This window comes from Amycolatopsis vastitatis (genome assembly GCF_002234595.1).
In the GTDB taxonomy this organism is placed as follows: domain Bacteria; phylum Actinomycetota; class Actinomycetes; order Mycobacteriales; family Pseudonocardiaceae; genus Amycolatopsis; species Amycolatopsis vastitatis.
Window position 1 is genome coordinate 1 of the sequence record NZ_NMUL01000051.1, and the last position, 56759, is coordinate 56759.

Consider the following 56759-nt stretch of genomic DNA (forward strand, 5'->3'; position numbering starts at 1 on the left):
GCGGACATGTCGGCGTGCCGGTGAGCGACCTGCCCGCCCATCCGCAGCAACAAGAGGGCGTCCGCGCCCCATGACGACGGCGCAGCCGGACGGAAGCATGGCGGTCCCGGCGCGCACCTTGCCCCGACCGGGCAGGGCGCCGTCCTTGCCATAGTGGATCACACAGCCGGCGCTGTTCCAGCTACCGGCTGACCTCCCCGCGCTCGCCGCGACAGCACGCTTGCGGTCCGGGCTTGCCGGGTAGCGTCCCCACGGAACCGTCGTCAGCAGCAAGGACGGGATCCCGCGAAAGCGGCGATGTCTCCTGCCCGACTCCCGCGGCGACCCGGCTGAACCAACCCTGCGGACCCTCGACCTGCGGGGCACCGAGCCAGCCGTGCTGATCCAGATTCGCCGCTGGAGCGCGCAGACGCTCGTCGCCGTTGCCTCCGCCACAGGCGCCAGCCGATGAGGTTCTGCGTGTCGCCGACGGCCGGTGTGCGCCCCACCTGCAAAGGGACCCGCTGGAAGGACAGCGCCAGCGCGTCGAAGCCGGCCCTCCGCACGCGGACGACGTGCCCCCCATCAGTGACCGCGGTATCGATCTTGCACCGCGCAGCGCGGCGAGCGACTCACCTGTGGTTGCCATATTCTCAGCGTGACGACGGGACTCGGGAAGATCGATCTGTGCGAGGTGCGCGGTGTCTGTGGCGGGTGAGCGGATTCCCGAGGGCGTAGACGTCAGGTTGCCCAGCGCCGCCCGGGTCTACGACTGGCTGCTCGGCGGCAGCCACAACTTCGACGCCGACCGTGCCGTCGGCGAAAAGGTCATGGCGGTCCTGCCATCGGGCCGGCAGGTCGCCGCGTCCAACCGGGCGTTCCTGCGCCGCGCGGTGCGGTACATGATCACCCAGGGCATCACCCAGTTCCTCGACCTGGGTTCCGGCATCCCCACCGTCGGCAACGTGCACGAGGTGGCCCAGAACGCGGATCCCGGATGTCGGGTCGTGTACGTGGACTACGACGAGGTCGCCGTCGCCCACAGCCGCCTCATCCTCGAGGGCAACCCGAACGCCACCGTGGTCGCGGCCGACCTGTGCCGCCCCCGCGCCGTGCTGACCTCACCAGACGTGCAGACGATGCTGGATTTCAGCCGTCCGATCGGGCTGCTGATGGTCGCGGTGTTCCATTTCGTCCCGGACGACCTGCGGCCACGCGAGATCGTCGCCGACTACCGCGCAGCCTTGCCGCCGGGGAGCCTTGTTGCGCTGTCGCACCTGACCGCCGATCACGCACCACGGGCCATGGCGGCAGTCACCGAAGCGATGAAGAACAGCCGGGACCCGATGTACTTCCGCCCCTACGCCGAGGTCGTCGCACTCTTCGACGGCCTGCAACTGGTCGGGCCCGGCGTCGTGAGCGCGCCGCTGTGGCACCCGGAGCCGGGCATCCGTGACATCGAGCCGGACGACGTCTACGCCGGCGTCGCCCGGAAGACGTAGTACCACCCTCCCGGAACCAACCCCTGTCACCGGCCGCCAGCCTGCCGCTTTCATGGGTTTTGGGGCGACACGTGCTGTAGATGAACGGAAGTGCCTGTCCTGCAAGGGAAATTGGTGTCACCACAACATCAAGTTTGCCGAGTAGGAAGGCACTCCGTAGGTGAAGACGCGCGCTGGGCCAGTTGCGAATGTCGTCCGGCTCGCCGGACGGACACCTCGCAGCGAAGCGGCTGGCTGTCATCGCGCATCAGTTTGCCGGCGCGGCGATGACGAGGTGCTGGCGGCTGATCCAGACGGGCAGGGCCAGGGACAGTACGCACAGCGTTGCGGCGAGGAAGCCGGTGTGGTGGTCGAATCGCTCGGCCAGGAGTCCGCCCGCAGCCTGGCCGGTGGCGTTGGCCACCGCGATGGTGGTGGTGATCCAGCCATAGGCCTCGGTCAGGCGCCGGCCTGGCACCAGGCCGTCCAACGAACGGCTCTGTCCATGATTGCGTGATCAACTGACTGTGCCCCGGATCCGGGTGCGCAGCAACGGTTTGTGATCATATGCCATCGGCGGCGAGAACCCTACAAGATCATTCTGGCGCAAGCATCGTTTACTGTGGACGTTCTGGTGCGGCTGCGCCGTGGGCGGTCAGTCCGAAGTCAAGGATGCGGTCGGGATGGATGCGAATCAGTTCGGTTGAGAACCCCGGTCGGAGGGGTTCAGCAACGCTGAGTGTTTCGGCGCGCCCACGGATTTCCAAACAACGCACGCGCCACGGTTGATACGAGGCTATGTCGTCGACGACGAATGCCACCCAGTTGTTGCCGGCCAGGTTGCGGAACTTACGGCTGGCACCGAGGTTGTGTCCACCGATATCGATGGCGCCCAGTTCGGGGTTGTAGCGGAACGTGACCGGGTTGTTCTGCGGAGCACCGTGTCGGTCCACAGTGGCCAGCCGCCCGAGCGTCTGGCTGTTGAGGTACTCGACCTGTTCCGGTGTGAGCGTCATCATTGATTGTCCTGTTCTTCAGGGCCCCGCAAGGCACGCAGAATCCACTGCAGGCCGTCGCGGTAGCGGTTCTCGAATTCGGACTCGCCGGGATGGATGCCGAATAGCCGATGGGCGATGTCGCCGAACACGACCGGGGCAGCGACCGCGCCGAGCAGGACGAGCTGCAGGGTTGCCGGGTCAAGGCCGCGATCGAGCTCACCGCGTTCTAATCGGCGACGCAGGCTGGCCGTGTCGGGGTAGTCGGCGTCGGCACTCGACTCGGGCGGGCCCTGCCCGACAGCGGCCAGTCCTCGCCAGGCCAGCAGCCGCATCGGCCGTGGGTCGCTCAACGCGTCATGCAGGTAGCGCGCCAGGCTCTCGGCCAGCGACAGGCCGGGTTCGGCGAACCCGTCACGGCGGTGCAGCCAGGCCCGCTGCACCGCCCGGTACAAGCCCTCCTTGCCGTCGAAGTGGTAGGCGATGAGGTCCTTGCTGACCCCGGCACGCTCGGCGATGTCCCGCACCCGCGCCCCCGCGAATCCCTTCTCAGAGAACTCCTGCAACGCCGCATCGAGCAACGCCGCCCGGGTGCGCTCGGCATCGACCACCCGCTCTTGCGGCCCGGGGGCACGCCGTCGAGCCGAGCCGGACCCATCGCGCACGGTCATAGACAACAGTCTAACGGCATCAGACAACTGTCTGACGGAGTATGGCGGACGTCACACACGTCTGCGGCTTGCTGGCGTGCGCGCTCCGGCGATGGCCCTGTCACCTGCTCCTTCTTCACCGGCGGTGTTTGCGGCTGACCATGATCCCCATCCCCAAGCGCAGTTCGGCATGCACGCGCGCCGTAGGTGCCGCGAGACCGGCCGTGGATCTCGGTGATCACTCCGCTCAGCCACTCGCGGCGCAGTGCCGCCGGCGAGGTCGGCCTCGAGCGCCACTCGTAGAACCCGGAATGGCTGACCTCCAGCAGCCGGCAAGCCAGCTTCACCGGTAATCCCCGCTCGGCGAGGCGAGCGACTACCGGGAACGCCCTTTTGGGCCGCCCTTCAGCTCCTCGTAGATCTTCGACGCCTCACGCAGGATCTCCAGCTCGGTTTCCAGCTGCCGGATCCGCGCTTCGCCGCCACGAGATCTGCGTGCTCCGTGCTGCTCAGTCCAGGGCGTTCACCATGATCGACGCGGTCCTGCTTCAGCCAGCTGTGCAGGCAGGATTCACTGATATCCAGCTCATGAGCGGTCTCCCGGACGGACTTGCCAGCCCGGACCAGCGCAACCGCCCGATCCCGGAACTCGGCGGGATAGCCTTCGGCATGATCGACAGCCTTCCAGACGAAGCACCATCGACTCCACCAACCCGGGTCCGTCGTCTGGGGGCAACGCCATGACACTCCACAGACCGAGGTCCGGGGAACCGGGGCAATGCCAAGGTGTCTGGACAACCGGGGGAAGCTCAAGGCGGAGTGCCGTAGCCGCCAAGGACTCGTGCTGGTTCGATGCTGGGCTTCGTCAGGTCTGCCGAAGGTCTGCAACGAGACCCGGCCGTCAGAATGGGCTGTTGGAGGTCTTGCTCTGGGCGCGATTGCGTCGTCGTGAGGACTGCAACTGGGTCAGGATCAGCCGTAGGACTAGCCGAGGTTTCCTGCTGGTGCGTTCCAGGTCCCCTCGCCGGACATCGAGCGACAGAAACTCGGCTCACGTGGCAAATGGGCTGCAGACCAGGGGTGGCGCGGCTCACCCATCGCCGAGGCCGACCGCGCTCAACTCCGGCACGGCGACACCGGCCGGACCGGGTAGCGCTGGTTCGGGGCCCCTGGTCAGGCTACGTGTGCGCGGGCGGCAAGCTGGTCGATGCCCGGCAGGCGGGCTCGACGGTCATCGCGCAAGTCCCGGATGAGCTTTCGGGCGGTTGCGCGGGTGTGGACTTCGCCCGGCGCGCGGAGTTCGGCTTCCCGCAGTGCGTTGTATGCCGGGCCTGGCCGGTCGAGGGCATGGTGAACGAGCGCCAGATCGACCAGGTAACGGCCCTGCCGCTCAGTGTTGGTGCCGGTGAACGCGCCGGCGGTGCGGGCGTAGTGCAGCGCGGCGGCGGGGTCGCCGAGCACGTGCAGCGCGGACACCTGGTGGCTGGTGATGTTGGCAGTGAGCGGGCCGTGCAGTGCCCGGTGGTCGGTGAGCCGGTCCGCGGTCCGGCTGGCGTCGCCGAGCAGGTCGAGGGCCAGGTCGCGGTTGCCCGCGCGGGCGGCGCCGTAGCCGGCGGTGCACATGAGCGCGCTATAGAGGGCAAGGTGCTGCGGTGCGGGGCGGTTGCCGGTGTCCAGGTGGTCGACGGCGGCAAGGACGAGGTCCTGGGCGCGTTCGTGCTGGCCACCTCGGCGGCAGACCGAGGCCTTGACGCGTTCGGCCTCCGCCAGCAGCAGTGGGTCGCTGGTCCGGGCTGCGGCCAGGGAGGCGCGGTCCGCGCTGATCCATTCGAGCCCGCTCGCGGGCAGCTTGATCAAGGCGCGGGTGATCAGCGTGTAGACCTGGGCCGCGACGTCGTGGCCGGCACTTGTGGCCGCCCGTGTCGCTTCGGTGGCCCGGGCGAGCTGGGGTAGCCGGCGCGCCAGCGTGAGGTAGTCGGCGCGATCGAAGGCCGCGCGAGCGAGGGCGAGTGCCTGGCGCAGCGTCGCCGAGGTGGTCGGGACGGCCGGGGTCGCGGGGCCGAGGAGGACGGGCTCGAGGTGGCGGGCCAGCAGGGCTGCGGGATCCGGTTCGGTGGCAGCTGCGCTGCTCGTTGCCAGACCGGACCCGAGCAGACCGGTGGCCACCAGGAATGTGCGGCGCCGCATGTCGTCCTCCTCGGGTTGGCTGGTGCTCACCCTAGGAGAGCGCGGCGGGAATCGCTGGGAGGCGACGCGGTCGTGCAGGCCGAACGCGGTGGCGGGCAGGTCGAGCAGCTCGGCGAGATGTCGCAGCGTCGCCGGATCCTGCAGGCGTCGTTGCCCGCTCTCGAACCGGCTGATCAGACTGGGATGGCAGCCGAAACGGCGAGCCAGCTCGGTCTAACTGAGGTCGGCGCGCTCCCGCGCCAGTCGAACGATTGCGGCGTGGTCGCCTGCCGCGATCGCGGCGGCAAGGCCTACGTCCTCGGTGCGGGTCCATCGGTTCGGCATCAGACGCCTCGATTCCCACGGAAACACACCCACGGTAGTCGCTCGGTGACGAGGCCGGGCAGGTTGTGCCGGGTTGGCACAACCATGCCGAGCTGGCACGAACCCCTGCCGCTGCCCTCTGCGTCACGCTTTCCTCGAACCCGCGACTCGGGGCACGGGTCCCCGTGCGACGGACGGGAGTGAGCAGGTGAACAAGACGCGGTCAGCGGACGTGGCGGTGGTCGGTTCGGGCATCGTGGGCTTGGCTTGTGCGCTGGAACTGGCGCAGGCGGGGTACTCGGTCGTCCTGGTCGGGCCGCGAACCGGCGAACACGCGGGGCAGGCCAGCCGCGCGGCTGGTGCGATGCTCACGGTCTTCTCCGAGGTCGAGGCCGCACACCCGCCGCAGCGCGTCGCGGTCGAAGTGGCCGAGCGCGTGGCCGCGCGTGCCGGCTACGACGCGTGGCTGGACCAGCTCTCCGCCACCGCAGGTTGCCCGGCGCCGGGCCTCACGCCCGGAGTCTGGGTCACCGCCAGCGTCCCGGCCGACCGCGCCGAACTCGCCGCGATCGCCGCGGCCGCCGCCGCCGGCCGCCTGCCCGGCCACCTGCACGCACCAGAAGACGTCCCCGGCCTGCATTCGGAATCGGTGTTCGAGGCCTTATGGCTGCCCGGCGAGGCCGGCATCGACGCCGCCGAGCTCACCACAGTGGCTACGGCCGCCGCGCTCGCGCACCCGCGGATCACCTGGCACGACACTGATACAGCCCGCATCGTGGACACCGAAACCATGCTGCGGCTCGACCTCGTCGATGGCGAACCGGTCACAGCCGAGCACCTGGTGCTGGCCGCCGGTGTGCAGACGACCGCGCTGGCGCGCCGCTCCCCCAGCCTGCGCCTGGATGCTCCGCCGGTTCTGGCTGGGCGCGGGGTCAGTGTTGTGCTGGACGCCGTCCCGGACCCCGTCACCGCACCGATCCGGACCCCGAACCGGGGCTTCGCGTGCGGGGCGCACCTGGTCCCCCGGGTCGACGGGCGGACGTACCTCGGGGCGACGAACCGCCTCAGCACCCGGCCCGAGCCCGGCCGGCGGGCCACCGTGGACGAGATCGCGACCCTGCTGCACGACGGCGTCGGCGAGCTCAACACCGGACTTCGCCACGCCCAGGTAACCGATGTCCGCGTCGGGTACCGGCCCTACACCATCGACCACTTGCCCCTCGTCGGCCGAACCGCGAACCCGAAGATCCTGCTGGCGACCGCGACGTACCGGTGCGGGATCCTGCTCGCACCCCGGGTGGCCACGCTGATCCGCAACGAACTCGACCACCCCGGCACCCTGGACGCTCACCCGTACTCACCCCGCCGAACGATCGTCGCGCCCGACCTGGCCCAACTCATCGACGCCCGCGGCGGCGACCTGGCCGAGCTGATGTGCCAACCCGGAGGTCATCTCCCCGGCGGCGCGGCCGGCCGGATCGCCGCAGCGATACGTGCCGCGCTCGCCCACGGCCTCAACGACCCGGCCGTGCGGCGGCTGGTCACCAGTACACCCGTCGAAGAAGTCCTGCCCCTGGTCCTGGACATCGCCGCCCGGAGCACACGATGACCCTGCCCGAACAGCTGATCGAAACGGTCACGGCCCCGAGCTCGCCTACCAGGCCGACCGGCGCGCTGACCCGGCACACCGAGCTGGACGAGATCGGCTTCGACTCACTCGACCGGGTCCGGCTCGCAGCCGCCCTCGAAGCCGCGTACGGCATCGCGATCTCCGACGCCGCGATCGCCGACGTCCACCAGCTCGGGGACCTCGCCGCCCTGATCGAGCACCGCGGGGCCGCCGCCCCGACCGCGCTCGTCGCTCTTGATCAGGTCCCGCCCCGCGTCCGGGACTCGAACAACTGCCTGATGCGGTCATCCACCCGACCGCCGAACTCGGCGCCGGCGCCGCCGTGGGACGCGGCAGCCGCCTCTGGCGCCGTGTCCTGCTCGCCGACGGCGTCCAGGTCGGAGACCAGTGCACGCTCGGCACGGACGTCCACCTCGGCCCCGGCACCCGGGTCGGCGACCGCGTCAAAATCCAGACGCCGTACAGGTCTTCGGGGCTGTCATCCAGGACGAGGTCCTGCTGTGTCCCGGCGTCCTGATCATCGAGGACAGCGCACCCCGAGCCGTCACTTCGGCAGGGCTCCCCCAGACCACAGAGGACTGGACCCCACGACCGGTCACCGTCCGCCGAGGCGCGACCGTCGGCGCCGGAGCCATCCTGCTCCCGGGCATCCAGATCGGCACCTACGCCATGATCGCCGCCGGGGCGCTCGTCGACCGCGACCTCCCGCCTCACGCGCTCGTCGCGGGCAACCCGCACCGGCACGTCGGCTGGGCCTGCCGGTGCGGCACCCGCCTGACCGGCACCACCTGCAAACGCTGCGGGAGTCGCTACGAGCACCAACGAGTCCGCTCGACTACAAAGCGTCACAACGTCCTGCACGGATAGCGACGCAGGGGGCGGGATAGCCTGCCCTGCGTGACGACGCCCACCGCGACGCAGCAGCACTTCTTCGAGAACTACCCGATGGCCATCCCGTCCGCCGGCGTGCTGTTCTTCGACAACCCCGACCACGAACGCGTCCTGATCGTGAAGCCGAGCGGCCGCGCGCTGTGGGAAATCCCCGGCGGCGTCACCGAAGCACGCCGCGGCCTGGGCGACGGCGCCCCTGCCGGATGTCCCCGACGTCGTACTGAGGGAATTACACCTGCTGGAAATCGGGCGGATACGGTTGTGCAGGCCTCTGACCAGGGATTTGGGTACTGGCGGGAGGTTGCGTTTGCCGACTCGGGTGTTCGCCGGCATTGAGCTGGAGCCGCCTGCGGGGCTTCCCCGTGATCTGTCGGGACGAGTTGCTACAGCCCAGGCGCCACAAGTCAATCCTCGCAACGGTGACACGGCTCGTGTCCAGCACACGACTGAACAGGCATGAGCCTCTCGGGCAAGACGTGGTCGTGGTGGCGGACTGTCGGCATGTTGACCGTGGGCGGGTTGGGTCTGCTCGCGGCGGCGATCAAGATCGTGGACTGGACGGCTGCCTGGCGGTCGGTGGGACCGAAGACGATGCCGCTGGGGCTGACGGTCGGAGGTGCCTTGTTCCTGGCCGCCGGTACCGGCTCGCCGGCCTCTACGCACTGGAACGGCTCGCTCAGGGCAACGAACGCCAGCGGCAAAGCGTCGTCAACGTCATCTGCGCCTACCAGCGCATGCCCTTCGACGTCCCTGGCGACAAGCACCAGCACGAGCACGACCCCAGCCTTGCCGAAGCCGCGCGTGCCGAGTACAAGGAGCGCGTCCAGGAACAAGAGGTCCGCATCGCCGCCCAACGAATCCTGGCCGATCACCTGCGGATCGGGCGGCCCCGAACGTTCTGGGACAACATCGACATCGACCTCGACCTCACCAAAGCTCGATTGATCAACCTCGACATGACCGAGTGCGTGATCAACAGTGCACGGTTCGGTGAGGCGAGCTTCGTCGGAACCACCAAATTCTCCTACGCGCGCTTCTCCTACAGCGACTTCCGTCAGGCAACCTTCACCGGCCGTGTCGACTTCAGGGGGTCCTCTTCATCGGCGACGCACACTTCATCCTCGCAACCTTCGGTAGGGGCGCCTCCGACCCTGCAACCTTCACCGATGCCGGGTTCACCGGCGATGCCGACTTCAGCCGCGCAACCTTCCAGGGTCCTGCCCGCTTCTCGAGTACCCGGTTCTCTGGCGACGCCGAGTTCCTCAGCACAGCCTTCAAGTATGAGGCGGCGTTCAGAAGCGCAACCTTCACCAACGAGGCCCACTTCCAGGGCGCGATGCAGAGAGATAACCCATTTCGGCTGTGAACGACGGTCGCCCGCCGCGGCCAAGATACCTGCTCGCCGTCCGCAACCGGGCCCAGCTCGTCACCGCCGCTTACGAAGCCGGCCTGGTCCGCGTATCCGTCAGCCGATCGCCACGGCGAACACCTGCGCGCCGTAGCCATATCCGTACCGGCCGCTGTAACGTGGAGCGGCCGATTATGAGGGGACGATCATGAGCAACCACACCGGCGTCGACGAGCGCGATCCGATGGAGGCCATCCAAGAGGACGTCGACTCCTCCGTCCCACACTCGGCATGGACGGATCAGGACGGCAAGGTCCACGTCGATCATCCTGTGCACACCGAATGCACTGAGGGTTGCTACCAGGTGGTGGAAGGCGGATGGGGTGACTCGCCGCGTGAGATCGACTCCGAGGACGGACCCCCGCCGCGGCACGGTGGACCGACGACCTGACCACGGTGATTCCCCAGACTCTGGGCGCGCTGACCGCGTTCCTGACCTTGGTCGCGCCGGGGATCGCGTTCGAACTGCGCCGGGAACGCCGCAGGGCGCGACGCCAAGAGACCGCCTTCCGCGAAGCCTCGCGCGTGGCACTCGGCAGCCTGGTTTTCACGCTGGCGTCGCTGCTGGTGCTCACCGGGATTCAAGGTCTGTTCTCCGTGCTGGGGCTGCATTTGCTCGCAAGCCCACAAGCCTGGTCGAGCTCCGGTGACGGATACGTTCGCGAGCATTTCGCGCTCGTCGTCGTCAGCGTCGCCGTGGAACTGGCATTGGCTTGTGCCCTCGCCATCGGTTTCGATTTCCTGCTTGCGCGAAGAGGTCGCGAGCAGGCTTCCGTGCGGCAGTGGACGGCCTGGACGGAAGCACTGAGACTCGACCGTCCCGTCGGCACCAGGCCTTGGGTGCACGTCCTCTTGGAGAGTGGGTCCTCGTTCTTCGGGTACGTCCGGTCATTCACCCCCTCCGGGCCGATGGGGGAACGCGAGATCGTCATCGAAGGCGAGTCACTGACCTACCAGGGAAAGCCGCTAACCGGGATCGAGGAGTTCGAGAAGAAGGTCATCGGCGACACCTGGCACCGGGTGGTCATTCCGGGTTCGAAGATCGCCTACCTCCGCGTCGCCTACATCCATCAGGAAACCGGCGAACTGATCCGCGATCCCGAGCACCGCCTTCGCCCGCCGAAGAACGCACCGAAACGGTCCCTCGCCGTCGCACGGACACGCACCCCGCTCGCCAATGCGGGGTCAGCCGAAGGCTCAAGTGAAGGGGGCGAAACGACCGGAGACATCGACGGGTAGTGCCCGACCGTCCAGGACTATCCGCGGCGCCATCGCTGTCGGCACCGCGAGCGCGCAACAGTTGGACAGCCCCGCGAAACCGCACCCCGGATCGATCCGCAGTTCGCCGGCCCGCTGGAGATGGTCCACAGCATCTCTGCGAGGGCGACGCCGGCGTCTTGTTCATGGCGGCGAGGTAGCGCGCCAGGTTCGGTGCCACATGCCGGGCAAGGTCGCGACGGACTGCGAGGCTGGACTGGCGGGCGCACGCAACGCCTGCACGCGTCGAAGTGGCGTCGCGGGTGCCGCATTGCGGCTCAGTCCCAGTGGATGCGGTGGCGTACGTGCGCCGGCACAGCGGAAGCGATCAGAGAGCCGAGTCGATGTGTGTCGACGGCCGTTGATTCGGGCACGGTGATGAGGATGTCCAGCTCGGCGTCCCCGGTTCCAGGCAGGACTGCGTCGGGTGTGCGGGACCAAGCCCATGCCGCTTTCTCCGATCTCGAACGAACCATGTTCGCCGAGATACGCGGCCAGTAGTGTCGCGAGGCCGCGGGTGATGCCCAACCGTCGTGGAACGCGGCGAGGATGTTGAGTACGGCCCCTCGTCGGCTGCCCGCGGCGACCCCGAAGCACGAAGCTAGCCAGTCGACGACCGCTTCACCGGCGATGGCCGGATCGAGGTGGTCGAGCAGTTAATACACCGGCCCGCGCAGCTGGTAGACCACCTGCGCGAACTGCCCCGCCTCAGAGTCGTCGCGCCACCATCGCGGGAGTTCCTCTTCGACCTCACGGGTGAACGACCCGGACCGGGTGACCGTAAGAGAAGACGAGCTGGCCCGGTCCGAGATCGATCTGCTGGGCGGCGTCGCCGCGCTGGCCTGTTAGCGGGTCAGCGGCGAACAAGACGACCGCGTCGACGTGGGCCGGGCACCTGCTGCAAAACGGCGTAGACCTCCCACATCATGACCCAGCGCCCGAACTCCCGGCCGGTCCCGCGCTGACCGCCGGTGAGCAGGTGGCAATAAGATCGACTCCGTCTTGACCAGCAGAGGTCGCACGCGGGCCGCGAGCGACTCGAAGACTTCCTCGTTCTCGGGCAGCGCCATCCTGAGCGTGATGTCCGAGCCATCCTCGGGGATTTCGGCGCGGATATTGTCCTCCAGCAGCTGCTGGAGGACCTGCTTGTCCTGCACGAGCGAGAGCGCCTCGATGCGCCGGGCCCGGCGAACGAACCGGCCGAGCCTCTTCTGCTCCGAAAGTCCCATACCGGCAATTCTGCCGCGTCCAGCGCAGCCCCCGTCAGGTCACCGTCATGACCGGCCTGCGAAAAGGCCGCGCGCGAATGGCTGTTACCACGTCGGCGGAACCGTCCGAGCGGACGGGAGCAGGAGCATTTCCCCCGCGACAGCGCGATCCAATCCACGCCTGCCTGGGAGGCCGTCGCCGACGTGCTCCGCCGCGAGAGCCGCTCCGTGGACACCGAGCTCCTCTCCACCGAGGAGTTCGGCGTCCTGCAGACCCGTTCCCGCGCGATCCTTGTGGCGAAGCGCTCCGGCACGGCGGCGCTCTCCACGCCGACCCACTGCCCCCTCGGGAAGGGCGTTATACAGGCCGACGGCGGCCCGGCCCTCCTGCCCTGGGTCTCGATGGCCGAGGCGCTCGGCTGGCCGCCCGGTCGCCGTCACCGCCGGCCGCGATCACGCCGCGCGGGTCTGGGATCTCGCCACCGGCGAAGAGTTCACCACCTTCACCGGCCACACCAGCTCGGTGGCGGCGGTGGCCTGCACCAGCCTCGACGATCGACCCGTCGCCGTCGCCGCCGGCGGCTCAATGCGATGCTGCGCAACCCTCCGGACTTTCAGGTCATGGCCCTGGCCGGCCAGCTGCGGCTCGGTCTGTTCGTCGTCGCGCAGCTTGCCGCGCGGCATGCCATCACCGTGTCCCTGACCGAATCCAGCTACGGCGGCGTGCGGGCCATCGTGCTGATCCCGACGTCGGCGATCGCGGCGGAGACGGCACCACCGCAGGCCGCGAAGCCGGTCGCGCCCACGGACGGCCTTGATGAGTCGCGTCACCGCTCCGGTGCCGGGCGCTCCAAGGAGGCCGACATGTCGTGGTTCGAGGCGCGCTGGCCCGAAGAAGATGAATCACCGGCCGTCGTGGCTCCGACCGCTCCCACGCCGGCGCGTGTCCCCGTCGCTGAGACTCCGGATACCCACACAGCCGGCGGCGGAGGCGGACAACCGCCGCTCCCCCGCCGTCGGCGTCAGGTAAATCTGTCACCGCAGCTGGCCGCCGCGATCGCCTCGCCGAATGCGTCCTCCGCGGCCCGCACACCAGCGTCGGCGCGTGCAACCCGGGCGCCTGAGCTAGCACGGGACACCGTTGCAGCGATGCTCCGTGGCACCCGGCAGGGGCGCGAATCCGCGCCACGTCACCGCTCGTGAACAGCGGTTTCGAATACACCACGAACGAACGAGGATCTGATGGTCACCTCCAATGTGCGCGAGCTGGACTGGTTGCTCGACGAGCTGGTCGAGCGGCTGCCCGGGGCCGAGAAGGCGGTCGTGCTCTCCGCCGACGGGTTGCTGATCGGCGGCTCGCGGGGGATGGCTCGAGAGGATGCCGAGCACCTCTCGGCAATGGCCTCGGCGTTCCAAAGCCTCGCGCGTGGGGTGGGCAGCCGTTTCGACAAGGGACACGTTCGCCAAACCGTCGTCGAACTGGACCGCGCCTTCCTGATCGTGACGGCCGCCGGACGCGGCGCCTGCCTCGCGTTGCTCGCGGCGGAGGAAGCCGACATGGCGATGGTCGCCTATGAGATGAACGTGATGGTCCAGCAGGTCGGCGAGAACCTCGTCGCCGAGCCGCGGCCGGAAATCGGGAGCCTGAGACTCGACGAGCAGAGGTGACCGATGCGCGAGGAAGGGGAGGAATCCTGGTTCGACCATGACGCCGGCCCGCTCGTCCGGCCCTTCGCGCTGACCAAGGGCCGCGCCCGGGCGGATCGGCACGCCCTCACCATGATCACCCTCGTGCTCGCAGCGCGGCCACCGTCCGAAGCCGAGCGGATCAACCGCGAAGGCGCCACGATCGTCCGGATGTGCCAAGGCCGGCCGCTGTCGGTGGCCGAGATCTCCGCGCAACTGCGATTGCTCGTGGTGGTGGTCAAAGTACTCGTCAGCGACCTGATCGACGAGGGATTCCTGGTTCGCCAGACCTCGGCGCTGCCGACCGTGAACGCACCCGACATGAACCTACTCCAGGCGGTACTCGATGGCGTCCGTAGACTCTGACCCACCTGCCCTGACCACCGTGTCCGCCAAACTGCTGATAGCAGGCGGCTTCGGGGTCGGTAAGACGACGATGGTCGGCTCGGTAAGTGAGATCGCCCCCCTGCGCACCGAGGAAAGCCTGAGCGCGCTCAGTGTGGGCACGGACGACCTCGCTGGAGTGGAGGGCAAGACCACGACTACGGTGGCTCTCGACTTCGGCCGGATCACTGTCAACTCCGGCCGAGAGCGAACTCGCCCGCGACCGAGAAGCTCCGTATCCGGGCCCGGCTGGAAGGCAGGCTGGCCGAATCGGATGCCGGCGCTCGCCGCTGGATCCAGCAGCAAGTGGTGACGGGCACCAGCCCGTCGGTCGCGGGCACGGTGGTGAAGACACTCGCCGACACGTATCCGGCCGGGCCGCCGGAGCCACTGGCGGCATGGATGGTGACGCTGCTCAGCACGCCGCACACCGATGCTGCCGAACGGCTGGCCCAGCTGCTGGTAGCTGCCCCGCCACCAGCTTCCGGTTCCTCCGATGCCGTGATCCGTTCGGCAATCGACCGCATGCGCACCGCAGCGGACGGGCACGAGGACAGCAGACTGCACCGGCTTGCTGGATCTGGTGATCAAGCTCGACAAGGTCCAGCCGGTAAGCGGATCGGAAGTCCGAGCGATGCACGAGATCGTGCGGTCACGCTTTTCGAGCTCCGGCGCTCACCCCGGCGACCAGTCCGCCGCGCTCCGCGACCTGTCGACTCTCTCCGGGACGCTCATGGCCACTCACCTGGACAGCGGCACCGTCCGTGACCTCATCGGCGAAGTGCTGACCGGCCCCAGTGCGGTCAGCCTCGGCAAGAAGCTCACCGGCAAGGTCGCTTCCATGCTGTTCAGCATTCTCGGTCGCGACCCGGACGCTCCCGAATGGCTCGTCTCGATCTTCGGTGCACCCCAGACCAGCCTGGAAATCAAGATCGCGATAGCGAAAGCATTCCTGCAGTACGAGGGAAACCGGCCCGGCGGCTACGCCAGCGCCCTCAAGGACCGCCCGGCCTGCCCAGCTGACGTCGCAACATTGATCGTCCCAAGACTCCAGACCTGACAGGCCAGGCTGAGGATGACTTGGGGGACGCCGACTCGCCGTTCAGTTCGGATGTGCAGTCGGCGGTGCCCTCGTGCCCACCAGCGGATGCACGCCGTCCGGCCGGGGTAGGCCACAGCGAGCCCGGACAGCCTGCCGGCCAGGGTCCGGGCGACCTCGCCACCCTCGGCGATGAACCCGCTCAGCAGGTCCCGCAGGCCGCGCCGCTCGGGCTGAAGCCGTGCATCAGCACGTCCTGGGCCTGCGTGTCGGCGACCGGCCGCTCGGCGTCGTAGGCCGTGGCCCCGGCGATGAGGTGGCCCGGTTCCCAGCCGACGCTAAGGCCACGGGCACCGGCTCCACCGGCGGCGAACCCGTCGCCACCCCACAACCATCGCTCTGACCCGCCCGCCTCGAGCGCCGGATCCCGGCTACTTCGACGCCCGGAAGCTGTACCGACCGGAACCGACGGTCACGACAGTCGCCTTCCTCCCTGGGTCGTAGGTGACGCCGAGAACTCCACCGGCCGAGCGGAGCGGCTTGCCGCACTCGGTGACGGACCGGGCATCGCGCGAGGAGATCACCACTTCGGCGGTCGTGTTGACGGGCACGGTGACGTTCATCGTCAAGCCGTCACCGGTGAGGGCCCACGCGTCCGACAGCCGCCCGTAGACGGTGTCGACGACTCCTTCGGCGTGGGTGAGCCCGCCGCCGATGCGCGGCTCGATCACGCTCTTGCGGTAGCCGGCCTCCTTGATCCGGATTCCGCCGATGTACTGGTGCATCCAGTCCGCGACCGCGCCGTAGGCGTAGTGGTTGAACGAGTTCATGTCCACCGGCCCGAAAGTGCCGTCGGGCTGGATCGAGTTCCAGCGTTCCCAGACCGTGGTGGCGCCTTTGCCGATCTCGTAGCCCCACGACGGATAATCCTTTTTGGACAGCAACGTGTAGGCGAGGTCGTCGCGGCCGATGTTCGTCAGCGCCGGCATCAGCCACGGCGTCCCGATGAACCCGGTCTTGAGGTGGTTGTCGCCCTGCGCGAGCTTCGCCACATACTTCTCCCCCGCCTTCGCCTTCAACGCCGGATCGGCGACGAGGTCCATGCCGAGGGCGAGTGCGTACCCGGTCTGGGAGTTGCCCCGCACCGTCCCGTCCGCCGCCAGATAGGCGCTGGTGAACGCGGCGCGGACGTCCTCGTAGAGCTTCGTGTACTCGGCCGCCTCGGCGGTCCGGCCGACGGCCTGCGCCATTTCCGCCATCATCCGGACGTCCTGCGCCCAGATCGCGGTCCCGAGGACACCCTGGTCCGACGGGTCGTCGAGGTTGAGCCAATCGTTGGTGAAGAAGGTCAGCCGCCCGGTCTCCAGGTTGTCCGGGCCGGCACTGGCCCGGGCGTAGGCGAAGAACCGGCTCATCGCCTCGTAGTTGTCGCGCAGCACCTGGGCGTCCCCGTAGGCGTGCCACAAGGCATACGGCACAGTGATGAGCGCGTCTTCCCAGCCGACACCGCTTTCGTCGAACGCGCCGTTGGTGGACGGGACGACGGCCGGGATGGACCCGCTGCTCTTCTGCTCGTCCCGCACGTCGGTCAGCCACTTGCCCAGGAACGCCCGCATGTCGCTGAGGTAGGTGGCGGTCGGCGCGAAGATGTTGATGTCGCCGGTCCAGCCCAGCCGCTCGTCGCGCGCCGGGGTGTCGGTCGGGATCGAGAGGAAGTTGCCCCGCGCACCCCACGCGACGTTGCTCAGCAGCTGGTTCAGCATGCCGTCGGACGTGCCCAGCGTGCCGGTGCGGCGCAGATCCGAGCCCCACACGACGCCCTTGACGTCGGCGGCGGGCGGCGGCGTGGCGAGCCCGGTGATCTCGATGTACCGGAAGCCGTGCTGGGTGAACGTCGGCCGGTAGGTGAGCGTGCCGTCCTTCGCGAACCGGTAGTAGTCGGTGGCGGTCGCGGCCCGCAAATTCGCCACGTACATCGTGCCGTCCGGGTTGAGCACCTCCGCGTGCCGGAGCCGGACCGTCTCGCCGGCCTTGCCGGTGATCTTCACCCGTGCCACGCCGACCATGTTCTGGCCGAGATCGTAGACGGTCACGCCCGGCGCCGGGCTGGTGACCTTCTTCGTCGCGAGCACCTGGGTCTCCCGCACCGGCTCATCCGGCTGCGGCGACAGCTTGGCCGTGTCCGACGGACGCACCGCGGCCGGCGCCCACGCGGAATCGTCGAACCCGCCGTCGGTCCAGCCCGGCTGCTCGGACCGGGCGTCGTAGGTCTCGCCGAGCTGGTTGTCGGTCGCCGCGAACGGCCCGGCATGCCACTTCCAGTCCGGCGCGGTGTCGACCCACTGCACGCCGCCGTCGGCGTAGGTGATCTTCAGCCGCGCGACGAGCGCCAGATCGGTGCCGTACTGGCCCTTGCCGGCGAGCCCGATCTTCCCGGCCCACCAGCCGTCGCCCAGTGCCGCGCCGAACCCGTTCGCACCTGCCCGGACGAGGCCGGTGACGTCGTAGGTCTGGGACTGGATGCGCTTGGCGTACTCGGTGTAGCCCGGCGCGAGGAACTGGTCGCCGACCTTGCGGCCGTTGAGCGTGAGCTGGTAGATGCCGTGCGCCGACGCGTAGACCCGGGCCTGCGCCACCCGCTTCCCGGGCGTGGTCGAAAACGACGTTCGCAGCAGCGGTTCGTAGGAATCACGGCCGACGTACAGGGCGTCGGTGCTGCCGCTCACGGTCAGTTCCCGGTTGTCGATGCTGCCGCCGGTGAGCGGGTTGGGTACGGCGAATTCGGGGTCCGCCAACACCGTGCCGTCCGGCCTCGTCACAGTGAACTTTCCGACCGTGACCGATTCCGTCCCGTAGGTGCGCAGACCGGCCCGGCCGCTGGAGAAGTCCGAGACGGTCCGCGTGTCGACGACGACACCGTCCAATGTGGTCCGGATGTCGGTACCGTCGACGGTGTAGGCCACGGTGTGCGTTCCGGCCAGCAAACCGGCGCGCGTGAACCCGAACGGCCGCAGATCCACTTCGGCCAGCACTGCGTAGTCGCCGTTGACACGGCGATGCGGACGCAGATACGGGACCGAAGAAGCGGAGTCGCCGACGTTGAGCTGCCACATATAGGCGTTGTTGGCGTCCCGGGCGCGCAGGAACGTCCCGAACGCCAGGTTGTTCAGCCGGAAGTTCAAGGTCTTCGTCACCCCGGTGCTCGACAACTACAAGAGCCTCTTCGGCGGCGCCAACAACCTCGGGTCGTACCTGGCGCATTCCGTGGTCGCCGCCGGATTGTCGGCCGCGGTGGCCACCGCGCTCGGCACGCTGGTCGGCTACGGTCTCGCGACCACCAAACTGGCCGGCAAGAAGGCACTGGCGTTCTGGTTCATCTCCACCCGGATGGCACCGATCGCCGCGGTCGTCCTGCCCCTGTTCCTGATGTTCCGCCTGGCCGGGTTGATCGACTCCATCACCGGTCTGGTGCTCGCCTATCTCAGTTTCAACCTGCCCTTCGCCATCTGGATCATGAACGCCTTTTTCGAGGCCCTTCCCCCGTCGCTCGGTGAGTCCGCGGAAGTCGCCGGGTGCACGCGCTGGCAGGCGTTCTGGCACGTGGCGTTGCCGCTGACGAAAGCCGGCGTCGTCACCACGGCGGTCCTGTGCCTGGTGTTCTCCTGGAACGACTATGCCTTCGCCATGGTGATCTCCGGGCCAGACTCGCAGACGTTGCCGATCGCGGCGTCCCAGCTGGTCACCCAGGCCGGTGTCGATTGGGGGCAGCTGACGGCCATCGGGACCATCGTCGTCGTGCCGATGATCGCCGCCGGGATCGCCGTCCGCCGCTGGCTCGTCTCCGGGCTCACGCTCGGCGCCGTGACCGGCGAATGACTGTCAACTCTCTGGAGTGAGCATGAACAACCTCAGCGCCGTCCTTCGCGCGCCCGGTGACGTCAGGATCGAGAGCTGTCCCGTTCCGGCGCCGGCGCCCGGCGAAGTCCTGGTGCACGTGCGGGCGGTCGGTATCTGCGGGTCCGATGTGCACTACTACGAGCACGGACGGATCGGCGAGTACGTTCTCGACGGCCCGATGGTCATCGGACACGAAGCGGCCGGCACGATCGTCGAAGCAGGGTCCGAAGTGGACTCTGAACGGGTCGGAGAGACCGTCGCCCTGGAACCGGGTATCCCCTGCCGGAATTGCCGGCAGTGCTTGACCGGCCGGTACAACCTCTGCCCCGACGTCGTGTTCTTCGCGACACCACCGGTCGACGGGGCGACCAGCACCTACGTCACGATCGATGCCTGCTTCGCGCATCGAGCCCCCGCCGGTCTGAGCTTCGAGCAGGCCGCGATGGCCGAGCCCGTGTCGGTGGGCGTCTGGGCGGTACGCACCGCACGGATCTCATCAGGGGACAGGGTGCTCGTCACCGGCGCCGGACCCATCGGCCTGTACGCCGCGCAAGTGGCTCGCGCGTCCGGCGCCGATCGCGTGCTGGTCACCGACTACAACGAATTCCGGCTGCGGATCGCCCGGTCACTCGGACTCGACGTCACCACCGCCGACCAGGTCGACGAGCCGGACTTCGATGCCCTGCTGGAGTGCTCCGGTGCGCCGGCGGCGCTGACCGAGGGACTCAAGCACCTCGCGCCGGCCGCCCGGGCAGTCCTCGTCGGGATGGGGTCGGACGAGGTCCCGGTCGACGTCGGCCTCCTGCAGCGCAAGGAGCTTTCCATCACCGGCACCTTCCGGTACGCGAACACCTACCCCGCCGCCCTGCGGCTCATCGCCAACGGCGCCGTCAACGTCTCGGCAGCCATCACCCACCGGTTCGACATCCAGCAGACCGAGGACGCGCTGACCCTGAGCCGCCGGGACCGCGAATCGCTCAAGGCCGTGGTGGTCCCCCCGGGATGATCAGCCCAAGAGGCCTGCTACCGAGCGACGTAACCGCCGTCGACGGGCAGGGCCACCCCGATGACGAACCCGGCTCCGGGGCTGCACAGCCACAGCACGGCTTGGGCGATCTCCTCGGCGGTGCCGAGCCGGTTGATGGGCTGGTTGGCCTCGGCTTCGGCGCGGTCGAGCTCACCCTTGGCGATCATGTCACCGACCATCGGGGTGTCGATGGTGCCGGGGCAGATCGCGTTGATGCGGATACCGCGTGGGGCGTACTCGAGGGCGGCGCTGGTGGTCAGGCCGATCACCCCGTGCTTGGAGGCGTGGTAGGACGCCCGCCCCGGGACGCCGACGAGACCGCCGAGCGAGGAGCAGTTGACGACCGCTCCGTTGCCTTGTGCTCGCATGTGCCGCAGTTCGTGCTTCATGCAGGCCCACACCCCCGCGCAGGTTGATCGCGGTGACGCGGTCGAACCGCTCGGCGGGTTCGTCGGCGGCGTCGCTGGGCGGGATCTGGATTCCCGCGTTGTTGTACGCCAGGTCGAGGCGGCCGAAGGTGTCGACGGTGCGGTCCACGGCGGCGGCGACCTGCGCTTCGTCGGCGACGTCACAGGTCAAGGCGAGAACCCGGTGTCCCGCGTCGGTAAGGTCCTTCGCCGCCGCGGCGAGCGCGGCTTCGTCGACGTCGGTGAGGGCGACGGCCGCGCCGGACTCGGCGAACGCGCGGGCCGTGACCAGCCCCATCCCGGCCCCTGCGCCGGTGACGAAGGCGACCTGGCCGCTGAAGTCGTACGTGGGGTTCATCTCGTCTTCTCCGTTCAGCGTTCGATGGTGACCCGGCCGGCCGTGGCGAGCACCTCGGCGCCGCCGTCGGCCAGGCGGCCGAGGATGACCACGCCGTCCGCGCGGGGAGCGTTGCGGTAGTAATGGCCAGATTGCCCCAGGGGGCGTAGAAAGCGAGGTCGCCGGCTTTCGGCTCGGCGCTCCGCGGAGCGCCGGCGGTGGAAAGGGGCCGGGGTAAGTCGGAGATCCGCTCAGTCTGGTGGAAGTCGCTCAGGTTCAGCGTGAGCGGGAGCAGGGCGGCGAAGTCGCGGGCGGCCGCGCTGTCGTTCAGCGTCGCGTTGACGGCGCGACCGTCGGCGGTGAGGCGGATGTTCACGGTGGTGCTCCTCCCGGTCGTGGGTGCGAGGGTCGTCGAGGGTGCCTGAGGTGCCGGCGACGGCGCTGTTCCGGCGCTGCAGGCAACCGCGGCCAGCAGGACGGTCGCCGGGACCGCGCGGCTGAGGATCACAAGACCTCCCGGTCGGTTCACGTCGAGGGCCGGCCTCACGAATCAGCCGGGCTTGTCGCTTCCCAGGGAACCAGGGGCTCGCGTGTATCGGGAGGTTCTCCCGAAAGGTGTACTGGAAGAGCACCCTTCCCCCAGCTGGGCGGACCTATGGTGATGAGGTGGACAATCGTCAGGAAGTCCGCGAGTTCCTCGTCTCGCGGCGCGCCAAGATCACCCCGGAGCAGGCCGGGCTCCCCGCCGGGAGCAAACGCCGGGTGCCGGGACTGCGCCGCAGCGAGGTCGCCATGCTGGCCGATGTCAGCGTCGAGTACTACGCGAAGCTCGAACGCGGGAATCTCGCGGGTGTCTCGCCGTCCGTGCTGGACGCGGTGGCCAAGGCTTTGCAGCTCGACGACGCCGAGCGGGCCCACTTGCTCGCCCTCACCCGCGCCGCCGACGGCACCAGCGCGATCCTGCGGCGCCGGCCGAAGGGCAAGCAGTGGACCCCGCGCCGCAGCTTGCAATGGGTCCTCGACGCGGTCACCGAAGGACCGGCGTTCGTCCGGAACGGACGGATGGACCTGCTGGCGGCGAACCGTCTGGCGCGGGCGTTCTACTCCGAGGTGTATGCGAGCCCGCAGCAGCCGCCGAACATCGCCCGGTTCCAGTTCCTCGACCCGGCGTCGCACCGGTTCTACCCGGACTGGGGCTTCTTCGCCGACGTCTGCGTCGAAATCCTGCACGTCGAAGCCGGCCGCAATCCGCACGACAAGGGTCTGCACGACCTGGTCGGGGAACTGTCGACCCGAAGCGAGGAGTTCCGCACGCGGTGGGGCGCGCACAACGTCCGCCACCACGGCAGCGGGTCGAAGACCTTCCACCACCCCGTCGTCGGGACGCTCACCCTCGCCTACGAAGGCCTTGAACTGGCCGCCGAACCCGGGCTCACCCTCACGATCTACGCCGCGGAGCCCGGCTCGCCGTCGGACGAGGCATTGCGGTTGCTCTCGTCCTGGGCAGCGACACAAGAATCCGAGCACTCTGCTGTGGACAGTGGTCGGTCCGCGCACCCCGGTTCGTCGGCGTAACCCACACGGTGGGGTGCACTACCGGTACACCCTTCGTCAGTGACTCGCTCGCGGCGCGAAAGAGCGGTTGCCTGGACTCAGGGGCCGCCCGGTCCCGCACCGTCCACTGTGCGAGGAGTCCACCATGCGCGGAGCCGTCATCCACGCTCCCGGCGACGTCCGGTTCGAACAGCTCGACGACCCGAAGATCCAGCAGCCGACCGACGCGATCATCCGCACCGTCCTCACCTGCGTGTGCGGCTCGGACCTGTGGCCCTACCGCGGCCTGGAACCGATCGGCGGCCCGCACCCCATGGGACACGAATACGTCGGCATCGTCGAAGACGTCGGCAGCGAGGTGACCGCGGTCAAGCCCGGCCAGTTCGTGGTCGGTTCCTTCGCCACCTCCGACAACACGTGCGCGAACTGCCGCCACGGCTGGCAGTCCTCGTGCCTGCACCGCGAGTTCATGAGCACCTGCCAGGCCGACTACGTCCGCATCCCCCACGCCCAGGGCACCCTCGTCGCCACCGCCGAGCACCCGGACGAGGAGTTCCTGCCCAGCCTGCTCGCCGTATCCGACGTCATGGGCACCGGCTGGTACGCCGCCCTCGCCGCCGAGGTCAAACCCGGTGCCACCGCCGTCGTGGTCGGCGACGGCGCGGTCGGGCTGTGCGGCGTCATCGCGGCCAGGGAACTCGGCGCCGAGCGCATCATCGCCATGAGCCGCCACGAATCCCGCCAGAAGCTGGCCACGGAATTCGGCGCCACCGACATCGTCACCGAACGCGGCGACGACGGCGTCGCCCGCATCAAGGACCTCACCGACGGCATCGGCGCCGACTCGGTCCTGGAATGCGTCGGCACCGCCGAGTCCATGCAGCAAGCCCTGCACGCCACCCGGCCCGGCGGCAACGTCGGGTTCGTCGGTGTTCCGCACGACGTGCAGATCGCCGGCGAGGAGCTGTTCTTCTCCCACGCCGGGCTGCGCGGCGGCCCGGCGCCCGTGCGCCGCTTCCTGCCCGATCTGATCGACCGGGTCCTCGCCGGCCGCATCGACCCCGGCAAGGTCTTCGACCTCACCCTGTCCTTGGAGCAGGTCGCCGAGGGCTACCGGGCCATGGACGAGCGCCGCGCCATCAAGACCCTGCTCACCCCCTGACCGCAGACGGGGGACCTCCGGTCAGGGCCGCAGCGACAGCGGTGCGGCCCGGACCGGCGACCTCCAGCACCTGAAGGAGAGATCCACCATGCACACCGGGACCATTCCCGGCAGACTGCCCGCCGTCGTCTGGGTACTCGCCGCCGGCACGTTCCTGATGGGAACCACCGAGTTCGTCATCGCCGGCCTGCTGCCGGAACTGGCCGACGATCTCGGCGTCAGCGTTTCCCAGGCCGGCCTGCTGATCACAGCCTTCGCCCTCGGCATGATCATCGGCTCACCCACCATGGCCCTGGCCACCCTGCGGCTGCCCCAGCGCCGGACCCTGGTCCTGGCACTCGCCGTGTTCAGCCTCGGGCACGTCGTCGCGGCACTCAGCGGCTCTTTCGGCATCGTTCTCGCCGCCCGCGTCGTCACCGCCCTGGCGACCGGGGCGTTCTGGTCCGTCGGCTTCGTCGTCGCCACTGCCGCGGCCGGCCCGCGGAACTCGACGCGCGCCATCGGCGTCATGATGGGCGGTCTGACCCTGGCCAACGTGATCGGCGTGCCGATCGGGTCTCTAGCCGGTCAGTTCACCGGGTGGCGCGGCCCGTTCTGGGCGCTGGCGGCGCTCTCCGCGCTCGCCGCCGCGGTCATCGGCCGGTTCATCCCCACCCGCGAACAACGGGTCGAAGTGTCCGTGCGAGCCGAGATCAGGGCCCTGCGCCAGGGCAGGCTGTGGCTGGCCCTCGCCGCCGCGATGCTGATCATGGGCGGAGTGCTGGCTGCCTACAGCTACCTCACCCCGCTGCTGACCGACCGCGCCGGCATCCCCGCCGGCGCCGTCCCGCTCGCCCTCATCGCCTTCGGCGCCGGAGCCCTCGGCGGCACGAACGCCGGCGGCCGCCTCGGCGACCGCCGCCCCATGGCGACCACCATCACCGCGGCCGCGGCCACCGCCGTGGTCCTGTTCCTGATGATCCCGCTGTCCACCAGTCCCGTCGCGGCCATCGTCCTCGTGTTCCTGATGGCCCTGAACGGATTCACGGTCAACCCCGTCGTCACGGCGCTCGCTGTCCGCTACGCCGGTGACGCGCCCACCCTGACCTCGGCGCTGAGCACGTCGGCCTTCAACGCCGGCATCGCCGCCGGAACCGCCGTCGCGGGCACGGCTTTGGAGTCGCTCGGGGTGACCGGACCATCCCTGGTCGGGGCGGTCACCGCCGCCCTCACCTTGCTGCCCCTCACCGCACTGGCCGTCCGCTCCCGCCGCACGAAACCAACGGGCCTCGACCACGAGAAGGAGGAGGTCGCCGTACCATGTTGACCGAGCCAACCGACCAAAGTACCGACAATTCGCCCGCTTTACGAGGTACTGCTGGTACACCCCTTGCCAGTGAGTCCCACCCCGCGCGGACACCTGGTGTGCTCGCCCCCATGGCCTCCGAAAATCCCCAGCCGCCTGACAGTGTCGAAGAGCCACCTACAGCCCTCTCCCGGCGGACGTTCATCGCCGCCTCGGCCGTGAGCGGTGCTGCCGCCGTGGCCGGACCGTCGCTGCTGGGCGCCGAAACCGCCGCGGCCGCGACCGACGCGTCGAGCAGCCGGGTCTCCCTGACCGTCAACGGAACCCGGCGCACGGTGACCGTGGACAACCGGACCTCGCTGCTGGACCTGCTGCGTGAACACTTCGGGCTGACCGGGACGAAGAAGGGCTGCGACGCCGGCGCTTGCGGCGCGTGCACGGTTCTCGTCGATGACCGACGGGTCAACGGCTGCCTGACCCTGGCGGTGCGGCTGGACGGCGCGCAGGTCACCACCATCGAGGGTCTTGCCCCCGGCGACGACGGGCCGCTGCACCCACTGCAGCAGGCGTTCGTCGACCAGGACGCGTTCCAGTGCGGGTACTGCACCCCCGGCCAGATCATGTCCGGCGTCGGCTGCATCAAGGAGGGCCACACCGGATCGCCGGAGGAGATCCGGGAGTGGATGAGCGGCAACATCTGCCGCTGCGGGTGCTACGTCAAGATCGTCAAAGCCATCCAGCAAGCGGGGAGCTGACACCGATGGAGTCCTTCTCCTACACCAAGGTCTCCGATATCCGGGCCGCCATCGCGGCCGGGCAGCGCGGCGGGCGCTTCATCGCCGGCGGCACGACCCTGGTCGACCTGATGCGCGAGACCGTGGAACGCCCCGGAACGCTGGTCGACATCGGCCCGCTGCCGTTCACCGGCATCACCCCCACCCCGGGTGGCGGCCTGCGGATCGGCGCGCTGGTCCGGATGGCCGACGCCGCCGCGGACCCACGGGTGCGACTCGCCTTTCCGGTGGTCTCGGAGGCACTGGAGCTGAGCGCGTCCGCGCAGCTGCGCAACATGGCCACCATCGGCGGCAACATCATGCAGCGCACCCGCTGCACGTACTTCCGTGACGTGACCGCGAACTGCAACAAACGCGAACCGGGCTCGGGATGCGCCGCCCTCGACTGCTACAACCGCGGCCACGCCATCCTCGGCGGCTCCGCAGCGTGCGTCGCCACGCACCCGTCGGACGTCGCGGTCGCGTTCGCCGCGCTCGAGGCGATCGTGCACCTGCAGGGCCCCGGCGGCGAACGCGCCGTTCCCTTCGCCGGCTTCCACCTGCAGCCGGGCAGCACCCCGGACCGGGAACAGGCCCTGCAGCCGGGCGAGCTGATCACCGCCGTCGAACTCCCGGCGCTTCCGCGCCCGGCGCGGTCCGGCTACCTCAAGGTGCGGGACCGGCAGAGCTACGAATTCGCCCTGACGTCCGCGGCCGTGGCGCTGTCGATCCAGGGCGGGGTGATCCGCGCGGCGAAGGTCGCGGCCGGCGGTGTCGGCACCGTCCCGTGGAAACTGCCCGCCGTCGAACGGTATCTGCTCGGCAAGCGGCCGTCGGATTCGCTGTGGTCCGAGGCCGCGCAGCGAGCGGCGGACGGCGCTCGCCCGTTGCAGCACAACGGGTTCAAGGTCGAACTGCTCAAGCGCACGGTCGAACGCCAGCTGCGCGCCGTGGGAGGCACCCGATGACCCAGCCCCGAACCGCCGTCGGCACCCCGCAGTCCCGAGTGGACGGACGCCTCAAGGTCACCGGGCGTGCCCGTTACGCCGCGGACCACCCGACGGACGGCGTCCTGTACGCCGCCGTCGTCGACAGCAGCGTCGGCCGCGGTCGCGTGAGGGACATCGACGACCGTGCCGCCCGCGCCCACCCGGGTGTTCAGCGGGTGATCAGTCACCTCAACGCACCGCGGTTGCCGTATCTGGACAATCCGGGATCGAACAACCCGGCGCCCAACTCGCGGCTGCGGGTCTTCCAGGACGACCGGGTCCGGTTCTTCGGCCAGCCGGTCGCCGTCGTGGTCGCCACCAGCCACGAGGCCGCCCAGGAAGGCGCCCGCCTGGTCAAGGTCACCTACGCCGCCGAGCAGCCGGTCACCGACGTGGCCACGGCCCCGGCCGACCCGCCGGCGACCTACGCACGCGGCGACGCCGACAGCGCGCTGACCACCGCGCAGGTCCGCCTGGACCTGGCCTACCGGACCGCCCGCAACCACCACAACCCCATGGAACCGCACGCCACCATCGCCCAGTGGAACGGCAACCAGCTTACGGTCTGGGACAAGACCCAATGGGTGGTCGGTGGCACGCAGCAGGAACTCGCCGCCGTGTTCGGCATCCCGCAGACGTCGATCCGGGTGATCTCGCCCTTCGTCGGCGGTGCGTTCGGCAGCGGCCTGCGGGCGTGGCCGCACACCACCATCGCCGCGCTGGCCGCCCGCGAGACGGGCCGCCCGGTCAAACTCGTCCTCGCCCGCAGGCAGCTGTACTTCGGCACCGGGTTCCGGCCCGCGTACTCCTACCGGCTGCGGCTGGGCAGCGACCGCACCGGACGGCTCGCCGCGATGACCCACGAAATCCGCGGCGAAACCTCCAGCTACGAGACGTTCACCGAAGCGATGCTGGCGCCGGGCCAGATGCTCTATTCCATGCCGAACGTCCGTCAGGCGTATGCGACCGTGCCCCTGGACGTGAACACCCCGATCTGGATGCGGGGCCCCGGCTACGCCTCCGCCGCCCTCGTCATCGAATCCGCGATGGACGAACTCGCGCACCAGCTCGCCGTCGACCCCATCGAACTGCGCAAGCGCAACGAACCGACGGCCGATGAATCCACCGGGCAGCCGTTCTCCACCCGCCGGCTGCGCGAATGCTACGACGTCGGCGCCCGGGAGTTCGGCTGGCAACGCCGCAACCCCAAGCCAGGCGCCACTCGCGACGGCGACTGGCTGATCGGCACCGGCATGGCCGCCGCGGTCTACGACACCGCCCGCGCGCCGGCCCAGGCCCACGTCCGGCTCAACGCCGACGGCACCGCGCTGGTCCAGTCCGCGACCAGCGACATGGGGCCCGGCACGTACACCTCCATGCCGCAGGTCGCCGCCGACGCGCTCGGCCTGACCATGGAGACCGTGGATTTCCGGCTCGGCGACTCGCTCATGCCCCCGACCCCGCCCCACGGCGGCTCGATGACCATGGCCAGCGTCGGCTCCGCCGTCCAGGACGGCTGCGACAAGGTGCGCCGCCAGGCCATCACACTCGCGGTCAACGACCCGCGATCCCCGATGCACGGTGTCAGTCCCGGCGAGATCATCGTCCGAAAAGGACGGATGTCGGTCAAGAACGACCCGACGCGCGGGGAGACCTACCGGCAGCTGCTGGCCCGCACCGGCCGCGATCACCTCGAGGTGATCGGGTCGTGGGCACCACCGGAGCATGACCGGTTCTCGATGTACGGCTACGGCGCCGTGTTCGCCGAAGTCGCCGTTGACGCGCGTCTCGGCCTGGTCCGGATCCGGCGCATGCTCGGCGTCTACGACGCGGGCCGCATCGTCAACCCGAAGCTCGCCGACAGCCAAGCCCTCGGCGGCATGGTCGGCGGCATCGGCGCCGCCCTGCTCGAGCACACCGTCACCGACCCGCGCGACGGCCGCATCGTCAACGCCAACCTCGCCGACTACCTCGTCCCCGTCAACGCCGACATCCAGAACCTCCGCGCCATCTACCTCGACGGCGAAGACCGCGAAGCAGATCCCCTCGGCGTCAAGGGCCTGGCCGAACTCGTGCTGGTCGGCGTGGCCCCGGCGATCGCCAACGCGGTCTTCCACGCCACCGGACGACGCGTCCGCGACTTCCCGATCACCGCCGAGGCGCTGCTGTGAGGGTGGTGGCCGCCCAGGCGGCCAGCAGCCGGAGGGCGTTCGGCGGAGTCGCTGTCAGGCGGTGAGGGGTTTCTGTCGTGACCCGGAAAGACGCGACCTCCCGCGCGGCCACCCACAGGCGTTGCATCAAGGCGTGACCACTTCCGAGAAGACCGCCGCACCCACCGACAGCGCCGTCGCGACGCTCGTCACCGCGTTGCTCGGGTTCTTCGTGGTCACCCCCGGGCGCGGTCGTCGTGACCATCGCTCTGCCGGCCGTCCGGACCGACCTGGGCGGTGGCATCGCGGGCCTGCAATGGGTGGTCGACGGCTACACGCTCACGTTCGCCGCGGCCCTGCTCTCGGCCGGCTCGCTGGCCGACCGGATCGGCGCCAAGCGGGCATTCGGGCTCGGGATCGCCGTATTCACCGTGGCGTCGCTGGCCTGCGGGCTGGCCCCGCAGCTCGGGGTGCTGGTGGCGTTCCGCTTCGCCCAAGGGCTGGCCGCCGCGGTGGTGATGCCCTCGTCCATGGCACTCATCGCCCAGGCCTACCCCGACCCGGTTCGCCGGGCCCGCGCAGTCGCGCTGTGGGCGATGGGCGGCGCCGCGGCGTCGTCGGCCGGCCCGCTCCTGGGCGGCGTGCTGACGACGGTGAGCTGGCGGTGGATCTTCCTGATCAACCTCCCGGTCGGAGCGGTGGCGTTGCTCCTGCTCCGCCGGGTCGCCCGGTCGGCCCGCCACCGGGTGCCGTTCGACGCCGCGGGCCAGCTCGCCGGCGCTCTCGCGATGGCCGCACTCGTCTTCGGCGCCGTCGAAGCCGGTCAAGGAGGCTTCGGCCGGCCGGCCGTGCTGGCGGCGTTCGGGGTCGCCGTGGTCACGCTGGCCGCGTTCGTGCTGCTGGAAGCCCGGGTCGCGCATCCGATGCTCCCGCTGGAGCTGTTTCGCTCCCGCACCGTGGTCGCGGCGGTGGTCATCGGGTTCGCGTTCATGATCGGTTACTACGGGATGCCGTTCGTGCTGAGCCTGGTGCTGCAGGACCGCGGTCTGTCGTCGCTGGACACCGGGGTGGTGTTCCTGCCGATGATGCTGACCGGGCTCGTGCTGACCCCGGTCGTGCCCCGCGTGGTCGAGCGAACCGGTGCCCGGCCCGTGGTCGTGACCGGTCTGGCGGTGATGACGGCCGGCCTCGCCGCCCTCGCGCTTCTCCCCGCAACCGCACCCACGTGGGTGACCGCCGCACTGATGATTCTCGTCGGGCTGGGCGGTCCCACGGTGATCCCCCCGGTGATCGCGGTCCTGCTGGCCGCGGTGCCCACGCACCGGGCCGGGACTGCGAGCGGAGTGCTCAACACCAGTCGCCAGCTCGGCGGCGCGCTGGCCGTCGCCGTCTTCGGCGCGCTGGCCGCACCCTCGGGTTTAGCGGCCGGGATGCGGGTCAGCCTGCTCCTGGCCGCAGCCGTCGCCGCTACGGCCGCCTTCACCGCGGTCGAGGGCCTGGGCACTCGCCACTAGAACAAGATCAAAGAAGGGGACACCACCATGACCGACACCCAGCCCTCCGGCGCGGAGAAGATGTTCGGCGACTTCGCGCCCGCGCTGGTGCACTTCACCGACGACGTCCTGTTCGGCGAAGTGTGGAAGCGCACCGACCTCACCCCCAAGGAACGCAGCCTCGTCACTGTGGCCGCGCTGGCCACCAACGGCAACACCGAACAGCTCGTCTTCCACCTTGGCCTGGCCAAGGAGAACGGCAATACCGAGGCCGAGCTGATCGAAGCGATCACCCACCTGGCCTTCTACGCGGGTTGGCCGCAGGCGATGGCGGCCATGGCCGCCGCCAAAAAGGTCTTCCGGAACTGACCACCCTTTCGAAGGAGCACACGACCATGCGCGGAGCAGTCATCCACGCCCCCGGCGACGTCCGCTTCGAGGACCGCGCCGATCCCACCATTCAAGCTCCCACCGATGCGGTGATCCGCATGGCCGTCACCTGCGTGTGCGGCTCGGATCTCTGGGACTACCGCGGCATCAACGCCGTCACCTCCCCCACCCCGATGGGCCACGAATACGCCGGCATCGTCGAAGAGGTCGGCGCCGACGTCACCACCATCAAGCCCGGCCAGTTCGTCATCGGCTCCTTCTTCGCCTCCGACAACACCTGCGAAATCTGCCAGGCCGGGTTCCAGACCTCCTGCGTCCACCGCGAACCCGTCGGCGCCGGCGGCGCCGGCGGCGCCGAATACCTGCGTGTCCCGCTGGCCGACGGCACCCTCGTCGCCACCCCCGAAGCCCCCTCCGACAACCTGCTGCCCAGCCTGCTGGCCGCCTCCGACGTCCTGGGCACCGGCTGGTTCGGCGCTGTGGCCGCCGGCGTCCAGCCCGGCTCCACCGTCGCGGTGGTCGGCGACGGCGCCGTCGGCCTGCTCGGCATCCTCGCGGCGCGCGAACTCGGTGCCGAGCGGATCATCGCGATGAGCCGCCACGAAGCCCGCCAAAAGCCCGCCACCGAATTCGGCGCCACCGACATCGTCACCGAACGCGGCGACGACGGCGTGGCGGCGGTCAAGGAACTGACCGGCGGCCTCGGCGCCCACTCGGTCATCGAAGCCGTCGGCACCCAGGAGTCGATGATGCAGGCGATCCGCTCGGCCCGACCTGGCGGCGCGGTCGGCTACGTCGGCGTCGCCCACGACGTCACCCTGCCCGGCGAGGAACTGTTCTACTCCCACGTCCGCCTCCTCGGCGGCCCCGCGCCCGTCCGTCGGTTCCTGCCCGACCTCATCGACCGCGTCTGGCGCGGCACCATCGACCCCGGCAAGGTCTTCGACCTCGAACTCCCCCTCGACCAAGTCGCCGAAGGCTACCGGGCCATGGACGAACGCCGCGCCATCAAAACCCTCCTGCGCCCCTGACAACCGGAGAACCACGATGCAGCACATCCCCGTCAACGACACCGTCAAGACCCCCGCCGAGCGCTTCACCGGCGACGTCTACCTCACCATGATCAAAACTCCCGAACCGCCGTCGCGCCTGGTCGCCTCCCTGGTCCGGTTCACCCCCGGCGCCCGCACCAACTGGCACTCCCACGCCGTCGGGCAAACCCTCCACGTCACCGACGGCATCGGCCTTGTCGTCAACCGCGACGGCCAGGTCATCCGCATGCGCGCCGGCGAAACCGTCTGGACCCCACCCGGCGAAGAACACTGGCACGGCGGCACCAACACCACCTGCATGAGCCACATCGCCATGCTCGAAGGCCCCGAAGAAGGCGGAGACGGCACCACCTGGCTCGAACCCGTTACCGACCAGCAGTACCAAGACGCCCACCAGCAGTAGCGACGCGGGGCGAAACCGTCGACCAGGAACCCCGTCTGACGAGCTCTTCGCCGCGGTCGGCATCGCCATCGTCAACGCGACCGGCAACCTCATCCTGGCCGCCATGCTCGTCCTGGGAGCCGCGCTCACTTCCTGCCGATGCTCCGGCCACAGCAGCGCTACGCCACGTACTGACACGTGCCAGTTAAGATCACCGGATGGCAGGAAAGGACAGGCGGGTCACGAGCGCCGACGTCGCACGCGAGGCCGGCGTTTCCCGCTCCACGGTCAGCTACGTCCTCAACGACACGCCGAACCAGTCGATCCCCGACAGCACCCGCCGACGCGTGCTGGACGCGGCTGCGCGGATCGGTTACGCGCCATCCGCGGCCGCCCGGACGTTGCGCAGCGGGCGGTCCGATGTCGTGCTGTGCCTGCTGCCCGAGTGGCCGCTCGGGCCCGCGGTCGGGCGCCTGATCCAGGGCATGACAACCGCATTCGCGCGGCACAAGCTGGCCTTCGTCGTGCATTCGGCGACCCGGGCCGCCCGGCCGCTGAGCGAGGTGTGGAAGGCCATCACCCCGGCCGCCGTCCTGGCGCTGGACGAGTTCTCCGACGCCGACGCGGCGGCAATGCAAGCCGCCGGCGTCCAGGTCATCGTGGCCATGCACGCGTCGGCGAGGCGGCGGTGGCGGGAGATCGGCACGCCCGAGAACCCCATCGGCGCGGTCCAGGCCCGACACCTTGCCACGAGCGGCCACCGGCGGCTGGGCTACGCCTACCCCGACGACGCGCGGGTCGGCGTCTTCGCCGACCCGCGCCTGGCAGGCGTCCGCGAAGTCTGCGCCGAACTGGGCCTGCCCGCCCCCGACGTCCGGACCGTGCCGCTCGATCCGGACGCGGCCGCCGAAGCCGTCGAAGCCTGGCTCGCCGCCGACCCGCCGGTGACCGGGATCTGCGCGTTCAACGACGACATCGCCATGGCCGTGCTGGCCGGTGTGGCGCGCCTCGGCCGGCGGTGCCCGCGGGACCTGGCGGTCGTGGGGGTGGACGACATCCCCGGCGCCGCCGTGGCCCAGCCGCCGCTCACCACCGTGGTCCGCGACTTCGACACCATCGCCGAGCACTACGCCCGCAGCGTCGTGGCCGCCCTCAACGGTGAGTCGCTGCCCGCCGGGCTCGTCGAGGACGCGATCCGGGTGGAGATCCGCGAGTCTGCCTGAACTCCTCAAAGCTCGCGCTGGAAGAACTCCAAAGTGGACTGGTGCAGCCGCGTGCGGTGGGGCACCGTCGCCCACGCGTGGTCCGCGCCCGCCACCACCTCCAGCTCCGCGTTGCCGGCGTAGTGCTCGAGATACCGGCGCGCGTACTCGACCGGAGCGATGTCGTCCTTGTCCCCGTGGATGATCCGGACCGGACCGCCGTAGCCCGCCGAGCGCCCGTAGACGTCGAGCCGGGCGATGTCCTCGGCCAGCGCCGGGCTCATCCTGGTGCCGCCGGTGTCGAAGTAGCCCCTTCTCCTCGAACTCCACGGCGAGGCTGCGGCCCTGGAGGTGACCACCGCCGACCTCGAAGGGGGCGACGGCGGCCGGGGACCACAGGCACGTCGCCCGGACGTCCGGCTCTTCGGCGGCCACGATGCCCGCCACGACACCGCCCATGCTCATCCCGACCAGCCCGATCCGGGCGGGGTCGGCGAACCCGGAGGTCCCGACGGCGCGCAGCACCGTCCGGACCTCCGCGATCTCGCCGGTGATGGTGACGTCGAAGAAGTCGCCGTCGCTTTCGCCGTGGCCGGAGAGGTCGACCCGGACCCAGGCGATGCCGTGGGCCTCCAGCAGCCGGGACATCCGGACGAAGTCGGGCAGTTCGAGCCGGTTCGAGCCGAAACCGTGGACGAACACGACCGTCGGGAACCGCTCGCCGCTCTCCGGGATGTGCAGCGTGGACCGCAGCGTCAGATCCTGGTGACGAAACTCGTGGTAGTGGATCACGCGGCGGCCTTCGGCGTGTCGTGGGGGACGTCGACGGGCACGCGTTCGAGATCGGTCGCCTTCGGCAGCCGCGGCACCCAGAACAGGCCGATGACCGTCGCGAGCAGGGTGAACCCGAACAACAGCCAGAACAGGAGCCTCGGATTGGCCGCTGCGAGCGCCGGGGTGCCGAACGCGGCCAGGCCGGCGATCACGCGGGTGAAGGCCATGGTCACGCCGCTGGAGGTGCTGCGCAGCAGCGTCGGCACGAGCTCCTGCGACCACACCTTGTAGATGCTCTCCCCCGCGAACGCATTGCCCAGACCCGAAACGAGCAGGACCGCGACCAGCGTGAACCGGCTCGGGCCGAACAGTGCCGGCAGGGCCCAGGCGACCAGGATCAAAACCGAACCGGCGACGAACCAGCCGTGCCGGGACGGGCGGTCGATAGCCCGCATGAAGATCAGGCCCGCGACGAACCCGACGGGCAGGCCGAGCAGGGTCAGCTGCGAGAACTGCGCGACTCCCCCGCCGGTCAGCGTCGTCCACAGGTAGGTGCCGAAGCTGCCAAGGGTGGACGCGCCGAGGTTCCAGGTCGCGTAGTAGAGCCCGGTCGCGACCACGGCGAACAGCACCGGCGGGCGGAACAACTGCCCGACCCGGCTGAAGTGGATCCGTTCGGCGGCCACGCTTCCCTCGTCCGCGACCCGACGAGCCGTCGCCCACTCCGCCGATTCCCGCAGCGTCATCCGCAGGAGCAGCACGATGACCGACACAGCCAGCAGGTGGGCGAACATGATCCGGCCGCCGAGCACGCCCCAGGACCCCACGATCGAACTCAGGACGACCACCGCGACGATCCCGGCGAGCCAGAGCATGTTGGAGAAGACCACCAGCTTGCCCTTCTTCCCGGGCGGGGCCTCCTCGTTGATCAACGCCAGCGAGACCGGCAGGTCCGCGCCGATCGCGAACCCGACCGCGACCACCCCGGCGTACAGGAGGACGGGCGCGGCCGCGATCAGCAGCAGTGCCACGCCGACCGCGTACAACACCAGCGACAGGCTGAAGACCATCCGCCGGCCGAACCGGTCGCCGAGCCGTCCGCCGACCAGGGCGCCCGCGGCGAACATCAAGGTCTGCACCCCCAGCAGGGCCCCGATCGTCCCGGCCGAGAGCCCGAGCGCCCCGGCGTAGGACCCACCGATGGCGATGCCGGAGGTGACCAGGGCCGCGGCGTCGAGGTACGACGCCATCCCGGCCAGGATCGCCGTCTTCCACGGGCGATTCGCCCCTTGCATCGGTTCAGACATCGGCTCTCCTCGTCGAGTACGCGAAAAGTCTGATTAACACGTTTTAACCACCGCACGAGATGACTGAGTCGCGGAACGGAACTTCGCTGAACCATCCACTGACTCGTGTCAGCGCGGTTGACGAGCAACGGTAGCTCCCGATAAACGCCTTGACAAGCCCGTTGACGGCCGCCGCCGCGCGACCGTAACTTGAGTTAAGAGCGCAGTGAATCGTTTCACTGCTGCGACCGGAAGGTGCCAGACCGTGACCACCGCTGCGCTGAAGCTGCGCGTCGAACACCTCGACGACGCCCTCGGGCTCCACGTCACCGAACCCCGGTTCTCCTGGCGGTTGCCCGCCGGGACGGCCGAGCAGACCGCCTACCGGATCCGGGCGGACAACGGCTGGGACACCGGACGCGTCGAATCCGCCGAGAGCACGCTCGTGCCCTACGACGGTCCGCCACTGCACTCACGTCAGCGCGTCGAGTGGCAGGTGAAGGTCTGGGCCGACGGCACCGAAGGCGACTGGTCGGCACCGGCCGTCTTCGAGACCGGGTTGCTCGATACCGCGGACTGGCGGTCCGAGTGGATCACGCCCGGCGAGAATCCCGTGGGGGCGCCTGGAAACCGGCCCGCCACGCTCCTGCGGTACGAGTTCGGCGTCGCCGCCCCGGTCGTCTCGGCACGGCTGTACGCAACGGCGCACGGTGTCTACGAAGGCTTCCTCAACGGTGAGCGCGTCGGCGACGCGGAACTGGCGCCCGGGTTCACGCAGTACCGCACGACCCTGCAGGTGCAGACCTACGACGTCACCGCGAACATGCGGCAAGGCAGCAACGTCCTCGGCGTCATCCTGGCCGACGGCTGGTACCGCGGCCTGATCGGGTACTTCCGGTTCGCCGACCAGTGGGGTGACCGCCCCGCTCTGCTCGCGCAGCTGCACCTGACCCATGCCGACGGCACCGAAACCGTGGTGGGCACCGCGCCCGGGTGGCGAAGCGCCCAGGGGCACGTCGTGGCGGCGGACCTGATCGAAGGGGAACGCTGGGACCTGCGCCGGCTGCCCCGCGGCTGGTCCGGCACCGGTTTCGACGACTCGACATGGGTGGCTGCCACGACCGATCCGCGCGGTTTCCGCGAACTCGTGGGCTCCCCCGCCCCGCCGGTGCGGCGGGTCCAGGAACTGGTGCCGGTGTCGGTGCGCCGGCTGGACGAGCACCGCCAGGTGGTCGACTTCGGTCAGAACATCAACGGCTGGATCAGACTGGACCGGCTCGGCCCAGCGGGGACGAAGATCCGCCTCGTCCACGGGGAATGGCTCGACGCCTCGGGCGACGTCACGACCGAGAACCTCCGCCCGATGCTGCCCGGACGGCCGGAACCGCTGGCGGCGGGCCAGATCGACGAAGTCGTCTCCGCGGGGACACCCGGCGACGTTTTCGAACCGCGTCGCACCACCCACGGCTTCCAGTACGTCCGCGTCGAAGGCCATCCGGAAGACCTGACACCCCAGGACATCACCGGCGTCGTCGTGCACACCGATCTGCGCCGCACCGGCTGGTTCTCCTGCAGTGACGAGCAGATCACCAAGCTCCACGAAGCCGTCGTTTGGAGCCTGCGGGACAACGCCTGCGACATCCCGACCGACTGCCCGCACCGCGAACGGGCCGGCTGGACCGGCGACTGGCAGCTGTTCGTCCCCACCGCGGCGTTCCTATTCGACGTCGCCGGCTTCTCCGCGAAGTGGCTGCGCGACGTCGCCGCCGACCAATGGCCCGACGGGACGGTCGCCAACATCAGCCCGGCCGTCCCCGGCGAGCACCTCATCGAAGAAGTCGCCTGGCTCAACGGATCCGCCGGCTGGGGCGACGCCGCCGTCATCGTGCCGTGGGAGCTGTACCGGGCCTACGGTGACACCCGGGTCATGGCCGAAGCCTGGCCGACGATCGTGCGCTGGCTAGACCGCGTCGAACGAGCCGCCCGGACCAAGCGGCACCCGGACCGCGCCGCCACGCGGCCCGAACCCGCATCGCACGAGAAGTACCTGTGGGACACCGGCTTCCACTGGGGCGAATGGCTCGTCCCGGGCGAGGACATCGACCTCGCCGCCTTCCCGAAGCTCGACCGCGGTGACCTCGCCACGGCGTTCTACGCCCACAGCACCCGCCTCGCGGGCCGGATCGCCGAAGTTCTCGGCCGGGACGACGAGGCAAGGCACTACCGGGCGCTGAGCGAGGAAATCAGGGCCGCTTGGCGGACCGAGTACCTCGGGGACGACGGACGGCTGACGCCCGACACCCAGGCCAACCACGTCCGTGCCCTCGCCTTCGACCTCGTTCCGGACGACCTGCGCGACGCCGTCGCCGCCCGCCTGGTCGAACTGGTGCGAGCCGCGGACACGCACCTGGGGACGGGATTCCTCGCCACCCCGTACCTGCTGCCGGTGCTCGCCGACACCGGGCATCCGGACGTCGCCTACGAACTGTTGCAGCAGGACACCGCGCCGTCGTGGCTGGTGATGATCGACCGCGGCGCCACGACCGTCTGGGAGGACTGGAACGGGGTCTCGGCGAGCGGCGAGGCCAGCCAGTCGCTGAACCACTACTCCAAGGGCGCCGTCGTCTCGTTCCTGCACCGCTACGTCGCGGGCATCGAACTGCCCGACGACGCGCCCGGCTACCGGCACTTCCGGATCCAGCCGCGGCCCGGCGGAGGCTTGACGTGGGCCGATGCCGCCCACGAATCCCCGTACGGCCGGATAGAGTCCGCGTGGTCGCTCGAAGGCGGTGAGCTGCACCTGCGCGTGACCGTCCCGCCCGGCACCACCGCGACGGTCATCCTGCCGAGCGGCCGCCACGAGACGCGAGGACCTGGTACGCACCGGTTCGTGGACACCACTCCCGCATGGCGGGACTGCGTTCCGGTGGCGGGTCGCCCGTAGCAACCTGCTCGCTGGTGGCCAATGCGGTCGGGGTGGCCGACCCGACGGAAGCGTGCGCGATCTACGGACGGTGCTGGGTGGCGTGCAAGGACCGTGCGCCACGTCCACCGAGGACCAGTCCTGTTCGGCGAGCACCGCGGTGTCGGCAGGAGTGCTCGTGCAGTACGCCGCCAGCGCGTCGTCGTCGGGCAGCGTGGCCCGCTCGTCCCATATGGCATCCCGCTTCAACCGGTCGACGGCCCGCAGCACCACCGGGCGGAGCCAGGATGTTCGCGGTTGGGAGGCTCACCGGGTGCAACGAGGCTGCCCGGTGAACTCGTCAAGCAGGTCCGACCGCGTCCGGAACGAATGGCAGCCAGTCGGCCGACCGCGGATTCGCGACCGCCGAGGGCGACAGCTCCGTCGCGGTCTCGGCTGGCCACAGCGACAGGGAGTGCGGCCAGCGCGACACCGGCTTCGTCCTCGGAGGCTCCTCACCCGTCCGGCTGGGCAGGCATTGACAGACCCATTCCACAAGTGTCATGGTATTCCACAAGTGGAATAAAGATGCCGATGGCAGAGCAGAGGAGCGGGTGATGAAGCTCGAGAACCTCCTGCTGGGCGTGCTGCTGCAGCGGCCGAGCACGGGATACGACCTCAAGAAGTACCTGGACACCTTCGGGCGCTTCCTGCGGTCCAACACCCAGATGAGCCAGGTGTACCGGTCGCTCGGCCGGATGGAGACGGACGGCTGGGTCAGCCACTCGGTAGAGCCGCGCCCGGGCGCGCAGGACGCGAAGCTGTACGCGGTGACCGCCGAGGGCGCGACCGTCTTCCTCGACTGGCTCAAGGGGCCCTACGCACCACCCACCCGGTTCCAGGAGCCCGAGTTCGGGGTGCGGCTCAGCTTCGCCGGCTTCATGACCGTCGAAGAGGTCATCGAACTGCTGGAAACCGAGATCACCACCCGGCGGGAACAGATCGCCCGCTACCGGTTCCGCGATCGCAAGCTTCCCCGCGACCCCGCACTCCCCTTCGACGACGCGCTGGCCGACCTCGTCGGGGAATGGGAGCACCAAGCCGGTGCGGCCGCCATCGACGCCCACGTCGTCGCCTGCGAAGCCTTGCGGCAGCGGCTGCTCGACGGCGAAGCCATCCCCGTGTCCGAAGTAGACGCACACCGACACGCCTGAGGAGCCACCATGCGGGCGATCGTCCTGATGTTCGACAGCCTCAACCGGCACATGCTGCCGCCGTACGCCTCCGAGACGTTCGTCCGGGCTCCCAACTTCTCCCGGCTGGCCGAGAAGACGGCCACCTTCGACAACTTCTACGCCGGGTCGATGCCGTGCATGCCGGCCCGCCGGGAACTGCACACCGGCCGCCACAACTTCCTGCACCGCAGCTGGGGCCCGCTCGAGCCGTTCGACGACTCGATGCCGCAGCTGCTACGGGACGCCGGCGTGCACACCCACCTGGCTTCCGACCACCCGCACTACTGGGAAGACGGCGGCGCCACCTATCACACCCGCTACACCACCTGGGAGTTCTTCCGCGGGCAGGAAGGCGATCCCTGGAAAGGCGTCGTCGGGCCGGGCGGCGACGACACTGACCCGCGCGGCGGGATGCGTCGCCAGGACGTGATCAACCGCGGCTACATGGCCACCGAGGCCGAGCACTCGCAGACCCGCACGGTCGACGCCGGCCTGCACTTCCTCGAGACCAATGTGGACGCCGACCGCTGGCTGCTGCAGATCGAGCTGTTCGACCCGCACGAACCGTTCTTCACGCACCAGTCCTACAAGGACCTCTATCCGCACGACTACGACGGTCCCGAGTTCGACTGGCCCGGCTACGAGAAGGTCACCGAGCCGGCGGAGCAGGTCGAGCACGCACGCCACGAATACGCGGCTCTGGTGTCGATGTGCGACCACTCGCTGGGCCGGGTGCTCGACTTCATGGACGACCACGACCTGTGGCACGACACGATGCTGATCGTCAACACCGACCACGGTTTCCTGCTCGGCGAACACGGCTGGTGGGCCAAGTCGGTGCAGCCGTGGTTCAACGAACTCGTGCACCTGCCGATGTTCTGCTGGGACCCACGCACCGGCGAAGCCGGCACCCGCCGGGAGGAACTCCACCAGACCATCGACATCGCCCCCACGCTCCTGCGGTTCTTCGGCCTGGAACCGCCGTCCGACATGCAGGGCATCGACCTCGCCGCCCGCAGCGGACAGCGCGATGGCGCCTTGTTCGGCATCCACGGCGGGCACGTCAACGTCACCGACGGCCGGTACGTCTACATGCGCGCCGCCGCCGGGCCGGAGAACCGGCCGCTGGAGGAGTTCACGCTGATGCCCACGCACATGCGCAGCCGGTTCGGCCCGGCCGAACTGGCGCAGTGGGAACCGGCCGAGCCGTTCGCCTTCACCAAGGGCCTGCGAACGATGCGGATGCCCGCGGCCGGCGGCTGGATGAACCCCTGGCAGCACGGCACGCTGCTGTTCGACCTCCGGCACGATCCCCGCCAGCGGCACCCGATCGTCGACGACGACGTGGAGCTGCGCATGCTCGCCCTGCTGACCGCGCTCATGCACGCCAACGACGCCCCCGCCAGTCAGTTCGAACGCCTCGGCCTGCCCTACGACCGGGTGCCCGGACCGGACGACCTGCTCGTGGCAGCCCATGCGGACCGGGCCGCCGCCGTCGCCGAGCCGCTGACCGACGTCGAGAAACTGCCCGCGCTACAAGAACTGCGCCGCCCTGTCCACGAACTCGTCACGGACCCGGCCACCCGGACCGTTCTCGAACGCCACCTGCCCGGCTTGGCCCAGACCGAACTGGTCAGCCTGCCCGGCCCGGCCAGCCTGCTGCACCTGGCCCGGCTCGCGGTCATCCCCGCGAACACGTTGCGGCGCATCGCCGAAGACCTCGCGCGCTGAGCGGCAAACCGCCCCCCTTCGCTCCCTGGCAATGACGACAGGAGAGAACCCATGACCACCGACGCTCCCCGGGCCGGCACTGCCCGCCCGCCCACCGCGGCCCCCGTCCCCCACCGCTGGCGCAACCTCGCGACGCTGACCGGCGTGAGCATGATCGACAACACCGAGGCCGGGGTGACCACCACCCTGTTCCCCTCGATCGCCCACGCCCTCCGCCTCGACAGCGGCCACCTCGGCCTCCTGGCCGCGCTGGGCAAGGTCGTCGCCGTCCCCTTCGGCCCGACCTGGGTGTGGCTGGCCGGACGGATCGGCAGGCGCGGCGCCATCGTCGCGTCCACCGTGGTCGCCGGCGGGTTCGGCATCGCCGCCGGCTTCGCGACCAGCTGGCTTCAGCTCGTCGTGTTCAACACCCTGATGTCCGCAGCCATCATCGGGTCCGCACCCATCGCCAACGCCGTCATCACCGACTCCTTCGACGACCGCGCCCGCGGCCGGGCCGTCGGCTACTTCTACGGCTTCGTCACCCTCGTCAGCTCGCTGCTGGGACAGGTGACGGCCCTGTTCACCGGCCTGACCGACGGCTGGCGCTACGGCATGTGGACCATCAGCGGGCTGAGCATCCTCGCCGGCCTCGCCGTCGCCGTCTTCTTCCGCGAACCCGGCATCGGGGCGGCCGAGGCCCAGCTCGCCGACCTCGACGAACGCGACCGGGTGAAGACACCCGTTTCGGTGCGCTCGGTGTTCTCCCTGTTCAAGATCCCGACGTTCTCCCTGATGATGCTGTCGCGCCTGCTGTCCGGCCACCTGCTCATCGCGATCTTCGGCGTGCAGTTCCTGGTGGCGGAGCGGCACTTCACCAACGCCGTCGCCGCCTCGGTCCTCCTGCCGTTCGGCCTCGGCTACTTCGCGGGCACGATCGGCGGCGGCTGGCTGCTGACGCTGCTGGACCGCGTCCTGCCCGACCGTGGCCGGGTCGCCTACATCCAGGCCGCGCAGGTGTTCTTCGCCGTGGTGGCGTTCTTCGCCACCCAGTTCGGCTACGGCGGTATCGCGGTCTACTGCGTGCTGTGGGCTTTGATGGGGTTCGGCCAGGGGCTGAACCCGCCGGTGAACCGGCCGATCGTGGCCGCGGTGATCCTGCCCGAGCTGCGGGGCCAGGCGTTCGCCATCTTCGTGACGGTGTTCGAGACCATCGGCTGGGCCGTATTCTCCCTCGGCGCCGGGCAGCTGGCCGATTCCCTCGGCATCCAGGCCGTGTTCCTGTGGACCCTCGTCGTGCTCATGCTCGTCAACGCCGCCGTCCTCACCGCGCTGCACCTGACCTACCCCCGCGACGTACGACGCGTCACCGCCGAACTCGACCGTCGCCGCGCTGTCGCCCTGTCCTGAGACGAAGGGAAATGCCGTGCCCGAACCGGACCCCTCCCACCTGGTGGACCGCCTCACCCTCGAGCAAAAAGTACAGCTGCTGACCGGAAAGGACTTCTGGTCGACGTGGCCGATGGAGCACATCGGCCTGCGGAGCCTGCTGTTCTCCGACGGCCCGGCCGGGGTGCGCGGGGAAACCTGGGACGAACGGTCGCCGTCGCTCAACCTGCCGTCCGCCACCACGCTCTCGTCGTCGTGGGACTCTGAGCTGGCCTACCGCTACGGTGAAGTCCTCGCCGGGGAAGCACGCCGCAAAGGCGTGCACGTCGTGCTCGGGCCGACCATCAACCTGCACCGCTCCCCGCTCGGCGGCCGCCACTTCGAAGCGTTCAGCGAAGACCCGGTGCTCACTGCGGACCTCGCCGCGGCCTACGTGCACGGCCTGCAGGACCACGGCGTCGGCGCGGCCCCCAAGCACTACGTCGGCAACGACTACGAGACCGAACGGTTCACGGCCAGCACGGAGGTGTCCGAACGGGCTCTGCGGGAGCTGTACCTGCTGGCGTTCGAGAAGGCCGTCGTGGACGCCCGTGCGTGGATGGTCATGTCGGCCTACAACTCCGTCAACGGTGTGCGCGCGACCGAGCACCCCCTTCTGGAGACGCCGCTGAAGACCGAATGGGGCTTCGACGGCGTGGTGATCAGCGACTGGACCGCCGTCCGGTCCCTCGAGGCCGCGACGTCCGAGCAGGACCTGGTCATGCCCGGCCCGGACGGTCCGTGGGGCCCGGCTCTCGTCGACGCGGTCCGCGACGGCCGCGTGCCGGAGGCGGCGATCGACCGCAAGGTGCGTCGCCTGCTGCTCCTGGCCGCCCGCGCGGGCGGCCTCGACGGCTTCGAACCGGCACTCGCTCGACGCTCCACTGTGGACAGTGTGGCGTTCGCCAGGGCCGCCGCGGCCGAGGGCACCGTGCTACTGGCCAACGACGGGATCCTGCCGCTGGACGCCGGACGCCTGCGCCGGGTCGCCGTGCTCGGGGACAACGCCCGGTTCGCCCGCACCCAGGGCGGCGGCTCGGCGACCGTGGTGCCCGCACGCGTCACCGGGCCCCTGGACGGCATCCGCGCAGCCCTGCCCGGCGTGCAGGTCGACTACGCGCCCGGGGTGATCGTGCAGGACGGGATCACGGAACTGCCGCTCGCGCAGATCGTCAACCCGGCCACCGGGCAGCCCGGCCTGCGGGTCCGGTTCCTCGACGACACCGGCGCCGAGCTGTACACCGAGGACCGGCGGTCCACCGCCCTCGTCTACTTCGGCGGCGACGCCCCGATCGCCGCCGCCACGACGATCGAGCTGTCGACGCGGTGGACGCCGGCGGAACCGGGACCGATCCGGCTCGGCTACGCCGCGGTGGGACGGGGACGAATCCACGTCGACGGAGTGCCGCACGAGGTGGTCGCCGCGCAGGAGGCAGGCGACGACCCCGGCGCCGCGTTGCTCTTCCCGCCCTCGGCCGGCATCCCGCTGACGGTCACCGCCGGAACTCCGGTCGAGGTCCGCGTGGAATTCGAGCTGGCCTCACGAGCCCCGGGCCTGGAGAACGCCTGCGCGATCACGGTGGGCACCGAACCCGCGGACCACGACGCCGAAAGCCTCATCGAGGAAGCCGCGCGGACCGCCATCGGCGCGGACGTCGCGATCGTCGTGGTCGGCACCAGCGCCCGGGTCGAGTCGGAGGGCTTCGACCGCACCGGCCTCGAACTGCCCGGTCGGCAGGATGATCTGGTGCGCGCCGTCGCCGCGACCGGCACTCCCACCGTCGTGGTCGTCAACAGCGGCTCGCCGGTACTCCTGCCGTGGCGCGACGACGTGTCCGCGATCCTGGTGCCGTACTTCGGCGGCCAGGAGATGGGGCACGCCCTCGCCGACGTCCTGTGCGGCCGGGCCGAGCCGGGCGGGCATCTGCCCACGACGTGGCCGAAGACCACCGAGGACGTGCCCGTCCTCGACGTGACGCCGGCCGACGGCAAGGTCGACTACGGCGAAGGCATCCACATCGGGTACCGGGCCTGGCTCAAGACGGGCGCGGAACCGGCGTTCCCGTTCGGCCACGGTTTGGGGTACACCACCTGGGCCTTGACCGATCCCCAGGTCGAGCCCACCGCCGCGGCCGGGACGGACGTCGCCGTCACCGTGTCGGTCACCAACACCGGGTCCCGGGCCGGCAAGCAGGTCGTCCAGGTCTACCTGTCGCGGCCCGAGTCGGCGGTCGACCGGCCGGTGCGCTGGCTGGCCGCCCACGCCGTCGTCCGCGCCGAACCCGGGCAGAGCCGGACCGTGACGCTGCCGGTGCCCGCCCGCGCCTTCGCCGACTGGCAACCCGGCGGCTGGAACTACGAACCGGGCGTCTTCGGCGTCCTCGTCGGCACCTCCGTGACCGAGGTCGCCACCGCCGGTGCCGTGCATCTCAAGGCCGTGTGATGCCGGGCCCACGCTGGTACGAGGACGGCCGCGAGCCGGACTACCGCTTCACCCTCGCGAACGAGCGCACGTTCCTCGCGTGGCTGCGGACCGCTCTCGCGTTGGTGGCGGGCGCGGTCGCGCTCACCCAGCTGGTGCCCTCGTTCCCGGTGACCGGACTGCGGACCGGCCTGGCCGTGCTGCTGGCCGCGGCGGGCACCCTGCTGGCCGCGTTCGCCTACCGGCGGTGGGCCCGCGTCCAGCGCGCGATGCGGCACGACCGGCCGCTGCCGAGGGACCGGCTGCCCGTCGCCATCGGCGCGGTCGCGGCCCTGACCGGAGCCGTCGTGCTGGTTGTCGTGCTCGGGACCATCGCATGAGCGCCCGGGATCCCGGGCTACAGCCGGAACGAACCGCCCTGGCTGGCGCCGCACCGGCCTATCGGCTCTGGTGACCGCGGCGCTCTTACTGCGGGCAGGCCTGGCCCGGCCCGGCCCGCTCGGCCTCGTGGGCGCGGCCTGCGCCGTCGCGCTCGCCGTGACCACGTGGCTCGCCGGCCGGCACGCCGAGCACCACGGCTCACCGCGATGGATACTGCTCGTGACCGCCGCTGCCGGTTGCGCGGCCGGGGCGTCAGCCGTCGGGTTCGTACTCGAAAGGAGTGCCGCGTGAGCGACTGTTGCACACCGTCCCGAGGCACGGCACAGCGCACCGCGCGTGAGGTCCCCGCGCACCACACCGGCGACCTCACGGGCCTGGTAGTGCTGCCGGGCGGGACGTTCCGGATGGGCACCGACGACGCGGAGGGATTTCCCGAAGACCGCGAGGGACCGGTGCGAGAGGTCGCCGTGGCGCCGTTCGCGATCGACCCGCACTGCGTGAGCAACGCCCGGTTCGCCGAGTTCGTGACCGCCACCGGCTACCGCACCGACGCGGAGAGCTTCGGCTGGACGTACGTATTCGCGAAGTTCCTTCCCGGTGCCCTGCGCAAGCGCTCCCCCCGCCCGGAGCGGGCGCCGTGGTGGTGCGGCGTCGAAGGTGCTTACTGGCGGGCACCGGAAGGGCCGGCCAGCTCACTGGACGAACGCTGGAACCACCCGGTGGTCCACGTCTCCTGGAACGACGCCCAGGCTTACTGCGCATGGGCCGGCCGCCGCTTGCCGACCGAGGTCGAATGGGAGTACGCCGCGCGAGGCGGCCTCGACCAGGCCCGCTACCCGTGGGGCGACGAGCTCACCCCTGGCGGCGAGCACCGGTGCAACATCTGGCAAGGCCGCTTCCCCGTGCACAACACCGCGGAAGACGGCCACGTCGGCACCGCGCCGGTCGACGCCTTCCCAACGAACGGCTTCGGGCTGCACAACACCTCCGGCAACGTATGGGAATGGTGTGCCGGCTGGTTCGACCACACCCGCACCGCCCGCCCGATGCGCGGTGGCTCGTACCTGTGCCACGACTCCTACTGCAACCGCTACCGCGTCGCCGCCCGCACCGCCAACTCAGCCGACAGCACCAGCGGCAACACCGGCTTCCGCGCCGCCGCCGACGTTCCCGCACGATGAGACACAGGGTGGTCAGCTTCCCACAGCGGCGCGGACCCGTATTCGCCTTCTCCTCGGTGAACACGCCGCTGTCGCGCAAGGGCAAGAGGGAGAGAACATCGCTGCTCGAGCCCCAGCTGCCCTCGTCTGTGATCCGGAAGTCGACCCACCAGGCCGGTGCCGGTTTTGCAGGCCGGCGCCGGTCGTCATCCACGCGGTCCGGTCGACGCCGATCTGCAGCCTCCCCGATGGATGCCGGCCACCCGCCAGCACCAGGGACCGGAGTCAGGCCCCGGACTTGTAGTCGGCGTCCATCGCCGCCAGGACCTTGTCCGAGGTGGACTGCTTGCTGAACACCTCCTGGATTCCGGTGAGCATCGTCTGCTGGACCTTCGGGTTGGGCCACAGCTGGTCCATGAACGGGACCGTTTTGTTCTGGTTGATGTAGCCGGAAAGCTCGGTGAGCGAGGCGTCCAGCTTGAACCCGGTGTCCGACAGGGCGGGGAGGCCGCCTTGCTTACCGGCGAAGAGGTTCATGCCCTGCGGGGACATCACGAAGCTGATGAACTTCATTGCCAGGTCAGGGCTCTTCGCCTTCGCGTTGACGCCGTAGCCCGCGCCGGCCGCCGCGGGGACGATGGTCTGGCTCGGGTCGTCGGTGGCCGGCACCGGCTTGAGGGTGAAGGTGCCGCTCGGGTTCTGCTTCTTCAGCAGCGAGATCACCCAGTTGCCCTGGATGATGCCCAGCGTCTTGCCGGTCGCAGCCAGCTTTTGGCTGGCTTCGTAGCTGGTGCCGAGCGGGTTGTCCTGGAAGCAGCCCGCCTGGTTCATCTCCTCGTACTTGGCGAAGGCGGTCGCCCACGGTGAGCTCGCGAAGGACGTCTGACCGGCCGCCATCTTCTTCTCGAAGTCCCGGTCCGGGCCGTACACGAGCGTGGCGGCCAGCGGGTACAGGGCGACCTGGGTGACCCAGTTGTCCTGGATGCCCAGCGCGAACGCCGGTGTGCCCTTCTCCTTGGCCGCGCGACAGAAGGCGAGCAGCTCGGTCCACGTCGACGGCGGGGCGAGACCGGCCTTGGTCATGGCCTCCTGGTTGTAGATCGCGCCGATGCCGTTGATCCCGTAGATCGCGTTGTACGTCTTGCCTTCGTACTGGGCGACGTCGCTGACGACCTTCGGGAACTTCGTGGCCCACGGCTGATCAGACAGGTCACGGAGGTAGCCACCCTTGGCCAGGACGGTGACGGTGCCGGGGTTGCCGTTGCCCGGCCACACCGACATGACGTCGGGAGCCGTGCCGGACGCCAGCTGGGTGCGGATCTGCTGCTGGAACTGGTCGGCGCCGCTGGTCGTGAAGTTCACCTTCACCCCGGGGTTGGCGGCTTCGAACGCTTTGACGACGTCCTCGATCGAGCCCTGATCGACCGAGGCGAGCGAGAGGGTCTTGTTGTCGCCGGTACTGGTGGCGTTGGTGCCTCCGCTGCAGGCGACCAGCGCGGCGCCGGTCATCACGGCCAGCAGGACGTGGCGGATCTTCATGGCAGCTCCTTCGAGAAGGTTGCGGTGACGACGTGGTGGCCGGAGGGCAGCCGGAGGGTGGTGCCGGTCCGGTCCAGCGCTCCTTCCGGGCCGGCGATGCTCTCGGGATCGGTAGTGGGGACTTCCAGCACGGCAGTGGTCCCCGGCGGGACGTCGGCGGTGACGGTGATGCGGTCGCCGTCGAGGGACCAGCCGCAGGCGACGCGGCCCCGGACGGTTTCCTGCTCGGCGCGGGCCCAGCTCAGCGTGCCGCCGGGCAGCGGGCGCAGCAGGAGCTCGGAGTAGGCGACGGAATCCGGCGCCTGGTCGATGCCGGCGACGCGGCCGAAGAGCCAGTCGCCGACGCTGCCCAGGCTGTAGTGGTTGAACGAGTTCATCGCCGCGGACTGGAACCCGCCGTGCTCGGTCCAGCCGTCCCAGCGTTCCCAGATCGTGGTGGCGCCGTGGCGGATCGAGTAGCCCCACGACGGGAACTCCTCCTGCTGCAGCAAGGCGTACGCCAGGTCGGCGCGGCCGTGATCAGCGAGCACCGGGCAGAGCAACGCGACCCCGACGAACCCCGTCGTGAGCCGGTTGCCGCGCTTCTCGACGCCCGCGGCGAGGTGGTCCACCGCGGCCCGCACCAGGTCGTCGGGCACGAGGCCGAACGCCAGTGCCAGCAGGTAGGCGGTCTGGGTGCCACCCTCGACTGCACCGTCATCGTCCACGTAGGACTCGATGAACGCGGCACGGATCGACGCGTGGAGGGCGCGGTGTTCGGCCGCGACGTCACCCCGGCCCAGCACCTCGGCGGCGTCGGCCACGAGCTGTGCGCTACGGGCGAAGTAGGCCGTCGAAAGCACGTCCCGCGGTGTCGTGACGTCGATTTGCAGCCAGTCGCCGTAGGAGTTGCCGGTTCGGTGCCGCCAGCGCAGGTCCGGGTTGTGGCGGCGGATGTGCACGACCCAGGCGGCCATCGCGTCGAAGCAGCGCTCCAGCACGCGCCGGTCGCCGTAGGTGCGCCACAGGTGCCACGGGACGATCACCCCGGCGTCTCCCCAGGCCGGCGCGGCCTCCCGCGGCATCGCGACGCGCGGCGCGACGTCGCCGAACGCGCCGTCGGCGTCCTGGCCGTCGACGACGTCGGCCAGCCAGCGGGCGAAGAACGCACTGACGTCGGCGTTGCGGCTGGCGGTCGGGGCGAAGATCTGGGCGTCGCCGAGCCACCCGAGGCGTTCGTCACGCTGGGGGCAGTCGGTGGGCACGGCCACGAAGTTGCCCCGCTGGCCCCAGGAGATGTTGGCTTGCAGCTGGTTCACCATCGGGTCGGAGCACTCGAAGCTCCCCGTCCAGGGTGTGTCGTTGTGCAGCACACGGGCCACCACGTCGTCCGGGGAGACGGGGTGTCCGCTGACTTCCAGGTACCGGAAGCCGTGCACGGTGAACCGCGGCTCGAACACCTCGACCGGCTCGCCGCCACACACGTAGCTGTCGGTGGCCGTGGCCCGCCGCAGATTCGTCACGTACAGCTCGCCGTCGTCGAGAATCTCCGCGTGCCGCAGGAAGATCCGGTGCCCGGACGGGGCATCGCGGACGGTGAGCCGCACCCGGCCGACCAGGTTCTGTCCGAAGTCGACCATGCACCGCCCGGGTTCCCGTTCCACGACGGAGACCGGAGACACTTCTTGCGTGACGCGGATCGGCGGGTCGGGTTCGGCGACCAGCGGTCCCGGTTCGGTGTCGAGCACGGCCACCGGCTGCCAAACCCCAGACGCGGCCAACGCGTCGACGTGCTCCCCCATCAGCAGATCGGCGAAGCGGACAGCCCCCGGTCGCTCAGTCCAGGCGGCGTCAGTGGCCACCACCTGGCGCGAGCCGTCGGCGAAGTCGACGACGAGCTGGGCGAAAAAGCCTGGTTGCTCACCGTAGTGGCGCGCAGGCCGGCGCTCGTCGAACCCGACGAACCCGGACCACCAGCCGTCGGCGACGACCGCGCCGAGCGCGTTCTCGCCGGTTCGCAGCAGCGAGGTGACGTCGTAGGTCTGGTACTGGAGACGGTGGTGGTACTCCGTCCACCCCGGCGCCAGCTCGACATCGCCGACACGGACACCGTTCAGCGACGCCTCGTACACGCCGTGCGCGGTGGCATATAGGCGGGCCCGCACGGGTTCGCGCGTCAGCTCGAACTCCCGCCGCAGGTTCAGCGGTGGGTCGCCGAGCGGCTGTTCGTGGTCGGTCGGCGGGTCGAACACCGGCTGAGCGTGGGAATCCCGCCCGACCCACACCGCGGTCCAGTCGTCCCGGTGCAGCAGGCCGGTCTCGAACCAGCTCTCCCCCGTACCCGCCGCTGCGCCCGCCTCGTCCCACAGCTCGACCCGCCAGTGGTAGCGGGTCGCGGAGCCCAGCACCGGGCCGTCCCACGGCACGAGCACGCCGTCGCCGGACTCCCGGCGCCCGCTGTCCCACAGCAGCCGGGCGGGGTCGTCGAGGTCGGCCGCGCGTTCGGCGGCGGTGATCCGGTAGGCGCTCTGCGCGGCGCCGCGGCGGTCACTCGCCAGCCGCCACGACAGCCGCGGGCGCGGCTCGCCGAGGCCGAGGGGTTCGTGGCGATGTTCGGTCTGCAGTCCGTAGGGGGTCAGCGTGTCCGTCATCCTTTGAGCCCTCCGGCGAAACCGTTGATGATGCTGCGTTGCAGTGCGAAGTAGACGACCAGGATCGGCACGATGCTGATCACCAGCGCGGCGAAGATGAGGTTCCAGTCGGCCACGTACTGGCCGACGAATCCGGCGATGGCGACGGGCAAGGTCTGCTGCGCGCTGCCGCTGAGGTACAGCAGCGGGGTGAAGAAGTCGTTCCACACCGCCACGGTGTTGAGCACCAGCGCCGTCACGGTGACCGGCTTGAGCATCGGCAGCACCACGTGCCGGAAGCCCTGCAGGGTCGTGCACCCGTCGATCAGCGCCGCGTCCTCGAACTCGCGTGGGACCGCGCGCAGGAACCCGACGTACAGGAACGTCGTGAACGGCACCTGCAACCCGGAGTAGAACAGGATCAGCGCCCACGGCGTGCCGAGCAGGCCGAGGTCCCGCATCGTCTGGTACAGCGGCAAAGCGGCGAGCTGGAACGGCAGCACCAGGCCGAGCATGATCAGCAGGAACGTCCACCGCGACCACCGGGCCGCCACCCGGGCCAGCGGATACGCCGCGAGCGCCGAGACGGCCAGCACGACCGCCACGGAGCCAGCGGTGACGAGCACGCTGTTGGCCAGCGCCCCACCCAGCAAACCCTGCTGCCAGGCCTGTGTGAAGTTGTCGAACGTCGGCGAGGTGGTCGGGGCGATCGGCGATGAGGTATCCGACGGCTGCCGGATGGCGAGGTTGACCAGCACGTACACCGGGAAGGCGAAGACGAGCCCGACGGCGATCATCACCAGTTCGAGGGTGAGCGTGCGAGCGCGGTAGCGGTTCACGACGCGGCCTTCTCGGCCCGGGACAGCCCGAAGTACTGCCCCGTCGACGCCACCGAAACGATGATCGTCAGCACCACCGCCAGCGCGATGCTGTAGCCGAACTCCCCCAGTGTGAAGGCGTCCTTGTAGATCAACGTCGAGAGCGTGTCGGTCGCGTGGCCGGGGCCGCCGCCGGTGAGCGCATAAACCTGGTCGAACAGCTTGAGCCCGCCGATGATCGACAGCATCAGGTTGATCGTGAACGCCGGCGCGAGCAACGGCCGGGTCACCGACCAGAACCGCCGTACCACGCCGGCGCCGTCGATGGCGGCCGCCTCGTGGATTTCCCGCGGAATCGACTGCAACCCGGCCAGGAAGATCACCATCGAGTAGCCGGCGTACTGCCACACGATCACGCCCACGACCGACCACAGCGCGATGTCCGGGTTTCCCAGCCAGTCCTGCCGCCACGAGCCGAGGCCGACGGCGCCGAGCAGGCTGTTCACCGCGCCGTCCGGGCCGAGCAGGTTGCGCCACAGGTAGGCGGACACGATGGGCGTGACCAACGCCGGGGCGAACAGGAACACCCGCAGCACGTTGCGGGACTTGATCGTGCTGTTGACGCCGAGCGCCAGCAGCAGGCCGAGCCCGTTCTGGAGGACCGTGATCGCCACGGCGATCACCAGCGTGTGCCAGATCGCCTGCGTGGCCGCGGGATCGTCGACCATCTCGGCGAAGTTGCCGAAGCCGATCCAAGAGAAGTCCGGCGACAGGCCGTCCCAGTCGGTGAAGGCGTAGTAGACGCCCCGGGCGCTGGGCACCAGCACCACGAACGCGAACAGCAGCAGGGCCGGCACGGTGAACCACCACGGGACGGACCGCCGGCTCGTCCCGCCGCGAGTGCGGTGCGATGGCGCCGCGACGGCGTCCGCCCGCCGCGGCTTGATGGCGACAGTCATTGGCGCCCACCTCGTTTAAACGTTTCAACGTTGCGGCCACCGAAACGGCCCTGGTCACGGAGCTTTGGGTAACGTTGCCCATTATTGGGTGCGGACGACTCTAAGAGCCGCTGTACCCCACGTCAAGACGCCTGGTGCCAGGCTTGCATGTGGCAGGTAACGTTTCCCGTATGGATCGAGCGGACTCCTCACGGCGAGTGACGATCGTCGACGTCGCGCGCCACGCAGGCGTCTCGACGACGGCGGCGTCGAAGGTGCTGCGCAACGCCTACGGCGCCAGCCCCGCCATGCGCGCGAAGGTCCAGCGGGCGATCGAGGAGCTGGGCTACCGCCCGTACGCCGCGGCGCGGGGCCTGCGCGGCCAGACCTACACCATCGGCGTCATGCTGCCCGACATCCGCAACCCGTTCTTCCCCGACATCATCGACGGAATCACCGGCACCCTGCGCGACACCGATTACCACGTCCTGCTCGGTCCCAGCTGCGACAACGAAAAGGACGAAGCCCAGCTCACCGACGCGATGGTCGACCGCGGCATGGACGGCCTCGTCCTCATCGCCCCGGTGATGTCCCAGGCGCGGCTCGAACGCCTCGCCAAGACCGTCCCCACCGTCGTGGTGGGCCGGCACGCCCGGTCGGCCCATTTCGACACGGTGACCGACGACGACACGACCGGCGCCGAACTCGTCGTCGACCACCTCGCCGAGCTCGGCCATCGCCACATCGCCCACATCGAACACCACGAGACCGACCCCGCCCGCCTCGCCGAAATGCCCAACGCGGTCCGCGCCGACGGCTACCGGAAAGCCATGCACGCCAGGGGGCTCGAGGTCGACATCGTCTCGACCAGCTACACCCAGGAAGGCGGCTACCGCGGCGCCCAGCAGATCCTCGCGCGCCCCCAGCGCCCGACGGCCATCTTCGCCGGGGCCGACATCGTCGCGATGGGTGTGCTGACCGCCCTCAGCGAGGCCGGTTTGTCCGTACCCGAGGACATTTCCCTCGCCGGCTACGACAACACCAACTTCGCCGCCCTCGGCCCGATTTCGCTCACCAGCGTCGACCAGGCCGGGCACCACATCGGCACCGACGCCGCCCGGCTGCTGCTGGAGCGCATCGCCGACCGGACCCGGCCGGCGGCCCAGATCAAGCTTTCGCCGACGCTGGTCCCCCGCCGCACCACCGCTCCCCCACGTTGACCGTTAGTTCGCCTCATCGAGGACCCCGGTCGGGAGGGCGGCCAAGGCCTTTTCGATGGCTTCCACGATTTCGAGGGGCGTGTGGCTCAGCGGATCGCGCAGGTGACGTCCGGGCGTCCACCGAGTCGTGCGGCGAAAGGCGGCGGCCCGGTCGGGATCGATGGAGCTGATTGCCGCCAGAACGGTCCGATATGCCTCAACGTCGTCGACGATGGCCGCGAGGTCGCTGTCGAGCCCGAGTCCGGTCCGTGTGCGGCGCGCGCGTGGATGCTTCTCAGTCCAGGTGTGCCTGCCACTGCCGACCTCGTGCTCGGTCCCGGATGGCAACCGGACTGCGGCTCGGGTGTTGGCCGGTACCTCGATCTCGAACCGCACGAGGTCCTTCGAGCGGGACCAGCCCGCCGATGCGCGCCCGTACGGCGTGTCGTGCCACGCCGAGGCGTCGTCGAGCGCGTCGAGCAAGGTCGGGACGACTCGGATGCGCCGGTAGCCGGGTTCGGCTGGTGCGAGACCGGCCACGCACCGGTGCAGCCAGTCGGCGACCGCACCGAGCGCATAGTGGTTGAACGACGTCATCTGGCCCGGGTTGATCGAGCCGTCCTCGAGCATCGAGTCCCAGCGCTCCCAGATGGTCGTGGCACCCATCGTCACCGGGTAGAGCCACGACGGGCACTCGGTCTGCACGAGCAGGCGCGACGCCGCATCGGCGTGTCCGGTCGCCGTCAGCGCGTCACAGATGATCGGCGTGCCGACGAAACCGGTGGCGATGTGATAGCCGTAAGCCCGGACGAGGTGGCACAACCGCTCCCCCATCGCGTCCTTGTGCGCATCCTCCATGAGGCCGAAGACGATCGCGATGGCGTACGCCGTCGGCGCGTCCGACACCATCCGGCCCTCGGGCGTGATGTACGTGCCACGGAACGCGTTCGCGATCCGCGCCGCGAGGTCGCCGTACCGGCGTGCGTCTTCCTCACGGTCCAGCAGCCTGGCGGCCTGCGCCGTGAGGTCAGCCGAGCGGTAGTAGTACGCCGTCGCGACCAGCCCCGGGTCGGTCTTGGCCTGGCCGGGCTGGTCGGGTGGGGCGTCCGGGTCGAGCCAGTCACCGAACTGGACGCCGCCCTCCCACAGCAGCTTGCCGCCCGTCCGGGCCGTCACCGTGTCCACCCACCTCGCCATGGCCTCGAAGCAGGCCGGCAATGCGTCCGGGTCACCGAAGCGTTCCCTCAGGACGGTGGGCACGACGGTGATCGCGTCGCCCCACGCGGCGACCGGCTGCAGCTGGCCCGGCACCTGGGGAATGACTGCGGGCACGACCATCGGCACGACCCCGTTCGCTGCCCGCTGCTCGGCCATGACGTCTTCCAGCCAGGAGCGCAGGAACGCGTCACAGTCGTAGAGGAACGACGCGGTCGGGGCGAAGACCTGGATGTCGCCGGTCCAGCCGAGCCGCTCGTCCCGCTGGGGGCAGTCGGTCGGGATGGACAGGAAGTTGCCGCGCATTCCCCACACGACGTTGTCGTGGAAGCGCCGCAGCAACGGGTGCGCCGTGGTGAACCCACCGGTGCGCGACATGTCCGTGTGGACGACCGCGGCCGAGACCGCGTCGGGCGAGAACTCTCCGGGCCAGTTCCCGATTTCGACGTACCGGAAACCGTGGAACGTCCAGCGGGGCTCCCACGTCTCCTCGCCATCGCCGCTGAGGGTGTACCGATCCGTGGCCGCGGCGTTGCGCAACGGCCGGATTCCGAGTTCTCCGTGCTCCAGCACCTCGGCGTGCCGCAAGGTCACGGTGTGCCCGCGCGGCCCGGCGACGGTCAGCTTGACCCATCCGACGAGGTTCTGGCCGAAGTCGAGGACCGTCTTGCCCGACGGTGTGGTGAGCACATCAGCCACTTCGCGGTACTCGATCACACGCACGGGCGGGCTCGACCGGGGTTCCGGCCGCACGTCCGGCACATCGACCAGCGCGACCGGGTTCCAGTCCTCGTCGTGCCGACGCGCGTCATAGGTTTCGCCTTGGTAGATGCTCGCCGAGACAACCGGGCCCGGCGACCACCGCCAATGCTCATCGGTGGTGATCGTGGTGCTGGTGCCGTCTTCGTACTCGATCACCAGCTGCGCGGCCGCGGCCGGATGGCCTTCGTAGAACCGTCGTGCCGCGTCACGGAACCCGAAGTCCTCGGTGTACCAGCCGCCGGCCAGCTCGATCCCGAAGGTGTTGGTTCCCGGACGCAGATGCGAGGTCACGTCGTTGACGTCGTACAGCAGCCGCCACTGGTAGCTCGTCCAGCCCGGCTTCAGCACCGCGTCGTCGACCGCGGCGCCGTTGAGGCGGACGTCGTAGGCGCCGAAAGCCGTCGCGTAGAGAAATGCCCGGCGGACACCGCCGTGCACCTCGAACGTGGCGCGCAGCAGATGGGGTTCGTCCGAACCGGACCCGACGAACGTCGCCTGCCACTCCCCCGGGTCGAGGAAGCCCGCCGTCACTTCGGTCGGTTCGCTCCACGGCGAGACCGAACCGTCGGTTCCCCGGACCCGTACGCGGACGGCGGCCGCTTCCCGGGGCCGCAACGGCGCGAACGGCCACTCGACGAAGACCGATTCATCCCCGTCGATCGACGCGGACACGCGTACGTCCGCGGTGATCAGCTCGATCTCGGCACCCGCCTGGAGCCAGTTCCCGTCCCGGGACAACGTCTTCCACGACAGCCTCGGCGCCGCGGTGGGCAAGGACGGTTCGCCCGAACCGACGCGGGGAGCCTGGACGGTGACGGGGTCACTCGTCATCAAAGCGCCTCCTTGGCGGTAACGGCGGCGGTCCCGGCGGGCGACGGCGCCGTGGCGGTGCGCTGGCGGCGCAGGATGACCGTGCCGATCCCGCCGGACACCAGGGCGAACGCGGCCAGCAGGAAGTACAGGCCCTTCGGGCTCCACGCGATCAGCGCGGGCGTGACGAGGGCAAAGGCGGAGGCGATGAAGCGGGCGATCGCGATGGTGAAGCCCTGCACGGTCGCGCGGGCGTTCACCGGGAACGACTCCTGCGTCCAGATCTTGTAGAGGGCCTCACCGATGAAGGGGAAGGCGATGTTGTAGAGGACCAGTGCGGCGATCATCGCCGGCAGGACAACGCCGCCGGTGA

The 56759-nt window shown here is 69.8% G+C and carries 54 protein-coding genes and 4 pseudogenes (1 of these 58 running past the window's edge); 37 read left to right on the forward strand and 21 right to left on the reverse strand.

Features of this window, described 5'->3' with window-relative positions; genetic code table 11:
• Positions 1 to 680: 680 nt before the first annotated feature.
• Positions 681 to 1481 carry an SAM-dependent methyltransferase gene (locus CF165_RS39805; RefSeq protein WP_093952765.1) on the forward strand — a complete coding sequence of 267 codons (801 nt, stop codon included), beginning with the start codon at positions 681 to 683 and terminating at the stop codon, positions 1479 to 1481.
• A 247-nt stretch (positions 1482 to 1728) separates the two neighbouring features.
• Here CF165_RS39805 and CF165_RS39810 read toward each other — a convergent pair whose 3' ends face one another.
• The 4 genes from CF165_RS39810 to CF165_RS53890 all read right to left on the reverse strand — a co-directional run bounded on the left by CF165_RS39810 (position 1729) and on the right by CF165_RS53890 (position 3732).
• Entirely contained in the window at positions 1729 to 1950 is a 222-nt protein-coding gene (locus CF165_RS39810; protein WP_093952766.1) for a hypothetical protein, read from the reverse strand.
• A 127-nt stretch (positions 1951 to 2077) separates the two neighbouring features.
• Positions 2078 to 2479 (reverse strand): PPOX class F420-dependent oxidoreductase, encoded by a 402-nt coding sequence (locus CF165_RS39815; protein WP_338023604.1) that lies wholly within the window; start codon positions 2477 to 2479, stop codon positions 2078 to 2080.
• Positions 2476 to 3126: a TetR/AcrR family transcriptional regulator gene (locus CF165_RS39820; RefSeq protein ID WP_093952768.1), complete on the reverse strand. Its 651-nt coding sequence runs from the start codon at positions 3124 to 3126 to the stop codon at positions 2476 to 2478. The genes CF165_RS39815 and CF165_RS39820 overlap by 4 nt, the downstream gene beginning before the upstream one ends.
• A gap of 384 nt (positions 3127 to 3510) precedes the next feature.
• Complete coding sequence (locus CF165_RS53890; RefSeq protein WP_369126867.1) at positions 3511 to 3732, reverse strand: hypothetical protein; 222 nt, start codon at positions 3730 to 3732, stop codon at positions 3511 to 3513.
• Between CF165_RS53890 and CF165_RS52955 the strand changes: the two genes are divergently transcribed.
• A complete protein-coding gene (locus tag CF165_RS52955) occupies positions 3634 to 3849 on the forward strand; it encodes a hypothetical protein (protein ID WP_240521997.1) in 216 nt (71 codons plus the stop codon). The genes CF165_RS53890 and CF165_RS52955 overlap by 99 nt on opposite strands.
• A 429-nt stretch (positions 3850 to 4278) precedes the next feature.
• Here the strand turns inward: CF165_RS52955 and CF165_RS39830 are convergent, their stop codons facing one another.
• Positions 4279 to 5292 (reverse strand): hypothetical protein, encoded by a 1014-nt coding sequence (locus tag CF165_RS39830; protein ID WP_093952770.1) that lies wholly within the window; start codon positions 5290 to 5292, stop codon positions 4279 to 4281.
• A gap of 511 nt (positions 5293 to 5803) precedes the next feature.
• Here CF165_RS39830 and CF165_RS39835 point away from each other — a divergent pair.
• From CF165_RS39835 to CF165_RS52975, 3 genes are read left to right on the forward strand one after another with little or no spacing between them, the layout of a single operon-like run.
• Positions 5804 to 7204: an NAD(P)/FAD-dependent oxidoreductase gene (locus CF165_RS39835; RefSeq protein ID WP_093952771.1), complete on the forward strand. Its 1401-nt coding sequence runs from the start codon at positions 5804 to 5806 to the stop codon at positions 7202 to 7204.
• Positions 7201 to 8112, forward strand: coding sequence for an acyl carrier protein (locus tag CF165_RS53710; RefSeq protein ID WP_338023607.1), 912 nt, complete (start codon positions 7201 to 7203; stop codon positions 8110 to 8112). Before CF165_RS39835 ends, CF165_RS53710 begins: the two co-directional genes overlap by 4 nt.
• A 10-nt stretch (positions 8113 to 8122) precedes the next feature.
• Positions 8123 to 8452, forward strand: a complete 330-nt coding sequence (locus tag CF165_RS52975) for an NUDIX hydrolase (protein WP_093952772.1) — start codon at positions 8123 to 8125, stop codon at positions 8450 to 8452.
• 68 nt (positions 8453 to 8520) lie between these two features.
• On the opposite strand, the gene CF165_RS51885 is transcribed toward CF165_RS52975, so the two are convergent.
• Positions 8521 to 8988: a hypothetical protein gene (locus tag CF165_RS51885; RefSeq protein ID WP_167441718.1), complete on the reverse strand. Its 468-nt coding sequence runs from the start codon at positions 8986 to 8988 to the stop codon at positions 8521 to 8523.
• Between the two features lie 84 nt (positions 8989 to 9072).
• On the opposite strand from CF165_RS51885, the pseudogene CF165_RS53895 reads away from it, so the two are divergent.
• The 4 genes and pseudogenes from CF165_RS53895 to CF165_RS39860 all read left to right on the forward strand — a co-directional run.
• A pseudogene (locus CF165_RS53895) lies at positions 9073 to 9153 on the forward strand (hypothetical protein); the annotation flags it as partial.
• Positions 9154 to 9233: 80 nt separating this feature from the next.
• A complete protein-coding gene (locus tag CF165_RS53900) occupies positions 9234 to 9482 on the forward strand; it encodes a pentapeptide repeat-containing protein (RefSeq protein ID WP_369126868.1) in 249 nt (82 codons plus the stop codon).
• A gap of 190 nt (positions 9483 to 9672) precedes the next feature.
• On the forward strand, positions 9673 to 9915 hold the full coding sequence (locus CF165_RS39855; protein ID WP_093952774.1) for a hypothetical protein: 243 nt from the start codon (positions 9673 to 9675) through the stop codon (positions 9913 to 9915).
• Between the two features lie 5 nt (positions 9916 to 9920).
• Entirely contained in the window at positions 9921 to 10763 is an 843-nt protein-coding gene (locus tag CF165_RS39860; protein WP_093952775.1) for a DUF6338 family protein, read from the forward strand.
• Positions 10764 to 11626: 863 nt separating this feature from the next.
• Here the strand turns inward: CF165_RS39860 and CF165_RS39865 are convergent.
• Positions 11627 to 12010 carry a hypothetical protein gene (locus tag CF165_RS39865; protein WP_093952776.1) on the reverse strand — a complete coding sequence of 128 codons (384 nt, stop codon included), beginning with the start codon at positions 12008 to 12010 and terminating at the stop codon, positions 11627 to 11629.
• Between the two features lie 207 nt (positions 12011 to 12217).
• On the opposite strand from CF165_RS39865, the gene CF165_RS50640 reads away from it, so the two are divergent.
• The 5 genes and pseudogenes from CF165_RS50640 (at position 12218) to CF165_RS39890 (ending at position 15119) form a co-directional block, all read left to right on the forward strand.
• On the forward strand, positions 12218 to 13192 hold the full coding sequence (locus CF165_RS50640; RefSeq protein ID WP_143268781.1) for a hypothetical protein: 975 nt from the start codon (positions 12218 to 12220) through the stop codon (positions 13190 to 13192).
• 39 nt (positions 13193 to 13231) lie between these two features.
• Entirely contained in the window at positions 13232 to 13657 is a 426-nt protein-coding gene (locus CF165_RS39875; protein WP_093952778.1) for a roadblock/LC7 domain-containing protein, read from the forward strand.
• Positions 13658 to 13660: 3 nt separating this feature from the next.
• Positions 13661 to 14041, forward strand: a complete 381-nt coding sequence (locus CF165_RS39880; protein ID WP_093952779.1) for a DUF742 domain-containing protein — start codon at positions 13661 to 13663, stop codon at positions 14039 to 14041.
• A pseudogene (locus CF165_RS39885) lies at positions 14022 to 14255 on the forward strand (ATP/GTP-binding protein); the annotation flags it as partial. The gene CF165_RS39880 and the pseudogene CF165_RS39885, both read left to right, overlap by 20 nt.
• 375 nt (positions 14256 to 14630) lie before the next feature.
• The gene (locus tag CF165_RS39890; RefSeq protein ID WP_093952780.1) at positions 14631 to 15119 is read left to right on the forward strand and encodes a hypothetical protein; all 489 of its coding nucleotides are present in this window, start codon (positions 14631 to 14633) and stop codon (positions 15117 to 15119) included.
• A gap of 181 nt (positions 15120 to 15300) precedes the next feature.
• On the opposite strand, the gene CF165_RS39895 is transcribed toward CF165_RS39890, so the two are convergent.
• A complete protein-coding gene (locus CF165_RS39895) occupies positions 15301 to 15489 on the reverse strand; it encodes a hypothetical protein (RefSeq protein WP_093952781.1) in 189 nt (62 codons plus the stop codon).
• A gap of 40 nt (positions 15490 to 15529) precedes the next feature.
• Positions 15530 to 18292: an alpha-L-rhamnosidase gene (locus CF165_RS39900; RefSeq protein ID WP_240522000.1), complete on the reverse strand. Its 2763-nt coding sequence runs from the start codon at positions 18290 to 18292 to the stop codon at positions 15530 to 15532.
• Between CF165_RS39900 and CF165_RS39905 the strand changes: the two genes are divergently transcribed.
• Positions 18261 to 18974, forward strand: coding sequence for a carbohydrate ABC transporter permease (locus tag CF165_RS39905; RefSeq protein WP_240522001.1), 714 nt, complete (start codon positions 18261 to 18263; stop codon positions 18972 to 18974). The two genes, CF165_RS39900 and CF165_RS39905, sit on opposite strands and share 32 nt — an antisense overlap.
• Positions 18975 to 18996: 22 nt before the next feature.
• Positions 18997 to 20001 carry an NAD(P)-dependent alcohol dehydrogenase gene (locus CF165_RS39910; protein ID WP_093952782.1) on the forward strand — a complete coding sequence of 335 codons (1005 nt, stop codon included), beginning with the start codon at positions 18997 to 18999 and terminating at the stop codon, positions 19999 to 20001.
• 17 nt (positions 20002 to 20018) lie between these two features.
• Here CF165_RS39910 and CF165_RS52985 read toward each other — a convergent pair whose 3' ends face one another.
• The 3 genes and pseudogenes from CF165_RS52985 to CF165_RS53910 all read right to left on the reverse strand — a co-directional run bounded on the left by CF165_RS52985 (position 20019) and on the right by CF165_RS53910 (position 21097).
• On the reverse strand, positions 20019 to 20411 hold the full coding sequence (locus CF165_RS52985) for an SDR family oxidoreductase (protein ID WP_240522002.1): 393 nt from the start codon (positions 20409 to 20411) through the stop codon (positions 20019 to 20021).
• Positions 20412 to 20460: 49 nt separating this feature from the next.
• A pseudogene (locus CF165_RS53905) lies at positions 20461 to 20700 on the reverse strand (SDR family oxidoreductase); the annotation flags it as partial.
• On the reverse strand, positions 20591 to 21097 hold the full coding sequence (locus CF165_RS53910) for a cyclophilin-like fold protein (RefSeq protein ID WP_369126869.1): 507 nt from the start codon (positions 21095 to 21097) through the stop codon (positions 20591 to 20593). The pseudogene CF165_RS53905 and the gene CF165_RS53910, both read right to left, overlap by 110 nt.
• Between CF165_RS53910 and CF165_RS53000 the strand changes: the two genes are divergently transcribed.
• The 12 genes from CF165_RS53000 (at position 21048) to CF165_RS39975 (ending at position 33219) form a co-directional block, all read left to right on the forward strand.
• Positions 21048 to 21191 (forward strand): hypothetical protein, encoded by a 144-nt coding sequence (locus tag CF165_RS53000; protein WP_240522014.1) that lies wholly within the window; start codon positions 21048 to 21050, stop codon positions 21189 to 21191. The two genes, CF165_RS53910 and CF165_RS53000, sit on opposite strands and share 50 nt — an antisense overlap.
• A gap of 241 nt (positions 21192 to 21432) precedes the next feature.
• The gene (locus CF165_RS39925; RefSeq protein WP_093952783.1) at positions 21433 to 22341 is read left to right on the forward strand and encodes a helix-turn-helix transcriptional regulator; all 909 of its coding nucleotides are present in this window, start codon (positions 21433 to 21435) and stop codon (positions 22339 to 22341) included.
• Positions 22342 to 22465: 124 nt separating this feature from the next.
• The gene (locus tag CF165_RS39930; RefSeq protein ID WP_093952784.1) at positions 22466 to 23482 is read left to right on the forward strand and encodes a zinc-dependent alcohol dehydrogenase family protein; all 1017 of its coding nucleotides are present in this window, start codon (positions 22466 to 22468) and stop codon (positions 23480 to 23482) included.
• 88 nt (positions 23483 to 23570) lie between these two features.
• Positions 23571 to 24788 carry an MFS transporter gene (locus CF165_RS39935; RefSeq protein WP_093952785.1) on the forward strand — a complete coding sequence of 406 codons (1218 nt, stop codon included), beginning with the start codon at positions 23571 to 23573 and terminating at the stop codon, positions 24786 to 24788.
• Between the two features lie 110 nt (positions 24789 to 24898).
• The gene (locus CF165_RS39940; protein WP_093952786.1) at positions 24899 to 25522 is read left to right on the forward strand and encodes a (2Fe-2S)-binding protein; all 624 of its coding nucleotides are present in this window, start codon (positions 24899 to 24901) and stop codon (positions 25520 to 25522) included.
• Between the two features lie 5 nt (positions 25523 to 25527).
• A complete protein-coding gene (locus CF165_RS39945; RefSeq protein ID WP_093952787.1) occupies positions 25528 to 26508 on the forward strand; it encodes an FAD binding domain-containing protein in 981 nt (326 codons plus the stop codon).
• A complete protein-coding gene (locus tag CF165_RS39950; RefSeq protein WP_093952788.1) occupies positions 26505 to 28700 on the forward strand; it encodes a xanthine dehydrogenase family protein molybdopterin-binding subunit in 2196 nt (731 codons plus the stop codon). The genes CF165_RS39945 and CF165_RS39950 overlap by 4 nt, the downstream gene beginning before the upstream one ends.
• 236 nt (positions 28701 to 28936) lie before the next feature.
• Positions 28937 to 30193: an MFS transporter gene (locus CF165_RS39955; RefSeq protein WP_143268782.1), complete on the forward strand. Its 1257-nt coding sequence runs from the start codon at positions 28937 to 28939 to the stop codon at positions 30191 to 30193.
• Between the two features lie 27 nt (positions 30194 to 30220).
• A complete protein-coding gene (locus CF165_RS39960) occupies positions 30221 to 30541 on the forward strand; it encodes a carboxymuconolactone decarboxylase family protein (RefSeq protein ID WP_093952789.1) in 321 nt (106 codons plus the stop codon).
• A 26-nt stretch (positions 30542 to 30567) separates the two neighbouring features.
• On the forward strand, positions 30568 to 31593 hold the full coding sequence (locus CF165_RS39965; protein WP_093952790.1) for a zinc-dependent alcohol dehydrogenase family protein: 1026 nt from the start codon (positions 30568 to 30570) through the stop codon (positions 31591 to 31593).
• 16 nt (positions 31594 to 31609) lie between these two features.
• Positions 31610 to 32017 (forward strand): (R)-mandelonitrile lyase, encoded by a 408-nt coding sequence (locus tag CF165_RS39970; RefSeq protein WP_093952791.1) that lies wholly within the window; start codon positions 31610 to 31612, stop codon positions 32015 to 32017.
• Between the two features lie 197 nt (positions 32018 to 32214).
• On the forward strand, positions 32215 to 33219 hold the full coding sequence (locus CF165_RS39975; RefSeq protein ID WP_093952792.1) for a LacI family DNA-binding transcriptional regulator: 1005 nt from the start codon (positions 32215 to 32217) through the stop codon (positions 33217 to 33219).
• 5 nt (positions 33220 to 33224) lie between these two features.
• Here CF165_RS39975 and CF165_RS52180 read toward each other — a convergent pair whose 3' ends face one another.
• The 3 genes and pseudogenes from CF165_RS52180 to CF165_RS39985 form a co-directional block, all read right to left on the reverse strand.
• Positions 33225 to 33557 (reverse strand): alpha/beta fold hydrolase, encoded by a 333-nt coding sequence (locus tag CF165_RS52180; protein WP_205661104.1) that lies wholly within the window; start codon positions 33555 to 33557, stop codon positions 33225 to 33227.
• 82 nt (positions 33558 to 33639) lie between these two features.
• Positions 33640 to 33990, reverse strand: a pseudogene (locus CF165_RS53915) (alpha/beta hydrolase family protein); the annotation flags it as partial.
• Complete coding sequence (locus CF165_RS39985; protein WP_093952793.1) at positions 33987 to 35279, reverse strand: MFS transporter; 1293 nt, start codon at positions 35277 to 35279, stop codon at positions 33987 to 33989. The gene CF165_RS39985 and the pseudogene CF165_RS53915, both read right to left, overlap by 4 nt.
• A gap of 244 nt (positions 35280 to 35523) precedes the next feature.
• Between CF165_RS39985 and CF165_RS39990 the strand changes: the two genes are divergently transcribed.
• From CF165_RS39990 to CF165_RS40020, 8 genes are all read left to right on the forward strand, one after another.
• The gene (locus CF165_RS39990; RefSeq protein ID WP_093952794.1) at positions 35524 to 38202 is read left to right on the forward strand and encodes a family 78 glycoside hydrolase catalytic domain; all 2679 of its coding nucleotides are present in this window, start codon (positions 35524 to 35526) and stop codon (positions 38200 to 38202) included.
• Positions 38203 to 38777: 575 nt separating this feature from the next.
• A complete protein-coding gene (locus CF165_RS39995; protein ID WP_093952795.1) occupies positions 38778 to 39374 on the forward strand; it encodes a PadR family transcriptional regulator in 597 nt (198 codons plus the stop codon).
• 9 nt (positions 39375 to 39383) lie between these two features.
• On the forward strand, positions 39384 to 41126 hold the full coding sequence (locus CF165_RS40000; protein WP_093952796.1) for a sulfatase: 1743 nt from the start codon (positions 39384 to 39386) through the stop codon (positions 41124 to 41126).
• Positions 41127 to 41177: 51 nt separating this feature from the next.
• On the forward strand, positions 41178 to 42515 hold the full coding sequence (locus tag CF165_RS40005; RefSeq protein ID WP_093952797.1) for an MFS transporter: 1338 nt from the start codon (positions 41178 to 41180) through the stop codon (positions 42513 to 42515).
• A 16-nt stretch (positions 42516 to 42531) separates the two neighbouring features.
• Complete coding sequence (locus tag CF165_RS40010) at positions 42532 to 44976, forward strand: beta-glucosidase family protein (RefSeq protein ID WP_240522003.1); 2445 nt, start codon at positions 42532 to 42534, stop codon at positions 44974 to 44976.
• Positions 44976 to 45335 carry a YidH family protein gene (locus tag CF165_RS40015; RefSeq protein WP_093952841.1) on the forward strand — a complete coding sequence of 120 codons (360 nt, stop codon included), beginning with the start codon at positions 44976 to 44978 and terminating at the stop codon, positions 45333 to 45335. The genes CF165_RS40010 and CF165_RS40015 overlap by 1 nt, the downstream gene beginning before the upstream one ends.
• Positions 45336 to 45405: 70 nt before the next feature.
• The gene (locus CF165_RS52190; protein ID WP_205661113.1) at positions 45406 to 45627 is read left to right on the forward strand and encodes a hypothetical protein; all 222 of its coding nucleotides are present in this window, start codon (positions 45406 to 45408) and stop codon (positions 45625 to 45627) included.
• Complete coding sequence (locus CF165_RS40020) at positions 45624 to 46517, forward strand: formylglycine-generating enzyme family protein (protein ID WP_439098542.1); 894 nt, start codon at positions 45624 to 45626, stop codon at positions 46515 to 46517. Before CF165_RS52190 ends, CF165_RS40020 begins: the two co-directional genes overlap by 4 nt.
• Positions 46518 to 46781: 264 nt before the next feature.
• On the opposite strand, the gene CF165_RS40030 is transcribed toward CF165_RS40020, so the two are convergent.
• The 4 genes from CF165_RS40030 to CF165_RS40045 are packed head-to-tail and all read right to left on the reverse strand — an operon-like array spanning position 46782 to position 52421.
• Positions 46782 to 48035, reverse strand: a complete 1254-nt coding sequence (locus CF165_RS40030) for an ABC transporter substrate-binding protein (protein ID WP_093952799.1) — start codon at positions 48033 to 48035, stop codon at positions 46782 to 46784.
• Positions 48032 to 50665 carry an alpha-L-rhamnosidase gene (locus CF165_RS40035; RefSeq protein ID WP_093952800.1) on the reverse strand — a complete coding sequence of 878 codons (2634 nt, stop codon included), beginning with the start codon at positions 50663 to 50665 and terminating at the stop codon, positions 48032 to 48034. Before CF165_RS40035 ends, CF165_RS40030 begins: the two co-directional genes overlap by 4 nt.
• Complete coding sequence (locus tag CF165_RS40040; RefSeq protein WP_093952801.1) at positions 50662 to 51483, reverse strand: carbohydrate ABC transporter permease; 822 nt, start codon at positions 51481 to 51483, stop codon at positions 50662 to 50664. Before CF165_RS40040 ends, CF165_RS40035 begins: the two co-directional genes overlap by 4 nt.
• Positions 51480 to 52421: a carbohydrate ABC transporter permease gene (locus tag CF165_RS40045; RefSeq protein ID WP_093952802.1), complete on the reverse strand. Its 942-nt coding sequence runs from the start codon at positions 52419 to 52421 to the stop codon at positions 51480 to 51482. Before CF165_RS40045 ends, CF165_RS40040 begins: the two co-directional genes overlap by 4 nt.
• A gap of 170 nt (positions 52422 to 52591) precedes the next feature.
• Here CF165_RS40045 and CF165_RS40050 point away from each other — a divergent pair, with 170 nt between their 5' ends.
• On the forward strand, positions 52592 to 53620 hold the full coding sequence (locus CF165_RS40050; RefSeq protein WP_240522004.1) for a LacI family DNA-binding transcriptional regulator: 1029 nt from the start codon (positions 52592 to 52594) through the stop codon (positions 53618 to 53620).
• Positions 53621 to 53623: 3 nt separating this feature from the next.
• Here the strand turns inward: CF165_RS40050 and CF165_RS40055 are convergent, their stop codons facing one another.
• Both CF165_RS40055 and CF165_RS40060 read right to left on the reverse strand, forming a co-directional pair.
• Entirely contained in the window at positions 53624 to 56407 is a 2784-nt protein-coding gene (locus CF165_RS40055) for an alpha-L-rhamnosidase (protein WP_093952804.1), read from the reverse strand.
• On the reverse strand, positions 56407 to 56759 hold the final stretch of the coding sequence (locus CF165_RS40060) for an MFS transporter (protein WP_093952805.1). It continues 949 nt past the right edge of the window; 353 of the gene's 1302 nt are visible here — the last part of the coding sequence; its start codon lies beyond the right edge, outside the window; its stop codon occupies positions 56407 to 56409. Before CF165_RS40060 ends, CF165_RS40055 begins: the two co-directional genes overlap by 1 nt.

Excerpts from the sequence above, each read along its gene's own strand:
- CF165_RS39815 (WP_338023604.1), bottom strand. The coding sequence starts at position 2,479 with ATGATGACGCTCACACCGGAACAGGTCGAGTACCTCAACAGCCAGACG.
- CF165_RS39820 (WP_093952768.1), bottom strand. The coding sequence starts at position 3,126 with ATGACCGTGCGCGATGGGTCCGGCTCGGCTCGACGGCGTGCCCCCGGG.
- CF165_RS52955 (WP_240521997.1), top strand. The coding sequence starts at position 3,634 with ATGATCGACGCGGTCCTGCTTCAGCCAGCTGTGCAGGCAGGATTCACT.
- CF165_RS39830 (WP_093952770.1), bottom strand. The coding sequence starts at position 5,292 with ATGCGGCGCCGCACATTCCTGGTGGCCACCGGTCTGCTCGGGTCCGGT.
- CF165_RS53710 (WP_338023607.1), top strand. The coding sequence starts at position 7,201 with ATGACCCTGCCCGAACAGCTGATCGAAACGGTCACGGCCCCGAGCTCG.
- CF165_RS39855 (WP_093952774.1), top strand. The coding sequence starts at position 9,673 with ATGAGCAACCACACCGGCGTCGACGAGCGCGATCCGATGGAGGCCATC.
- CF165_RS39865 (WP_093952776.1), bottom strand. The coding sequence starts at position 12,010 with ATGGGACTTTCGGAGCAGAAGAGGCTCGGCCGGTTCGTTCGCCGGGCC.
- CF165_RS39875 (WP_093952778.1), top strand. The coding sequence starts at position 13,232 with ATGGTCACCTCCAATGTGCGCGAGCTGGACTGGTTGCTCGACGAGCTG.
- CF165_RS39880 (WP_093952779.1), top strand. The coding sequence starts at position 13,661 with ATGCGCGAGGAAGGGGAGGAATCCTGGTTCGACCATGACGCCGGCCCG.
- CF165_RS39910 (WP_093952782.1), top strand. The coding sequence starts at position 18,997 with ATGAACAACCTCAGCGCCGTCCTTCGCGCGCCCGGTGACGTCAGGATC.
- CF165_RS52985 (WP_240522002.1), bottom strand. The coding sequence starts at position 20,411 with ATGAAGCACGAACTGCGGCACATGCGAGCACAAGGCAACGGAGCGGTC.
- CF165_RS39930 (WP_093952784.1), top strand. The coding sequence starts at position 22,466 with ATGCGCGGAGCCGTCATCCACGCTCCCGGCGACGTCCGGTTCGAACAG.
- CF165_RS39935 (WP_093952785.1), top strand. The coding sequence starts at position 23,571 with ATGCACACCGGGACCATTCCCGGCAGACTGCCCGCCGTCGTCTGGGTA.
- CF165_RS39940 (WP_093952786.1), top strand. The coding sequence starts at position 24,899 with ATGGCCTCCGAAAATCCCCAGCCGCCTGACAGTGTCGAAGAGCCACCT.
- CF165_RS39945 (WP_093952787.1), top strand. The coding sequence starts at position 25,528 with ATGGAGTCCTTCTCCTACACCAAGGTCTCCGATATCCGGGCCGCCATC.
- CF165_RS39950 (WP_093952788.1), top strand. The coding sequence starts at position 26,505 with ATGACCCAGCCCCGAACCGCCGTCGGCACCCCGCAGTCCCGAGTGGAC.
- CF165_RS39960 (WP_093952789.1), top strand. The coding sequence starts at position 30,221 with ATGACCGACACCCAGCCCTCCGGCGCGGAGAAGATGTTCGGCGACTTC.
- CF165_RS39965 (WP_093952790.1), top strand. The coding sequence starts at position 30,568 with ATGCGCGGAGCAGTCATCCACGCCCCCGGCGACGTCCGCTTCGAGGAC.
- CF165_RS39970 (WP_093952791.1), top strand. The coding sequence starts at position 31,610 with ATGCAGCACATCCCCGTCAACGACACCGTCAAGACCCCCGCCGAGCGC.
- CF165_RS39975 (WP_093952792.1), top strand. The coding sequence starts at position 32,215 with ATGGCAGGAAAGGACAGGCGGGTCACGAGCGCCGACGTCGCACGCGAG.
- CF165_RS39985 (WP_093952793.1), bottom strand. The coding sequence starts at position 35,279 with ATGTCTGAACCGATGCAAGGGGCGAATCGCCCGTGGAAGACGGCGATC.
- CF165_RS39995 (WP_093952795.1), top strand. The coding sequence starts at position 38,778 with ATGAAGCTCGAGAACCTCCTGCTGGGCGTGCTGCTGCAGCGGCCGAGC.
- CF165_RS40000 (WP_093952796.1), top strand. The coding sequence starts at position 39,384 with ATGCGGGCGATCGTCCTGATGTTCGACAGCCTCAACCGGCACATGCTG.
- CF165_RS40005 (WP_093952797.1), top strand. The coding sequence starts at position 41,178 with ATGACCACCGACGCTCCCCGGGCCGGCACTGCCCGCCCGCCCACCGCG.
- CF165_RS40015 (WP_093952841.1), top strand. The coding sequence starts at position 44,976 with ATGCCGGGCCCACGCTGGTACGAGGACGGCCGCGAGCCGGACTACCGC.
- CF165_RS40030 (WP_093952799.1), bottom strand. The coding sequence starts at position 48,035 with ATGAAGATCCGCCACGTCCTGCTGGCCGTGATGACCGGCGCCGCGCTG.
- CF165_RS40035 (WP_093952800.1), bottom strand. The coding sequence starts at position 50,665 with ATGACGGACACGCTGACCCCCTACGGACTGCAGACCGAACATCGCCAC.
- CF165_RS40045 (WP_093952802.1), bottom strand. The coding sequence starts at position 52,421 with ATGACTGTCGCCATCAAGCCGCGGCGGGCGGACGCCGTCGCGGCGCCA.
- CF165_RS40050 (WP_240522004.1), top strand. The coding sequence starts at position 52,592 with ATGGATCGAGCGGACTCCTCACGGCGAGTGACGATCGTCGACGTCGCG.
- CF165_RS40055 (WP_093952804.1), bottom strand. The coding sequence starts at position 56,407 with ATGACGAGTGACCCCGTCACCGTCCAGGCTCCCCGCGTCGGTTCGGGC.